This window comes from Actinomadura mexicana, from assembly GCF_900188105.1.
Classification (GTDB): domain Bacteria; phylum Actinomycetota; class Actinomycetes; order Streptosporangiales; family Streptosporangiaceae; genus Spirillospora; species Spirillospora mexicana.
On record NZ_FZNP01000012.1, the window covers coordinates 1 to 56,891 of the forward strand.

The 56,891-nt window shown below is 73.7% G+C and carries 50 protein-coding genes (1 of these 50 running past the window's edge); 18 read left to right on the forward strand and 32 right to left on the reverse strand.

Annotation, left to right across the window (positions count from 1 at the left end):
* Positions 1-252 (reverse strand): acyl-CoA dehydrogenase family protein (locus CHC11_RS43960; RefSeq protein WP_425427349.1); only part of this gene is annotated, 252 nt, incomplete at its 3' end.
* 3 nt (positions 253-255) lie between these two features.
* On the opposite strand from CHC11_RS43960, the gene CHC11_RS27665 reads away from it, so the two are divergent.
* Complete coding sequence (locus CHC11_RS27665; protein ID WP_089314780.1) at positions 256-1,590, forward strand: UDP-glucose dehydrogenase family protein; 1,335 nt, start codon at positions 256-258, stop codon at positions 1,588-1,590.
* Between the two features lie 38 nt (positions 1,591-1,628).
* Positions 1,629-2,048 carry a CoA-binding protein gene (locus CHC11_RS27670; protein WP_089314781.1) on the forward strand — a complete coding sequence of 140 codons (420 nt, stop codon included), beginning with the start codon at positions 1,629-1,631 and terminating at the stop codon, positions 2,046-2,048.
* A gap of 76 nt (positions 2,049-2,124) precedes the next feature.
* Here CHC11_RS27670 and purE read toward each other — a convergent pair whose 3' ends face one another.
* Both purE and CHC11_RS27680 read right to left on the reverse strand, forming a co-directional pair.
* A complete protein-coding gene (gene purE / locus CHC11_RS27675) occupies positions 2,125-2,592 on the reverse strand; it encodes a 5-(carboxyamino)imidazole ribonucleotide mutase (protein WP_089314976.1) in 468 nt (155 codons plus the stop codon).
* Positions 2,593-2,641: 49 nt separating this feature from the next.
* Positions 2,642-3,799 (reverse strand): 5-(carboxyamino)imidazole ribonucleotide synthase, encoded by a 1,158-nt coding sequence (locus tag CHC11_RS27680; protein ID WP_089314782.1) that lies wholly within the window; start codon positions 3,797-3,799, stop codon positions 2,642-2,644.
* Positions 3,800-4,069: 270 nt separating this feature from the next.
* Between CHC11_RS27680 and CHC11_RS27685 the strand changes: the two genes are divergently transcribed.
* Positions 4,070-4,657 (forward strand): GtrA family protein, encoded by a 588-nt coding sequence (locus CHC11_RS27685; RefSeq protein ID WP_245919857.1) that lies wholly within the window; start codon positions 4,070-4,072, stop codon positions 4,655-4,657.
* Between the two features lie 18 nt (positions 4,658-4,675).
* On the opposite strand, the gene CHC11_RS27690 is transcribed toward CHC11_RS27685, so the two are convergent.
* From CHC11_RS27690 to glgX, 5 genes are all read right to left on the reverse strand, one after another.
* Complete coding sequence (locus CHC11_RS27690) at positions 4,676-5,947, reverse strand: ATP-binding protein (RefSeq protein WP_089314784.1); 1,272 nt, start codon at positions 5,945-5,947, stop codon at positions 4,676-4,678.
* A 99-nt stretch (positions 5,948-6,046) separates the two neighbouring features.
* Positions 6,047-6,718: a response regulator transcription factor gene (locus CHC11_RS27695; protein WP_026402549.1), complete on the reverse strand. Its 672-nt coding sequence runs from the start codon at positions 6,716-6,718 to the stop codon at positions 6,047-6,049.
* A gap of 123 nt (positions 6,719-6,841) precedes the next feature.
* A complete protein-coding gene (gene treZ, locus CHC11_RS27700; RefSeq protein WP_089314785.1) occupies positions 6,842-8,671 on the reverse strand; it encodes a malto-oligosyltrehalose trehalohydrolase in 1,830 nt (609 codons plus the stop codon).
* Positions 8,668-11,061 (reverse strand): malto-oligosyltrehalose synthase, encoded by a 2,394-nt coding sequence (gene treY / locus CHC11_RS27705; RefSeq protein WP_089314786.1) that lies wholly within the window; start codon positions 11,059-11,061, stop codon positions 8,668-8,670. The genes treZ and treY overlap by 4 nt, the downstream gene beginning before the upstream one ends.
* A 15-nt stretch (positions 11,062-11,076) precedes the next feature.
* Positions 11,077-13,242, reverse strand: coding sequence for a glycogen debranching protein GlgX (gene glgX, locus CHC11_RS27710; protein WP_089314787.1), 2,166 nt, complete (start codon positions 13,240-13,242; stop codon positions 11,077-11,079).
* A 233-nt stretch (positions 13,243-13,475) separates the two neighbouring features.
* Between glgX and CHC11_RS40615 the strand changes: the two genes are divergently transcribed.
* Together CHC11_RS40615 and bfr are read left to right on the forward strand one after the other, a co-directional pair.
* Positions 13,476-13,787 (forward strand): (2Fe-2S)-binding protein, encoded by a 312-nt coding sequence (locus tag CHC11_RS40615; RefSeq protein ID WP_143227347.1) that lies wholly within the window; start codon positions 13,476-13,478, stop codon positions 13,785-13,787.
* Between the two features lie 95 nt (positions 13,788-13,882).
* Positions 13,883-14,380 carry a bacterioferritin gene (gene bfr / locus CHC11_RS27720; protein WP_089314788.1) on the forward strand — a complete coding sequence of 166 codons (498 nt, stop codon included), beginning with the start codon at positions 13,883-13,885 and terminating at the stop codon, positions 14,378-14,380.
* Positions 14,381-14,383: 3 nt separating this feature from the next.
* Here bfr and CHC11_RS27725 read toward each other — a convergent pair whose 3' ends face one another.
* Both CHC11_RS27725 and CHC11_RS27730 read right to left on the reverse strand, forming a co-directional pair.
* Complete coding sequence (locus CHC11_RS27725) at positions 14,384-15,391, reverse strand: adenylate/guanylate cyclase domain-containing protein (protein ID WP_089314977.1); 1,008 nt, start codon at positions 15,389-15,391, stop codon at positions 14,384-14,386.
* A 123-nt stretch (positions 15,392-15,514) separates the two neighbouring features.
* Positions 15,515-16,393, reverse strand: a complete 879-nt coding sequence (locus CHC11_RS27730) for a biotin--[acetyl-CoA-carboxylase] ligase (RefSeq protein ID WP_089314789.1) — start codon at positions 16,391-16,393, stop codon at positions 15,515-15,517.
* Between the two features lie 80 nt (positions 16,394-16,473).
* Here CHC11_RS27730 and CHC11_RS27735 point away from each other — a divergent pair, with 80 nt between their 5' ends.
* Positions 16,474-17,247 (forward strand): enoyl-CoA hydratase/isomerase family protein, encoded by a 774-nt coding sequence (locus CHC11_RS27735; RefSeq protein ID WP_089314790.1) that lies wholly within the window; start codon positions 16,474-16,476, stop codon positions 17,245-17,247.
* A gap of 40 nt (positions 17,248-17,287) precedes the next feature.
* Here the strand turns inward: CHC11_RS27735 and CHC11_RS27740 are convergent, their stop codons facing one another.
* Positions 17,288-17,734, reverse strand: coding sequence for a GNAT family N-acetyltransferase (locus CHC11_RS27740; RefSeq protein WP_089314791.1), 447 nt, complete (start codon positions 17,732-17,734; stop codon positions 17,288-17,290).
* 2 nt (positions 17,735-17,736) lie between these two features.
* Positions 17,737-20,337 carry a phosphoenolpyruvate carboxylase gene (locus CHC11_RS27745; RefSeq protein WP_089314792.1) on the reverse strand — a complete coding sequence of 867 codons (2,601 nt, stop codon included), beginning with the start codon at positions 20,335-20,337 and terminating at the stop codon, positions 17,737-17,739.
* 167 nt (positions 20,338-20,504) lie between these two features.
* Between CHC11_RS27745 and CHC11_RS27750 the strand changes: the two genes are divergently transcribed.
* From CHC11_RS27750 to CHC11_RS27765, 4 genes are all read left to right on the forward strand, one after another.
* Positions 20,505-22,097, forward strand: coding sequence for an acyl-CoA carboxylase subunit beta (locus CHC11_RS27750; protein WP_218826278.1), 1,593 nt, complete (start codon positions 20,505-20,507; stop codon positions 22,095-22,097).
* Between the two features lie 30 nt (positions 22,098-22,127).
* Positions 22,128-22,370: an acyl-CoA carboxylase subunit epsilon gene (locus tag CHC11_RS27755; RefSeq protein WP_089314793.1), complete on the forward strand. Its 243-nt coding sequence runs from the start codon at positions 22,128-22,130 to the stop codon at positions 22,368-22,370.
* A 90-nt stretch (positions 22,371-22,460) separates the two neighbouring features.
* Positions 22,461-23,519, forward strand: coding sequence for an NYN domain-containing protein (locus tag CHC11_RS27760; RefSeq protein WP_089314794.1), 1,059 nt, complete (start codon positions 22,461-22,463; stop codon positions 23,517-23,519).
* Between the two features lie 104 nt (positions 23,520-23,623).
* Positions 23,624-24,829 carry a YncE family protein gene (locus CHC11_RS27765; RefSeq protein WP_089314795.1) on the forward strand — a complete coding sequence of 402 codons (1,206 nt, stop codon included), beginning with the start codon at positions 23,624-23,626 and terminating at the stop codon, positions 24,827-24,829.
* Here the strand turns inward: CHC11_RS27765 and CHC11_RS27770 are convergent.
* The 11 genes from CHC11_RS27770 to CHC11_RS27820 form a co-directional block, all read right to left on the reverse strand.
* Positions 24,826-27,870: a bacterial transcriptional activator domain-containing protein gene (locus CHC11_RS27770; protein WP_089314796.1), complete on the reverse strand. Its 3,045-nt coding sequence runs from the start codon at positions 27,868-27,870 to the stop codon at positions 24,826-24,828. The genes CHC11_RS27765 and CHC11_RS27770 overlap by 4 nt on opposite strands.
* Positions 27,871-27,934: 64 nt before the next feature.
* Complete coding sequence (locus tag CHC11_RS27775; RefSeq protein ID WP_245919859.1) at positions 27,935-28,420, reverse strand: TadE/TadG family type IV pilus assembly protein; 486 nt, start codon at positions 28,418-28,420, stop codon at positions 27,935-27,937.
* Entirely contained in the window at positions 28,417-28,875 is a 459-nt protein-coding gene (locus CHC11_RS27780; protein ID WP_245919861.1) for a TadE family protein, read from the reverse strand. The genes CHC11_RS27775 and CHC11_RS27780 overlap by 4 nt, the downstream gene beginning before the upstream one ends.
* Positions 28,872-29,264, reverse strand: coding sequence for a TadE family protein (locus CHC11_RS27785; RefSeq protein ID WP_245919863.1), 393 nt, complete (start codon positions 29,262-29,264; stop codon positions 28,872-28,874). Before CHC11_RS27785 ends, CHC11_RS27780 begins: the two co-directional genes overlap by 4 nt.
* Before the next feature lie 53 nt (positions 29,265-29,317).
* Complete coding sequence (locus CHC11_RS27790) at positions 29,318-29,539, reverse strand: Flp family type IVb pilin (RefSeq protein WP_089314798.1); 222 nt, start codon at positions 29,537-29,539, stop codon at positions 29,318-29,320.
* A 41-nt stretch (positions 29,540-29,580) separates the two neighbouring features.
* Positions 29,581-30,498 (reverse strand): type II secretion system F family protein, encoded by a 918-nt coding sequence (locus CHC11_RS27795; RefSeq protein ID WP_089314799.1) that lies wholly within the window; start codon positions 30,496-30,498, stop codon positions 29,581-29,583.
* Positions 30,495-31,433: a type II secretion system F family protein gene (locus tag CHC11_RS27800; RefSeq protein WP_089314800.1), complete on the reverse strand. Its 939-nt coding sequence runs from the start codon at positions 31,431-31,433 to the stop codon at positions 30,495-30,497. The genes CHC11_RS27795 and CHC11_RS27800 overlap by 4 nt, the downstream gene beginning before the upstream one ends.
* Positions 31,434-31,452: 19 nt before the next feature.
* Positions 31,453-32,754 carry a TadA family conjugal transfer-associated ATPase gene (locus tag CHC11_RS27805; protein WP_089314801.1) on the reverse strand — a complete coding sequence of 434 codons (1,302 nt, stop codon included), beginning with the start codon at positions 32,752-32,754 and terminating at the stop codon, positions 31,453-31,455.
* The gene (locus tag CHC11_RS27810; RefSeq protein WP_245919865.1) at positions 32,755-33,735 is read right to left on the reverse strand and encodes a hypothetical protein; all 981 of its coding nucleotides are present in this window, start codon (positions 33,733-33,735) and stop codon (positions 32,755-32,757) included.
* Positions 33,736-33,737: 2 nt separating this feature from the next.
* The gene (locus CHC11_RS27815; RefSeq protein WP_089314802.1) at positions 33,738-34,592 is read right to left on the reverse strand and encodes a CpaB family protein; all 855 of its coding nucleotides are present in this window, start codon (positions 34,590-34,592) and stop codon (positions 33,738-33,740) included.
* A 225-nt stretch (positions 34,593-34,817) separates the two neighbouring features.
* The gene (locus CHC11_RS27820) at positions 34,818-35,519 is read right to left on the reverse strand and encodes a TetR/AcrR family transcriptional regulator (protein ID WP_089314803.1); all 702 of its coding nucleotides are present in this window, start codon (positions 35,517-35,519) and stop codon (positions 34,818-34,820) included.
* Positions 35,520-35,701: 182 nt separating this feature from the next.
* Between CHC11_RS27820 and CHC11_RS27825 the strand changes: the two genes are divergently transcribed.
* Positions 35,702-36,643: an NAD-dependent epimerase/dehydratase family protein gene (locus CHC11_RS27825; protein ID WP_089314804.1), complete on the forward strand. Its 942-nt coding sequence runs from the start codon at positions 35,702-35,704 to the stop codon at positions 36,641-36,643.
* Positions 36,644-36,681: 38 nt separating this feature from the next.
* Positions 36,682-41,202, forward strand: coding sequence for a type VII secretion EssC family protein (locus CHC11_RS27830; RefSeq protein WP_089314805.1), 4,521 nt, complete (start codon positions 36,682-36,684; stop codon positions 41,200-41,202).
* Between the two features lie 148 nt (positions 41,203-41,350).
* Here CHC11_RS27830 and CHC11_RS27835 read toward each other — a convergent pair whose 3' ends face one another.
* The 4 genes from CHC11_RS27835 to CHC11_RS27850 all read right to left on the reverse strand — a co-directional run bounded on the left by CHC11_RS27835 (position 41,351) and on the right by CHC11_RS27850 (position 43,932).
* A complete protein-coding gene (locus CHC11_RS27835; protein ID WP_089314806.1) occupies positions 41,351-41,620 on the reverse strand; it encodes a WXG100 family type VII secretion target in 270 nt (89 codons plus the stop codon).
* A gap of 275 nt (positions 41,621-41,895) precedes the next feature.
* Positions 41,896-42,447 (reverse strand): hypothetical protein, encoded by a 552-nt coding sequence (locus tag CHC11_RS27840; protein WP_089314807.1) that lies wholly within the window; start codon positions 42,445-42,447, stop codon positions 41,896-41,898.
* A 76-nt stretch (positions 42,448-42,523) separates the two neighbouring features.
* Positions 42,524-42,853, reverse strand: a complete 330-nt coding sequence (locus CHC11_RS27845; RefSeq protein ID WP_089314808.1) for a hypothetical protein — start codon at positions 42,851-42,853, stop codon at positions 42,524-42,526.
* 41 nt (positions 42,854-42,894) lie between these two features.
* Positions 42,895-43,932, reverse strand: coding sequence for an SPFH domain-containing protein (locus CHC11_RS27850; RefSeq protein WP_245919866.1), 1,038 nt, complete (start codon positions 43,930-43,932; stop codon positions 42,895-42,897).
* Between the two features lie 206 nt (positions 43,933-44,138).
* Here CHC11_RS27850 and CHC11_RS27855 point away from each other — a divergent pair, with 206 nt between their 5' ends.
* Positions 44,139-45,905, forward strand: a complete 1,767-nt coding sequence (locus CHC11_RS27855; RefSeq protein WP_089314809.1) for an acetyl/propionyl/methylcrotonyl-CoA carboxylase subunit alpha — start codon at positions 44,139-44,141, stop codon at positions 45,903-45,905.
* 142 nt (positions 45,906-46,047) lie between these two features.
* The gene (locus CHC11_RS41645; RefSeq protein ID WP_179279042.1) at positions 46,048-47,454 is read left to right on the forward strand and encodes a hypothetical protein; all 1,407 of its coding nucleotides are present in this window, start codon (positions 46,048-46,050) and stop codon (positions 47,452-47,454) included.
* A gap of 92 nt (positions 47,455-47,546) precedes the next feature.
* On the opposite strand, the gene CHC11_RS27865 is transcribed toward CHC11_RS41645, so the two are convergent.
* Positions 47,547-48,932, reverse strand: a complete 1,386-nt coding sequence (locus CHC11_RS27865) for an NAD(P)H-quinone dehydrogenase (RefSeq protein ID WP_089314810.1) — start codon at positions 48,930-48,932, stop codon at positions 47,547-47,549.
* 295 nt (positions 48,933-49,227) lie between these two features.
* On the opposite strand from CHC11_RS27865, the gene CHC11_RS27870 reads away from it, so the two are divergent.
* From CHC11_RS27870 to CHC11_RS27880, 3 genes are read left to right on the forward strand one after another with little or no spacing between them, the layout of a single operon-like run.
* Positions 49,228-49,680, forward strand: a complete 453-nt coding sequence (locus CHC11_RS27870) for a gamma-glutamylcyclotransferase family protein (RefSeq protein ID WP_089314811.1) — start codon at positions 49,228-49,230, stop codon at positions 49,678-49,680.
* A 39-nt stretch (positions 49,681-49,719) separates the two neighbouring features.
* Positions 49,720-50,520, forward strand: a complete 801-nt coding sequence (locus CHC11_RS27875; protein ID WP_089314812.1) for a purine-nucleoside phosphorylase — start codon at positions 49,720-49,722, stop codon at positions 50,518-50,520.
* Positions 50,517-52,181, forward strand: coding sequence for a phospho-sugar mutase (locus tag CHC11_RS27880; protein WP_089314813.1), 1,665 nt, complete (start codon positions 50,517-50,519; stop codon positions 52,179-52,181). The genes CHC11_RS27875 and CHC11_RS27880 overlap by 4 nt, the downstream gene beginning before the upstream one ends.
* A gap of 28 nt (positions 52,182-52,209) precedes the next feature.
* On the opposite strand, the gene CHC11_RS27885 is transcribed toward CHC11_RS27880, so the two are convergent.
* From CHC11_RS27885 to CHC11_RS27895, 3 genes are all read right to left on the reverse strand, one after another.
* Complete coding sequence (locus CHC11_RS27885; protein WP_089314814.1) at positions 52,210-52,872, reverse strand: PH domain-containing protein; 663 nt, start codon at positions 52,870-52,872, stop codon at positions 52,210-52,212.
* Positions 52,873-52,879: 7 nt separating this feature from the next.
* Positions 52,880-53,971 (reverse strand): adenosine deaminase, encoded by a 1,092-nt coding sequence (locus CHC11_RS27890; RefSeq protein ID WP_089314815.1) that lies wholly within the window; start codon positions 53,969-53,971, stop codon positions 52,880-52,882.
* A 97-nt stretch (positions 53,972-54,068) separates the two neighbouring features.
* The gene (locus CHC11_RS27895; protein ID WP_089314816.1) at positions 54,069-54,938 is read right to left on the reverse strand and encodes an alpha/beta fold hydrolase; all 870 of its coding nucleotides are present in this window, start codon (positions 54,936-54,938) and stop codon (positions 54,069-54,071) included.
* A gap of 84 nt (positions 54,939-55,022) precedes the next feature.
* Between CHC11_RS27895 and CHC11_RS27900 the strand changes: the two genes are divergently transcribed.
* A complete protein-coding gene (locus CHC11_RS27900) occupies positions 55,023-55,610 on the forward strand; it encodes a CGNR zinc finger domain-containing protein (protein ID WP_089314817.1) in 588 nt (195 codons plus the stop codon).
* A 52-nt stretch (positions 55,611-55,662) separates the two neighbouring features.
* Here CHC11_RS27900 and CHC11_RS27905 read toward each other — a convergent pair whose 3' ends face one another.
* Positions 55,663-56,891, reverse strand: the 3' portion of a protein-coding gene (locus tag CHC11_RS27905) for an MFS transporter (protein ID WP_089314818.1). It continues 409 nt past the right edge of the window; only the last 1,229 of its 1,638 coding nucleotides appear in the window; its start codon lies off the right edge, out of view; it ends in the stop codon at positions 55,663-55,665.

Genomic DNA, 56,891 nt, shown 5'->3' on the forward strand with positions numbered 1-56,891 from the left:
CAACGCCTCCTGCGGGAACCGCGACTCCTCATCCACCTCCGCCGCGAAAGGAGCGATCTTGGCCTCGGCCAGCTCACGCACCGAACGCCGCAGCAACTCATGCTCCTCAGACGGCGCGTACGTGGGAAAATCAGTACTCATGGCGCCGATGCTACCGGCCGGTAGGCAAGGGTGGCGGGCGCGGGTACCCGCCCGCGGCGGGCACGTGTCCAGTAGGGCCGCTAGTCGGCGACAGCGAACGGAGAGGAGCATGCCTTGTCCCACCGGCTGACGGTCATCGGAACCGGTTACCTCGGCGCGACCCACGCGGCGTGCATGGCCGACCTGGGCTTCGAGGTACTGGCTCTCGACGTGGACGAGGAGAAGATCGCGCGGCTCTCGGCCGGCGACCTGCCCGTGTACGAGCCGGGGCTCGAACCCGTGCTGCGCAGGGGGCTGGAGACCGGGCGGCTGCGCTTCACCACGTCCTACGAGGAGGTCGCGGAGTTCGGCGACGTCCACTTCCTGTGCGTGGGGACCCCGCAGAAGGCCGGGGAGTACGCGGCCGACCTGACCTACGTCGACGGCGCGATCGCGTCGCTGGCCCCGCTGCTGGAGCGGCCCTGCCTGATCGTCGGCAAGTCGACCGTGCCGGTGGGGACGGCCGCGCGGCTCGGCGAGGCGCTCGCCAAGGCGGCCCCGGCGGGCGGGGACGCCGTGCTCGCGTGGAACCCCGAGTTCCTGCGCGAGGGCTTCGCCGTCCAGGACACCATGCACCCCGACCGGATCGTGGTCGGGCTGCCCGCCGAGCAGGGCGCCGCCGAGCACGCCGAGAAGGTGCTCCGCGAGGTCTACCGGACGATGATCGCCGAAGGGACGCCCTTCATCACCGCCGACTTCCCCACCGCCGAGCTGGTCAAGGTGTCGGCGAACGCGTTCCTCGCCACCAAGATCTCGTTCATCAACGCGATGGCGGAGGTGTGCGAGGCCGCCCACGCGGACGTGACGAAGCTCTCGGAGGCGCTGTCCTACGACGACCGGATCGGCGGCAAGTTCCTCGGCCCGGGGCTGGGGTTCGGCGGCGGCTGCCTGCCGAAGGACATCCGGGCCTTCATGGCCCGGGCGGGCGAGCTCGGCGCCGACCAGGCGCTGAGCTTCCTGCGCGAGGTCGACGAGATCAACATCCGGCGCCGGATCCGGATGGTGGACCTCGCCCGGCAGCTGCTCGGCGGCTCCTTCGCCGGGCGGACGGTCGGCGTCCTCGGCGCCGCGTTCAAGCCGAACTCCGACGACGTGCGCGACTCCCCCGCACTGGACGTGGCCGCCTCCATCCGCGCCCAGGGCGCCAGGGTGACCGTCTACGACCCGCAGGCCATGCGCAACGCGCGCCGCGCCCAGCCGACGCTGGAGTACGGCGAGTCGGCGATGTCGGCCGTCCAGGACGCGCACGCCGTCCTGCTGCTGACCGAGTGGGCGGAGTTCCGGGACATGGACCCGGCCACGGTCGCCGAGGCCGTGGCGGAGCGCAACATCGTGGACGGGCGCAACGCGCTCGACCCCGAGCTGTGGCGCGCGGCCGGGTGGAACTACCGGGCCCTCGGGCGCCCCTGACGCGGAACTAAAGCGGCCGCGGGCGGTGTTGTGGCGGCATGAGCGCTGACTTCGCCGACCAGGCCGTGATCCGCCGCCTGCTGAACGAGTCGAGGACGTGGGCCTTCGTCGGGCTGGGGGACAACCCGGCCCGGGAGGTCCACAGCCAGGCCCGGCTGATGCAGCAGCGCGGGAAGCGGATCATCCCCGTCCACCCCGAGGCGCGGGAGGTGCTCGGCGAGAAGGGGTACGCCTCCCTCGCCGACGTCCCGGACGCCGCCGAGGTGGACGTGGTGGGCGTCTACCGCCGCGCCGAGCACGCCGGGCAGGCGGTGGACGAGGCGATCGCGGCGGGCGCGAAGGCGGTGTGGCTGCCGCTCCAGGTGGTCGACGAGGCGGCGGCCCGGCGCGCCAGGGACGCCGGGCTCGACGTCGTCATGGACCGCTGCCCCGCCGTCGAGTGGGCCCTGCGGCGCTGACCGGTCCCGCGGCGCCTGCCGGCCCGGCGGCGGGCGCCGCTCAGAGCCGCTCTCGGAGCCGCTCTCAGAGCCGCTCTCAGAGCCGCTCTCGGAGCCGCGCGCCCTTCGCCTTGGCCTGTCCGTAGAGGTCCTGCTGGAACACCGTCATCTTGGCCCGCAGGTCGTCGTCGGAGGCGGCCAGGATCCGGACGGCCAGCAGCCCGGCGTTGCGGGCCGCGCCGACCGCCACCGTGGCGACCGGGACGCCCGCGGGCATCTGCACGATCGACAGCAGCGAGTCCATCCCGTCCAGGTACTTCAGCGGGACGGGCACGCCGATCACCGGCAGCGGCGTCACCGAGGCCAGCATGCCCGGCAGGTGCGCGGCGCCGCCCGCCCCCGCGATGATCACGCGGAGGCCGCGGGCGGCCGCGCCCTCCCCGTAGGCGATCATGTCGTGCGGCATGCGGTGCGCGGACACCACGTCGGCCTCGTAGGGGACGCCGAACTCGTCGAGCGCCCTGGCTGCGGCCTCCATGACGGGCCAGTCCGAGTCGCTCCCCATCACCACGCCGACGACCGGGTCGCTCACGCGCGCCTCCCCTCGAACTCGCTCACTGATGCTCTTTCATCGCGGGGCCCCAGCGCAGGTAGTCGGCGGCGTGCCGGGCGCGCTCGCGGACCTCGGCCAGGTCGGCGCCGAGCGCGGTCACATGGCCGATCTTGCGTCCCGGACGGGACGCCTTGCCGTACATGTGCACCTTGACGCCCGGGTCGTGGGCCATCACGTGGATGTAGCGGGGGTAGACGTCCGGGTCGTCGCCGCCGAGGACGTTGGCCATCACCGTGTAGGGGGCGGTGGGCTCGGTGGAGCCGAGCGGCAGGTCCAGGACGGCCCGCAGGTGCTGCTCGAACTGCGACGTCCGGGCGCCCTCGATCGTCCAGTGCCCGGAGTTGTGCGGGCGCATGGCCAGCTCGTTCACCAGCAGGCCGGCGCCGGTCTCGAAGAGCTCGACGGCGAGGAGGCCGACGACGCCCAGCTCGTCCGCGACGCGCAGGGCGAGGCTCTGCGCCTCGGTGGAGAGGTCCTTCGACAGGCCGGGGGCGGGCGAGATCACCTCGGTGCAGATCCCGCCCTCCTGGACGGTCTCCACGATCGGGTAGGCGGCGCCCTGCCCGTACGGGGAGCGCGCGACGAGCGCGGCCAGCTCGCGGCCGAAGGCGACGTGCTGCTCCACCATCAGGTCGACGCCCTCGGCCTGCAGCCGGTCGGCGACCCGGGCCTCCTCAAGGTCGCCGACGACCCACACGCCCTTGCCGTCGTAGCCGCCGCGCGTGGACTTCAGGACCAGCGGCCAGCCGTGCTCGCGGCCGAACGCCTCCAGGAACGCCCGCGGCTCCGGCGACGGGACGGGCGCGTAGGCGGGGCAGGGAACGCCGAGCTCGCTCAGGCGTTCGCGCATGACGAGCTTGTCCTGGGCGTGCGCGAGGGCGGCCGACCCGGGCCGGCACGGGACGCCCGCGGCCTCCAGCTTCTGGATGTGCGGCCCCGGGACGTGCTCGTGGTCGAACGTCACCACGTCGCAGCCCTGGGCGAAGGCCAGCAGGTCGTCGAGGGCGCGGTCGTTGCCGACCCGCACGTCCGAGACGACCACCGCCGCCGACTCGTCCGGCGCCCCGGCGAGCACGCGCAGCGGAACGCCGAGCGCGATCGCGGCCTGCTGGGTCATCCTTGCGAGCTGCCCTCCGCCCGCCATCCCGACCACGGGCATCTCACGAACCTTCACGCCGAAAGGCTATCGGGCGGGCGGGCGAACGAATCACGCGGCGTCCGCGTCGAAGGTGCGTGGGGGTCGAAATGCGTGGGATCGTCGACGGTGTGTGGGGAGCTCGGCAATGGGCACGGAACGGGGCGTGAGCGTGAAACGTTCATGTTCCGCCGTCCCGGGAGGCACGGGCGTCTATCCTCGTGGTGCCTCCCCCGCAGTCGCCGGCCGCCGGCCGCGCCCCAAAGTGCAAGCCTGGAAGGACGGTTTCCCTTCGTGAGCCTGGTCGCCAAGATCCACCGGCGTTTCGCGCACCTCGTGCGGGAACTGGCCCAGTTCGGCAGCGTGGGCGCCATCGCGTTCGTCATCACGTTCGCGATCGGCAACGGCCTGCACACCGGACTGGGGGTGGGCCCGCTGACGTCCAACGGCGTCGCCACGGTGATCGCGACGACGTTCTCCTACCTGGCCAACCGCTACTGGACGTTCCGGCACCGCGACCGCACCGGCATCGGCCGCGAGTACGTGCTGTTCTTCGCGCTGAACGGCGTCGGCCTGGTGATCACCGAGCTGTTCCTCGGCTTCTCGCACTACGTCCTCGGGCTGGACGGCGCCGTGTTCTTCAACATCGCGCTGATCGTCGGCACCGGGGTGGCGACGCTGTTCCGCTTCTGGTCCTACAAGAAGTGGGTGTTCCTGCCGGCGAGCGCCCCGCACGTCGACCCGGCGTCCGGACTGCCCGAGGCCCCCGCGGGCGAGCCCGCCGCCGAGGGCCCCGGCGCGACCCGCGCCCCCGCCCCGGGCCCCGCGCCCCGGCTCCCGCGCCCCCTCGACCGCACCGCCGAGGACTACGCCGAGATCTGACCGGCACCCGGCCGGTTCTCAGGCGGGGCCCATGACCACGCGTTCGGCGGCCAGCCGGACCTCGGCGGCCTGGCGCAGGAAGACCCCGAACACCGCGGGACGCGACTGGATCAGCTCCAGGCGTCCGCCGTCCACCACCGCCAGGGAGCGGGCCAGGTAGAGGCCGAGGCCGGTGCCGCGGCCCCCGGAGACGCTGCGCTCGAAGATGCGGGGCTCCAGCTCCGACGGGATGCCCTCGCCCTCGTCGCCGACCTCCAGCACCACCGAGCTCGCACCCGGCTTGGTGTGGATGGTCACCGTGCCGGCGCCGTGCGTCAGCGAGTTCTCCAGAAGCGTGGCGACGATCTGGGAGAGGCCCTCGGGGTGGGTCATGCCGACGAGGCCCTGCTCGCCGATGATCCGCACGTCCCGGCCGGCCTTGCGGAAGCTCGGCCGCCACTCCTCGACCTGCTGGGCGATGATCTCGTCGATCGGGGACGGCACGGCGCCGCCGGTCCGGTCGTGCCGGGCGCGGGCGAGCAGCTGCTCGACGACCGCGACGAGCCGCTCGGCCTGCGCGACCGCCGCCGCGCCCTCCTCCCGGACGACGTCGGGGTAGTCGGCCGCCTCGATCATCTCCTCCAGCCGCATGGACAGCGCGGTCAGCGGGGTGCGGAGCTGGTGGCTGGCGTCGGCCGCGAACTCGCGGCTGGCGACCAGCAGGTCGGTGATGCGGACGGCGCTGCGGTCCAGCACCTCGGCGACCCGGTCGACCTCGGGGATGCCGTAGCGGCGCGGGCGCGGCCGGGCGTTGCCGCTGCCGAGCCGGTCGGCGGTCTCGGCGAGGTCGACCAGCGGCAGCGTCAGCCTGCGGGCCTGCACCATCGCCAGGCCGACCGTGACGGCCACGCCGAGCAGGGCCAGGCTGCCGACGAGCAGGAGCAGCCGCAGCGCGGCGTCGCGGACCTGCGCCTCCGGGCGCGACACCCGCACCCTGACCCGGCCGTGCACCGCCGTCGCCGCCAGGACGCGCCCGCGCCGCTGCGGCCCGGCGGTGAGCGTCCGGCCGTCCGGCAGCGTGATCGAGACGTGCCGGCCCGGGTACTCCCGGGCGAGGACCGCCGGGGTCACCGGCTGGCGCGCCTCCAGGCTGTAGCCGACGCCGCCGGCGATGGAGGACGCCTCCCGGTCGAGCGACCGGCCGGCCTCCTCGTAGACGAGCTTGTGCGCGGCGTAGGCGAGGGGTATGCCGAGCAGGAGCAGCGCGACCACCGCCACCGCGAGCGTCGACAGGAGCAGTCGGCGCCTCATCAGGGCTCCTTCGAGGGTGGGGCCGCGGATCGTGCGGCACGCGCCCCGGGGGCCTCTCGGGAAGGCCCCCGGCGTCCCGCCCGACCGCGGCGGCCGGTGCTAGTCGCCGCGCTCGAACCGGAAGCCGACGCCCCGCACCGTGGTGATGTAGCGGGGACTGCCGGCGTCGTCGCCGAGCTTGCGGCGCAGCCAGGAAATATGCATGTCGAGGGTCTTGGTGGAACCCCACCAGTTGGTGTCCCACACCTCGCGCATGATCTGTTCGCGGGTCACGACCTTGCCCGCGTCCCGCACGAGGACGCGCAGCAGGTCGAACTCCTTGGTGGTGAGCTGCAGCTCCTGCTCGCCCATCCAGGCGCGGCGCGACTCGGCGTCGATCCGCACCCCCTGGACGATCGGAGTCTCGGTGCTGCCCCGGCGCAGCAGAGCGCGCACCCGCGCGAGCAGCTCGGCGAGCCGGAACGGCTTGGTCACGTAGTCGTCGGCGCCCGCGTCCAGCCCGACGACGGTGTCGACCTCGTCGGCGCGGGCGGTGAGGATCAGGATGGGCACGCCATGCCCCTCGGCCCGCACCCGGCGGGCCACCTCAAGGCCGTCCAGCTCGGGAAGGCCGAGATCGAGGACGATCAGGTCCACGCCGCCCCCGAGCGCCCTCTCCAGCGCCTGCGGGCCGTCGGGGCTGACTTCGACGGTGTACCCCTCGCGACGCAGCGCGCGGGCGAGAGGCTCGGAGATGGACGTGTCGTCCTCGGCGAGCAGTACTGAGGTCATGAACCGATCGTATGACCAATCTTGACCTTTGCTGGGCTACCGCCGCGCTCTTGACCTGCGGTTTGCCACTCGTAGTACATCGACGAACACCCCTTTTCGGGTGTGATCGGGATGTAGGCCGTATCATGCCCGCAGTGCGGGGGGCCCGGCCAGGTCGAGCACCGCGACCGAGGCGCCGGGCAGCACGACCGATGCCGTTCCGGAATCGCCGAGACCGACCGGGTCAAGGCGAATTGCCGGATCCGACGCGAGCAGCAGCCCGGGGGCGGCCTCGCCGGGACCGGGCACCGGAACCAGGACGGGCCGGTCACCGAGGTTCGCCGCCACCCACACCGAGCCGCGCCGCACGGTCAGCCGGCGCGCCGCGACACCATCCGCCCCGCCGCCCGTCTCGACCGTCGTCGCGGTCAGCCGGGGGTCGTTCAGCTCGGGCCGCGAGCGCCGCAGCGCGATCAGGTCGCGGTGCCATCCGAGCAGGTCGGCGTGCGGCGGCCGGTCCGGCTCGGCCCAGTCGAGGACGGACCGGCGGAACGTGTCCACAGCCTGTGGATCGGGGACCTCGCCGCTCCAGCCGTGCCGGGAGAACTCGCGCCGCCGTCCTTCGCTGACCGCGCGCGCCAGTTCGGGGTCCTGATGGTCGGTGAAGTAGCACCACGGGGTCGTCGCGCCCCATTCCTCGCCCATGAAGAGCATGGGCGTGAAAGGCGCGAGCAGGAGCAGCGCCGCGCCGACTTTGAGCAGGCCGGGGGACGGCAGAAGGGCGCCGATGCGGTCGCCCGCAGCGCGGTTGCCCACCTGGTCGTGGTTCTGCAGGAAACCGAGGAATCTGTGTGCGGGCGTCTCCCGGACATTCACCGGTCGGCCGTGGTGCCGCCCCCGGTAGGTCGACATGGTTCCGTCGTGCACGAACGCTTTGGTGAAAGCCTTCTCCAGCGTTTCCAGAGAGCCGAAGTCGCAGTAGTAGCCCTGCCTCTCGCCGGTGAGCGCGGCGTGCAGGGCGTGGTGGAAGTCGTCGCTCCACTGGGCGTCCAAGCCGTACCCGCCCGCTTCTCTGGACGTCACCAGGCGCGGGTCGTTCAGGTCCGATTCGGCGATGAGGAACAGTTCCCGGCCAAGGTGAGCCGAAAGCGCCGCCACGGCGCGTCCCATCTCTTCCAGGAGGTGGACCGCGCCGTGGTCGGTGATGGCATGGACGGCGTCGAGGCGCAGCCCGTCGAAGTGGTGGTCGCGCAACCACATCAGCGCGTTCTGGACGACGAACGCGCGGACCTCGTCCGAACCTTCCTGGTCGAAGTTCACTGCGTCGCCCCAGGGAGTGGCATGGGCGCTCGTGAAGTACGGGCCGAAGCTTCCCAGACGATTTCCGTCCGGCCCCAGGTGGTTGTAGACGACGTCCAGGACGACGGCCAGACCGCGCGCATGGGCGGCGTCCACGAAACGCTTCAGACCGTCCGGGCCGCCGTAGGGCTCATGCGGCGCCCAAAGGTGGACACCGTCGTAACCCCAGCCGTGATCGCCGGGGAAGGACGCGACCGGCAGCAGTTCCACGGCGTCTATGCCGAGCGCCACCAGGTGGTCGAGACGCTCGATCGCCGCGTCGAACGTCCCCTCGGGCGTGAACGTGCCCACGTGCATCTCGTACAGGACGCTGCCGGCCAGCGGGCGGCCGTGCCAGTGCTGGTCGGTCCAGGCGAACCGTCCATGGTCGTAGACGCGGCTCTGCCCGTGCACGCCGTTGGGCTGCCAGGGCGAACGGGGGTCGGGCAGTACTTCGTCCGCCTCGTCCAGGACGAACCCGTAGTCGGTCCCATGGGAGGCGTCCGCGACGTCGGCCTCCCACCATCCGGACGGCCCCGATGCGGAAGACCGCGCCCGCATGGCGAACCGGACGCCGCCGGCCTCGACGTCCACGCGGCCGGCGGCCGGGGCCCAGACCTCGAAACGGGTGCTCACCGATCGATCTCCCGGGGGACGAGCAGCGCGACGGGAAGGTGCTCGAACACGCGCGAGACCTCCAGGATCGGGCCCATGTGGGTGCAGCCGGTCAGGACGTCCCGCCAGCCCTGGCGGCGGACGTCCACGCGCGTTCCCTTCCAGCCGCCGCGGCGTTCCAGGCCCACGGGAAGCCGGGTGGCGAGCGCGACGGCCTCGCCCCGGGCGAACCCCACGACGTGCTCCGCCGCGGGCCCGCGCGCGGCGACCGGCTCGTGCCGGGAACCGGGACCGAACCACTCGGGATGGGACCGGCGCAGCCGCAGCGCCCGGGACGTGAGCAGCAGCTTCTCGTCGTCCACTTCCTTCGGCTGCCGCCCGGTGTCGAGCCGGAACAGGTGCTCGCGGCGCCGCCCGTAGTCGACCGGCCGCCGGTTGTCGGGGTCGACCAGTGACAGGCCCGTCATCTCGCAGCCCTGGTAGACGTCGGGGACGCCCGGCATCGCCAGCTGGACGAGCTTCTGCCCGAGCGTGTTCACGCGCGCGTACGGGGCCAGCTTCGCGACGAACGACGTCATGTCGGTCACCAGGTCCGGATCGGCCAGGACGCCGCGCGCGTACTCCAGGACGGCCTCCTCGTAGCCGGGATCCGGTTCGGCCCAGGAAGTGCGCGTCTTGGCCTCGCGCATCGCCTTGGTGAGGAACTCCTCCAGCCGTCCGATGGTGAGCGGCCACGCACCGACGAGCGTCTGCCAGAACAGGTATTCCAGGTCCGGCTCCAAGGGTGATGCGCCGGGACCCCAGTTCCGCCACCGCTCCACCGATTCGGCCCACTCGGCGGGCAGTTCCGACAGCACCGCCAGCCAGGCGCGCACGTCCTCCTCGCGCTTGGTGTCGTGTGTGGACAGCGTCGTCATCGTCAACGGCCAGTCGCGGGCAAGCCGTATGCAGAACGAGTGGAAGTCCGCCTGGCCGACGCTGAACCGCCCTGGCGCACCACCGACCTCGTTCAGCGCGGCCATGCGGTTCCACCGGTAGAACGCCGTGTCCTCCACGCCCTTGGCGGCCAGCGGGGACGACGTCTGCTGGAACCGCACGATGAACTCGGCGTCGGTGCGCTCACCGCGTCCGAGGGCCAGATCCACGATGACCTCGAGGTCGCCGTGCATGTCCTCCGGCAGGTGCGCGCGCGCACGGCGGGCGGCCTCGTTCACGACGTCCACGGCCTGCTGGGGCGCGTCCTCCCCGGGCACGACGTACGCGCGGTAGACGGGCATGGCGACCAGCAGTTCGACCAGAGCCCGTTCCAGGCCGGGACGGCGCTCGCCCACGACCCGGTCGAGGACGCGCTGGAGCCGCCCGATCTCGGGCGTGAGGCTGTGCGTGGCGGCGTGCATCCGGGCGTCGCGCTCGACCTCCTCGAAGTCGGCGGGATTGCCGGTGAGCGACACGTAGTAGTCGGTCAGCGGCTTCTCCCCGGCGGGATCGAGGAACAGCCCGCCGACCATGCCGAGCGCGTCGTAGCCGGTGGTGCCCGCGCACGGCCAGTCCGGCGGCAGCCGCTCCTCCCCCTCGGTGATCTTCTCGACGAGCAGCCAGCGGTCCGGGGCGGCCTCGGCGAGCCACCGCAGGTAGCCGCGCGGGTCGGCGAGCCCGTCGGGATGGTCGACGCGCAGCCCGTCCACCATGCGGTCCCGGAGCAGGCTCAGCAGCAGCGCGTGCGTGCGCTCGAAGACCTCCGCCTCCTCCTGCCGCAGCCCGATCAGGCCGGAGATGTCGAAGAAGCGCCGGTAGTTGGGATCGCCCTCGCCGGGCGGCACGATCCGCCCGCCGCCCGCCTCCCAGTCGATGTCGAACCACCCGGCGAAGCGCGACCGCGGCCCCTCCGCCAGGACGTCCGCGAACGGCAGGTTCAGCTCGGCCGGCTCCGGGATCGCCATGTGGTTCGGGACGACGTCCACCAGCACCCGCAGCCCGTGCGCCCGGAACCGGGTCACCATGGCGCCGAACGCCTCGGGCCCGCCCAGCTCCTCCGAAAGCCGGGCGTGGTCGACGACGTCGTAGCCGTGCGTGGAGCCCGGCGCGGCCTGCAGGACCGGGGAGAGGTAGACGTGCGACACGCCGAGAGCCGCCAGGTAGGGGGCCAGCGCCGCGGCGTCGGCGAAGCCGAAGTGCTCCTCGGGCGTCCCGCGGAGCTGGAGGCGGTAGGTGCCGGTCGGCGGCGCGGCGAGGGCGTCCTCCTCCGGAACGCCCCTGTCCACGAGTTCGGATGTCTCCGCCCGTTCGGGCCTGTGGTCCTCGGACACGGTTTCCTCGGGGGGTTCGGCGACGGGGGGCGGTTCCTCGGGGACGGGCTCGGCCTGGATGCCGCCGTCCGCCGGCGCGCCGTCCGTCCGGATGTCCTCGTCCATCTGCGTATCCCTGCCTCAGACCCGGCGCATGACCTGGACGGAGCGGGCGGCGACCGGCACGTTCTCGCGGGACTTCACGACGGGCGACTCCTCCTCGGCGAGCAGCGGATCTGCGGTGTCGAGCACTTTTACCCACATCTGCCCGTACAGCACGGGCGGAAGCGCGAACGCCAGGTCCCCGTCGTGGGCGTTGACGAGCAGCAGGAACGAGGCGTCCCTGACCTGCCGTCCGCGCCGGTCCGGTTCGCCTATCGCGTCGCCGTTCAGGAACACGGTCAGCGACTTGTTGAAGCCGGCGGACCAGTCCCGGCCGGTCATCTCCGCCCCGCCGGGCGTGAACCAGACGAGGTCGGGCAGGTCCTCGGGCCCCGCGCCCGCGCGGGTGCGCCTGGAGCCGTCGCCGCCGCCGCGGAAGAAGCGGCGCCGCCGGAACACCGGATGCTCGGTGCGCAGCGCGGACAGGCGGCGGACGAAGTCGAGCAGCGGGCCGCGCTCGTCGAAGAACGTGTCGTCGCGCAGGCCCGTCCAGTCGACCCAGGACAGCTCGGTGTCCTGGCAGTAGGCGTTGTTGTTGCCCCCCTGCGTCCGGCCCATCTCGTCGCCGTGCAGGAGCATCGGCACGCCCTGCGACAGGAACAGCGTGGTCAGGAAGTTGCGCTTCTGCCGCTCGCGCAGCGAGATGATGTCCAGGTCGTCCGTCGCGCCCTCGTGGCCGCAGTTCCAGGACCGGTTGTCGTCGGTGCCGTCCCGGTTGCCCTCCCCGTTGGCCTCGTTGTGCTTGCCGTCGTAGGAGACGAGGTCGTGCAGCGTGAAGCCGTCATGGCAGGTCACGAAGTTGATCGAGGCGATGGGGCGGCGGCCGTCGTCGGCGTACAGGTCCGAGGAGCCCGTCAGCCGGGAGGCGAAGTCGGGCAGCGTGCCCGGCTGCCCGCGCCAGTAGTCGCGCGTCGTGTCGCGGTACTGGCCGTTCCACTCCGTCCACAGCGGCGGGAAGTTGCCGACCTGGTAGCCGCCCTCCCCCACGTCCCACGGCTCGGCGATCAGCTTGACCTGCGAGACCACCGGGTCCTGCTGGACGAGGTCGAAGAACGCCGACAGCCGGTCCACCGCGTGCAGCTCGCGGGCCAGCGTGGCGGCGAGGTCGAAGCGGAACCCGTCCACGTGCATCTCGGTCACCCAGAACCGCAGCGAGTCCATGATCAGTTGCAGCACGTGGGGGCTGCGCATCAGCAGGCTGTTGCCGGTGCCCGTGGTGTCCATGTAGTAGCGGGCGTCGTCCTCGGTGAGCCGGTAGTACGAGGCGTTGTCGATCCCGCGGAACGACAGCGTCGGCCCGAGGTGGTTGCCCTCGGCGGTGTGGTTGTAGACGACGTCCAGGATCACCTCGATCCCGGCCTCGTGCAGCGACTTCACCATCGCCTTGAACTCCAGCACCTGCTCGCCCCGGTGCCCGGACGAGGAGTACTCGTTGTGCGGCGCGAAGAAGCCGATGGTGTTGTAGCCCCAGTAGTTGCGCAGCCCGCGGCCGATCAGCGCGTCGTCGTGGACGAACTGGTGGACGGGCATCAGCTCGACCGCCGTCACCCCGATCGAGCGCAGATGATCGGTGATCACCGGATGGCCGAGCGCCGCGTACGTGCCGCGCATCGCCGGCGGGATGTCCGGATGCCGGGCGGTGAGCCCCTTGACGTGCGCCTCGTAGATCACCGTCTCGTGGTACGGGGTGCGGGGCGGGCGGTCGTCCCCCCAGTCGAAGTACGGGCTGACCACCACCGACCGCATGGTGTGGCGCGCCGAGTCGGCGTCGTTGCGCGACCAGGGGTCGCCGAAGTTGTACCCGAAGCACGCCTCGTCCCAGTCGACCTGCCCCTCGACGGCCTGCGCGTACGGGTCGAGCAGCAGCTTCGCGGGGTTGCAGCGCAGGCCGCGCGGCGGATCGTAGGGGCCGTGCACGCGGAACCCGTAGCGGCGTCCCGGCATGACGCCCGGCAGGTAGCCGTGCCACACGAAGGCGTCCACCTCCGGCAGCGTCAGCCGCGTCTCCTCGCCGTCGCCCGCCGGTCCGTCGAAAAGGCACAGCTCCACCTTCTCGGCCACCTCGGAGAAGACGGCGAAGTTCGTTCCAGCGCCGTCGAACCGGGCCCCCAGGGGGTAGGCGTCACCCGGCCAAACCTGAGCCAATTGTTCCGCCCTTCGTCGGGTGCGGCGCCGGCGCCCGAGCGCGCACGTTCCGGGGGCCGCACCCCCGAAGCTCTTCCCCCTGGGGGATGGATCACACCGATCGGGACCCCACTGGCCAGAACGGACATCCGTGGGTTACGTTAGGGGAGCCTTACCTTAATGAGGGCGCCCTTACCGGCGCTGGTGGGGCACGCTGCGAAGAGGACGAGCCGCACGGAAGGTCTCCCACCGGAATGTACGTCTGCATCTGCAACGCCGTCACAGAGGACGACGTTCACGGCTGCATGGCGAGTGGTTGCACGACCGCCAAGGCCGTCAAGGCGGCCTGCGGCTTCAAGCCGGGCTGCGGGCTGTGCACCAAGCGCATCCACACGATGGTCAGCGAGTACCGCGCCTCCGCCACCCTGGCGGACGCCCTGGCCGGCGGCCCGCACGCCCTGGCGGCCGTCCCCGACGCGCCCCTCGCCGGCCCGCCGCTCCCGGAGCCCGCGCAGGTCATGCGCGAGACCGCCGGCAGCGGCCCCGCCTCCTCGACCGCCGCCTGAGCAGACCCCATCCTTACTGTCCGTTTCCATATGGGAACGCACTGTGTGTGATTAGGTACTGTCCCGGATCCACTCCGGCATGGAAGCATGGGGCCATGGAAGGCGACAACGACATCATTGCTCTGCTGAACGAGCAGCTCACCGCCGAGCTCACGGCGATCAACCAGTACTTCCTGCACGCGAAGATGCAGGAGAACTGGGGATTCACCCGCATCGCCAAGCACACCCGCGACGAGTCCTTCGACGAGATGCGGCACGCGGAGCGGCTCACCGACCGGATCCTGTTCCTGGAGGGCCTGCCGAACTACCAGAAGCTCGGCACCCTGCGCATCGGGCAGACCATCGTCGAGCAGCTCAAGGCGGACCTGGAGGTCGAGATGGAGGCCGTGGCCCGGCTCCGGCCCGGCATCGAGCTCATGCGCTCGCGCGGCGACGTCACCTCCGCCCGGATCTTCGAGGAGATCCTCGCCGACGAGGAGGAGCACATCGACTACCTGGAGACCGAGCTGAGCCTCGTCCAGGCCCTCGGCGAGCAGAACTACCTGCAGCGCCTCACCGGCTCGCCCGGCGAGGGCGGTCCGAGCCCCGTCTGAGCCCTACGTCGCCCGCCCACCGCTCCTGCGCAGCACGTACGGCTGGACGATGCCGAGGCCGCGCACGGGGCGCTTGACGATCCGCGTGACCTCGTAGCCCGGCGCCTTCTCCAGGCGCGCCGCCAGCTCGGCGTCGATCACCACCGCGCCCGGCCGGGCGAGGGAGGTGAGCCGGGCCGCGAGGTTCACGGTCGTGCCGAACACGTCGCCCATCAGCGGCAGGACGGGCCCGTGGGCGACGCCGACCCGCACGTCCGGGACCTCGGTCTCGTCCTGGATCGCCGCCGCCACCGTCAGCGCGATCTCCGCGCCGATCTCCGGCGTCCCCGCGCTGAACAGCACCTCGTCGCCGAGCGTCTTCACCAGCCGGCCCCCGCAGGAGGCGATGATGTCGGCGGCGGTCTCCTCGAACCACTCCACCACGCGGGCCAGCTCGATCTCCTCCAGCTCCCGGCTGACCTGGGTGAAGGAGACCATGTCCGCGAACCCGACCGTGGTCATCGGCCGGCCCGCGGAATCGCCGTTCTCCCGGCTCGCCGCCGCGGCGAGCGCCCGCGTCCCCGCGGCCGCGAGCTGCCGCCGCCAGGCGTGCAGCACCAGCGGCTCGAAGTCGCCGATGTGCTTCTCGGCGATGTCCACCACCGTGTCCACCGCCTGCGCGGACGGCGTCTCGGTCGGATCCTGCGTCAGCATGCTGCGCAGCAGGTTGACCTGCCACTCGGCGAGTTTGGTCATGGTCTGGCCGAACGCCCTGACCAGCCGGATCACACCGTCCTCGTCCAAAATCCCGTCGTCGACGAGACTGCGGAGCTTGTTCAGCGCCGCCACGTCGCCCTCGGTGTAGGCGATCGTCTCGTCCGGCATCGACGGGTAGCCGAAAGCCCGCCAGACCCGGCCGGCGAAGTCCCGGGACACCCCGGACCGGCGGACCGCCTCCCCGCGGTTGTACCGCAGCTCGCCCCCGAGCAGGAGCTCTTCGATCTCCTTCGGATCCGGCAATCCGGCCGCCATCATCCGCCCCTCAGTCCGCAGCCGCCGTGGGCCGTGGCGGCGGCGTCGTGCATCGGTACCCGCACATATCGTCGCAGATCAGCATCAACGTCAACGGCCGGATGCCGGATCGTCCCGTCTCGTTCACCGGACGTGCACCACATCGCCCGCACTGACCGCCGTGTCGCCGTCCGGTCCGGCCACCACGAGCCGCCCCGCCTCGTCCACGTCCCGCGCCGTCCCGGCCAGCCGCCCGCCGCCGGGCATCTCCACCCGCACCTCGCGGCCGAGGGTCGCGCACAGGTCCCGGTACGCGGTGCGCAGCCCGCTGCTCTCCGGATCGCCGCCGAGCGCCGTCCACTCCTGGTACCAGGTGCCGAACTCGCGCAGGATCGCGCGCAGCAGCGGCGCCCGGTCGCTGAGCGGCGCGCCCTCGATCGCGAGGGACGTCGCGGTCGGCACCGGCAGCTCCTCCTCGCTCAGCCCCACGTTCAGCCCGACCCCGACCACGAGCCCGCCGTCGACCATCTCGGCGAGGATCCCGGCGATCTTGCGGTCCCCGACCAGCACGTCGTTCGGCCACTTGAGGCGGACGTCCACCGCGGTGTCGCCGGCCTCGCCCCCGTCGCCGCCGTCGCCGAGGAACCCCTCGCCGGCCTGCGACCAGGCGGTCATCCGCCGGAGGGCGGTGGCGACCGCGACGCCCGTCAGCAGCGACGCCCACGCGAACCGCGCCACGGGCAGCCGGGGGCGCAGCAGCACCGAGAACGTCAGCCCCGACCGCGGCGGCGCCGTCCAGGTCCGCCCGAGCCGCCCCCGGCCCGCCGTCTGCAGCTCGGTGACCAGCACGGTCCCCTCCTGCGCGCCCTCGCGCGCCCGTTCCGCGAGGTCGGCGTTGGTGGACCCGGTCTCCTCGACCACGCGGACGTCCCGCCACAGCCCGCCCTCCCGCACGAGCGCGCGCCGCAGCGCCGCCTCGTGCAACGGCGGCCGGCCGAGATCCCCATACCGTGAGTCGCTCACACCACCAATCCAACCCCATGACGTTCTCGATCTTGGGACCGGCGTCCGGCCGCGGCGGCCGCGCTCGTTAGGGTGCCCCCATGGATGGTGTGACGCTGCGGCGCGACGGGCACGTCGCGGAGATCGTGCTGGACCGCCCCGAAGCCCTCAACGCCCTGTCGACCGCGATGGCCCGCCGCCTCGCGGCCGTGTGCGCCGAGGTCGCGGCCGACGCCTCGGTCCGCGCGGTCGTCCTCGGCGCCGCCGGGGAGAAGGCGTTCTGCGTGGGCGCCGACCTCAAGGAGCGGGGCGCGATGACCGACGAGGAGATCCTCGCGCAGCGCCCCGTCTTCCGCGCCGCGTTCGGCGGCGTCCTGAACCTCCCGCAGCCGGTCGTCGCGGCCGTGCACGGCTACGCCCTCGGCGGCGGCTGCGAGTTCGCGCTGTCCGCCGACATCGTCGTCGCGGACGAGTCGGCCGTGTTCGGCCTCCCCGAGGTGGGCGTCGGCCTCGTCCCCGGCGGCGGCGGAACCCAGCTCGCCCTACGCCGCCTCGGCCCCGGCAAGGCCGCCGACCTGGTCTTCACCGGCCGCCGCCTCCGCATCGAGGAGGCCCTCGCCTACGGCCTCGCCGACCGCCGGGTCCCCGCCGGCACCGCCCGCGAGGAGGCCCTCGGCATCGCCGAAGTGATCGCCCGCAACTCCCCCACCGCCGTCCGCGCCGCCAAGCGCGCCATGCGCCTCGGCGGCGGCACCGCCCTGGACGCCGCCCTCGACCTCGAAGAGAACGCCTGGCGCACGGCCGCCTTCTCCGCCGACCGCCGCGAAGGCATCGCCGCCTTCAACGAAAAGCGCAAACCAGTCTGGCCTTCCTAGCCCAGGGGGGCGACCCCCTGGAACCCCCGTCACGGGGGTGCTAGGGCTGGACGGGGGTTTGTTTGGTCATGTGGACCACGGTGCGGCCGGCTATGCCTTCGCGGGTCGTCTCCTGGTAGCCGAGGCGCTCGTAGAGGGCGATGTTCTGGGTCATCAGCTCGTTGGTGTAGAGGCGCAGGCGGGGCAGGGCCAGGGTGCGGGCGCGGTCCTCGGCGAACGCCAGGAGGGTGCGGCCGATGCCCCGGCCGTGGCGGTCGGGGGCGACGGCGACGTTCTCCACCAGCAGGGCGCTGTCCTCGGGGATGAGGACGATCAGGCCGTCCGGGCCGGGGCCGGTCACGAAGACCTGTCCGGCACCGATCAGCGCCGCGTAGTCGGCGTCCATGGGGATCGGGCGCGCGCCGATGATCTCGGCCCAGGGGGTGTAGGCCGCCTCGACGATCTCCTCGACGCGGGGGCGGTCCGCCGGGACGGCAGGTCTGATCATCGTCATCCCGTGTTCTGGAGCCCGGCGGCGACGCCGTTGACCGACAGCAGGAGCAGGTCCTCCAGGTGGGCGCGCTCCGCGTCGTCGTGCACGCCGGCGCGCAGCACCTTCAAGGCTCGCAGCTGCAGGTGGGAGAGCGCGTCCACGTAGGGGTTGCGGAGCTCGACCGCGCGGGAGAGGACTTTGCGGTTCTCCAGGAGGCGGTCGTGGCCGGTGACCGCCAGGACGAGGCGGCGGGTGCGGTCGTACTCGGTCAGGACCGTCTCGGAGAGCTCGGGGCGCCCGCCGAGGTCCAGGTAGCGCTCGGCGATCGCGCGGTCGGACTTGGCGAGGCTCATCTCGGCGTTGTCGAGGAGGGTGTTGAACAGCGGCCACGCCTCGTAGGCCTCGCGCAGCTCGGCGAGGTCGCGGCCGTCGTCGGAGACGGCGGCGAGGCCGCTGCCGAGCCCGTACCAGCCGGGGAGGTTGACGCGGGTCTGCGTCCAGGCGAACACCCACGGGATGGCGCGCAGGTCCTCCAGGCCGCGGGCGGCCTTGCGGCGGGCCGGGCGGGAGCCGATGCGCAGCTGGGCGATCTCCTCCAGGGGGCTGACCCGGGCGAACCAGACGGCGAAGTCCTCGGTCTCGATGAGGGCTCGGAACGCGGCCCTGGCCGCCTCGCTGATCTTGTCGGCGAGGGGGCGGAAGCGGGCGGCGGCCTCGCGGGCGCGGTCCTGGACGGCGTCGGTCGAGGCGAGCAGGACGGCGCTGGTGACCTGCTCGACGTGCCGCTTGGCGATCTCGGCGTGGCCGTAGCGGGCGAAGATGACCTCGCCCTGCTCGGTGACCTTGAAGCGGCCCGCGACCGAGCCCGGCGCCTGCGCGAGGATCGCCCGGTTGGCGGGCCCGCCGCCGCGGCCGAGGGAGCCGCCGCGACCGTGGAACAGCGTGAGCCTGACGTCGCCCCGGGCCGCCCACGCGGCGAGGGCCTCCTGCGTGTCGTACAGCCGCAGGGTGGCGCTGGTCGGGCCGAGCTGCTTGGCGGAGTCGGAGTAGCCGAGCATGACCTCCAGGCGGCGGCCGGTGTCCTCCAGGCGGCGCCGGACGGCCGGGATCTCCAGCATCCCGTCGAGGACGGACGGCGCGCGCTCCAGGTCCTCGCCCGTCTCGAACAGCGGGATCACGTCCAGGACGGGCGCGCCGTCGCCGAGGGTCTCGGCGAGGGCGTGCACGTTGGCGATGTCGTCGGCGGAGCGGGTGAAGGAGACGATGTAGCGGTGGCAGGCGCGGACGCCGAACCGCTGCTGGATCCAGGCGATGACCCGGAGCGTCTCCAGGATCTCCTCGGTCATCTCCGAGCGCGGACCTCCGGAGCGGACCTCGGCGAGGGCCTTCTCGTGCAGCTCGGAGTGCTGGCGGATCTCCAGCTCGGCGAGGTGGAAGCCGAACGTCTCGACCTGCCAGACGAGATGCTGGACGCGCCCGTAGGCCTGCCGGGGGGCGCCCGCGGCGGCGAGGGAGTCCTGCACGGTGCGCAGGTCGGCGAGCAGCTCCTCCGGGGAGGCGTAGGCGAGGTCGGCGTCGCGCTCGCGGGTCGCGGAGATGCGGGCGGCGGCGTGCAGGAGGAACCGGCGGTGCGGCTCGCCGGGCGAGCGCTTGGCCGTCTCCCCGACCAGCCGCGGGTGGGCGGTGCGGGCGGCGGCGAGGGCGTTCAGCAGGTCGCCGGACGCGGGGGTGGTCGACTCGTGGACGGTCAGCTCCCGGCCGATCCGGGCGCACGCCGCCTCCAGGGCGCGCAGCACGTGGTCCGCCTGGATCATGACGGCGTCCCGGGTGACCTGCGCGGTGACGTAGGGGTTGCCGTCGCGGTCGCCGCCGATCCAGCTGCCGAACCGCAGGTACGGGCGGACCTTCGGCGGGCGGGCACCGAGGGTCTCGCCGGCGGCGTCGCCCTCCAGGGCGCGGTCCAGGGACCGGTAGACGTGCGGGACGACCCGGAAGATCGTCTCGTCGAACGCGGCCATCGCGGTGCGGACCTCGTCCAGCGGGTCCATCTGCGAGACCCGGCGCAGCGCGGTCCGCCACAGCAGGTCGATCTCCTCGCGGAGGCTGCGCTCGGTCTCCTCGCGCTCGCTCGCGCCGGGGTCGCCGTTCAGCCGGGCCAGCAGGTCGCTGATCCGCTGGATGGCGGTGACGACCGCGCGGCGGCGGGCCTCGGTGGGGTGCGCGGTGAAGACCGGCCGGAACTCCAGGCCCCGGGCGACCGCGTCGAGCCGTCCGTCGCCCGCGGCGCGGATCTCCTCGACCGCGGCGGCCACGGACCCGGCGACGGTGCCCCCGGTGTCACGTTCCCGCAGCGTCCGGATGCGGTGGTGCTCCTCGGCCAGGTTCGTCAGGTGGAAGTACACGGTGAACGCGCGGGCGACCTGCCCGGCGCGCTCGGGCGACCAGCCGTCGACGAGGGCGGCGACCTCGTCCCCGCCCGTCTCGCCGCGGCGGGCCGCGATCACCGCATGGCGGAGCCGCTCGACGTCGTCCAGAAGCCCCTGGCCGCCGTACTCCACGAGGGAGTCGCCGAGCATGGCGCCGAGCAGCCGCACGTCGCGGCGCAGCGGTTCGGGCATGTCCTGCCGGAGGATGTCTCGCGTCTTCGTAGCCACCCGCCCAAGGGTAACGAGAGGCCGCGAGGCCCCTTCCCACCGGGCCGCGCCTCCCCCCCGGGCCCGCGTCCGTCCCGGTCAGCGGGCCCCGGCCGCGACCGCGGCATCAGCGGGCGGTTACCCTGGCGCGCATGGCGATGGAAGCCCCTGAACCCCCGGTGGACTACGACGTCCACACCACGGCGGGAAAGATCGCGGACCTGGAACGGCGCCGTTACGAGGCGGTGCACGCCGGCTCGGCGCGTGCCGTGGAGAAGCAGCACGCCAAGGGCAAGATGACGGCCCGGGAGCGGATCGACGCGCTCCTGGACCCCGGCTCGTTCGTCGAGTTCGACGAGATGGCGCGGCACCGCTCCACCAACTTCGGGATGGAGAAGAACCGCCCCTACGGCGACGGCGTCGTCACCGGGTACGGCACGGTGGACGGACGTCCCGTCGCGGTCTTCAGCCAGGACTTCACCGTCTCCGGCGGCTCCCTCGGGGAGGTCTTCGGCGAGAAGATCTGCAAGGTCATGGACCACGCGGTCACGACCGGCTGCCCGGTGATCGGCATCAACGACTCCGGCGGCGCGCGGATCCAGGAGGGCGTGGTCGCGCTCGGCCTGTACGCGGAGATCTTCAAGCGGAACGTGCACGCCTCCGGCGTCATCCCGCAGATCTCGCTGGTCATGGGGCCTTGCGCGGGCGGGGCCGTGTACTCCCCCGCGATCACCGACTTCATCGTCATGGTGGACCGGACGTCCCACATGTTCATCACCGGGCCGGACGTCATCAAGACGGTCACCGGCGAGGAGGTGACCATGGAGGAGCTCGGCGGCGCCCACTCGCACAACGCGCGCTCCGGGGTCGCCCACTACCAGGGGTCGGACGAGGACGACGCGATCGAGTACGTCAAGGCGCTGCTGTCGTACCTGCCGTCGAACAACCTGTCCGACGCGCCCGCGTTCGACGTGCCCGTCGACCCGTCGGAGGTGGACGAGGAGCTCGACTCCCTCATCCCCGACTCGCCGAACCAGCCCTACGACATGCACACCGCCATCGAGCACGTGCTGGACGACGGCGAGTTCCTGGAGGTCCAGGCGCTGTACGCGCCCAACATCATCGTCGGGTTCGGCCGGGTCGAGGGCCACTCGGTCGGCATCGTCGCCAACCAGCCGATGCAGTTCGCCGGGACGCTCGACATCGACGCCTCCGAGAAGGCCGCCCGGTTCGTCCGGACCTGCGACGCCTTCAACATCCCGGTGCTGACGTTCGTGGACGTCCCCGGCTTCCTGCCCGGCACCGACCAGGAGTGGAACGGGATCATCCGGCGCGGCGCGAAGCTGCTGTACGCCTACGCCGAGGCCACCGTCCCGCTCGTCACGATCATCACCCGCAAGGCCTACGGCGGCGCCTACGACGTCATGGGGTCCAAGCACCTCGGCGCCGACATCAACCTGGCGTGGCCGACCGCGCAGATCGCCGTGATGGGCGCCCAGGGCGCGGTGAACATCCTGTACCGGCGCGAGCTGGCCGCCGCCGACGACCCCGACGCCCGCCGCGCCGAGCTGATCACCGAGTACGAGGACGCGCTCGCCAACCCCTACATCGCGGCGGAGCGCGGCTACGTCGACAACGTGATCAAGCCGTCCGAGACGCGCGGGCAGGTGGTGCGGGCGCTGCGGGCACTGCGGGAGAAGCGCAAGACGCTCCCGCCCAAGAAGCATGGGAACATCCCGCTCTAGCGGGGACACGCCCGGAAGGTGGGAGATCTCGTGACCGCCGACAGCAAGCCGTTCCTGCGGGTCGTCCGCGGCGACCCGGGTCCGGAGGAGGTCGCGGCGCTCGTCGCCGTGCTGACCGCCCGCGCCGGGGCGGCCGCCGCGTCCCGGGACGGCGCGGCCCCGCCCGCGCCGTCGCGCTGGGCCGACCGCTCCCGGCTCGTCCGCGCCGCGCTCGCGGACGGGCCGATGCCGCGGGGGCCGGGCGCGTGGAGGGCGAGCGGCCTGCCGCGCTGACGCCCGACGCGGGCCTCGCCGGGCCGCCCCGCGACATGTAACCGTGGTTCGCACCCGGCGGGGCGCTCCGCACGAATAGGGTGGAAGGCCATGGCCACCTCGGAGTACGTCCCACAGCCAGCGCGATATGCGATCTTCGTCGACGCGGGGTACCTCTACGCGGCCTCCGGGGCCCTGCTGCTCGGTTGCGGATCCCGACGGGAGTACCGGGTCGCCGCCGAGAAGCTGATCAAGGCGCTGACCGACCACGCCGACGAGCAGCGGCGCGGCGAGCTGCTGCGGGTGTACTGGTTCGACGCCGCGCCGAAGCGCCAGCCGACCGTCGACCAGCGGGTGATCGCCAACCTGCCGCTGGTGAAGCTGCGCCTCGGCAACCTGAACGCGCAGGGCCAGCAGAAGGGCGTGGACGCCCAGCTGCGCGCCGACCTGGAGGCCCTGGCCCGGCACCGCGCGATCACCGACGCGGTGCTGCTGGCCGGCGACGAGGACATGCTGCCCGCCGTGGAGGCCGCGCAGCGCTACGGCGTCCGCGTGCACCTGTGGGGCGTGGAGCCGACGCACGGCTCCAACCAGGCCGAGTGGCTGGTGTGGGAGTCCGACACGGTCGAGGTGCTGCCCGCCGAGTTCCTGCGCCCGTACTTCACCAAGGCCAAGGTGCTGCCGGCGCCCGCGCCCGGCTCCGCCGCCGCGGTCCGCGACGCCGCGGCCGCCGCGCAGCGCGCCAACCCCGTCCCGTCGCCGTCGCAGGTGTTCGCGGGACGTCCCCCGTCGGTCAAGCCGACGCCCGCCGCGGCCCGCGCGGCCGTCCCGGTGCCGGGCGCCGCCACGCCCGCGACGGTGGCCGCGTCGCTGAACTCCGCCACGGCCGCGCCGTCCGACGGCAAGCTCGGCCCCGACCGCGACCACATGCTGGAGATCGGCGAGCACGTCGCGCAGAAGTGGATCTTCGAGCGGGGCCGGGACAACATCCGCGACCTGCTCCCCGGCCCGATCCTGCCGCCCGTCATCGACAAGGAGCTGCTGATCGAGGCGGAGAAGGAGCTCGGCGGTTCGCTGCGCCCCTACCAGGAGGCCCGCACCTGGCTGCGGGACGGCTTCTGGGAGCGCGTCTACCGCGAGTTCGGCATAGGCATCGGCAAGTCCGTCTAGCCGATACCGCGATACCGCCGCCGCCCGGAACACGTTTGGCAATGCGCCGGATACCGAGCGTCGTCCCTAGGTAAGGTCCCCGCCGTGATTGGGGGAGACCGAGCATGCAACCTCACAAGGGACGATCACGGGCCGCCGCGCTGCCGCTCGCCGCGGCCCTCGCGCTGACCGGCCTGGCCGGATGCGAGTCGCCCGTCCCCTTCTACCGGCCCGGGGAGGGCTCCCCGGACGACCCGGTCGTCGGGCTCGGCGGGCCCGCGCCCTACCTGCCGGCGCACCCGGGCGGAGCCGCTCCGCGCGCGTCCGAGTCCGGGCCGCCCGTAGCGCCCGCGGGCGACCGCGTCTACGCCGCCACCGGCCCCGGCATGCTCGCCCCGGCGGCGCGCGGGCTGCCGCCGCGGCTGTACGTGCCGAACGGCCCCTACATCGACGTCCTCGACCCCGCCGGGCTCCGGCTCGTCGGCCGGTTCCGCACCGGGGCGACGGTGTCGCAGGTGGCGCCCTCGTGGGATCTGCGGCGGCTGTGGGCCACCGACCGCGCGAACGGCCTGCTCGTCCCGCTCGGGCCGCGCAGCGGGAGACGGGGCGGCCCGGTCGGGGTCACCGCGCCGACCCGGCTCTACTTCACCCCCGACGGGCACGACGCGCTGGTCCTGGCGCGCCGTCCGGACCGGATCGACCTGCGCGACCCGCGCACCATGGCGCCGCGGGCGTCGGCGCCCCTGCCGTGCGCGGCCGGCCACGCCGACTTCACCCCCGACGGCGCGTCCATGGTGGCCACGTGCACCGCCGCCGGCCTGCTCGCCCGCGTCGACCTGGCGGGCCGCGCCGTGTCCGGCACGGTCCGGCTGCCGGACGGGGCGCGGCCCGGCGACCTGCGGCTCTCCCCCGACGGGTCCGCCTTCTACGTCGCGGACGCCCGCCACGGCGGGGTGTGGCTGGTGGACGCCCGGCGGTTCGCCCTGCTGGGGTTCGTCCGGACGGGGCCCGGCGCCCGCGGCCTGGCGATCAGCCGGGACGCGGGCCGGCTCTTCGTCGTGGGCGGCGGCGCCGTCACCGCGGTCGAGTTCGGATCGCGGCGGGTCGCGGCGCGCTGGCCGCTGCCCGGCGGCGGATCACCGGCGCCGGGCGGGGTGTCCTCGGACGGGACGGTGCTGTGGCTCGCCGACCCCGCCGGGCTCGTCTACGCCGTCTCGACCCGGACCGGGCGCCTGGTCCGGTCCGTCCGGGTCGGCGGGCGCCCGGCGGGGCTCTGCGTGCACCCCCAGCCCGGCCGCTACTCGCTCGGCGGCACCGGCCTGTACCGCTAGCGGGATCCGACGTGGTGCCAGTCGGGGAGCAGCTCCTCGACGAGCGCCTCCGTCTCGGGCTGGAGCCCGTCGAACAGCGGGTCCCGGCCGACGCGGCCGCGCAGCTCGTCCACGGCCACCTGGACCTGTGCGACGTCGCCGGTCGCGTGGGTGGCGCGGAGCAGGTCGCGCCACAGGCCCTCGTCCTCGGGAGCGAGCCGCAGGCCGGCGCGGGCCGCGCCGACCGCGCCGCGCGGGTCGCCCTCCTCCAGCCGCAGCACCACGAGGCGGTGCGCGACGTCGATGACCCGCGCGGGCGCCTCGAACTCCAGGTCGTGGTCGGCGAGCCAGACGTAGCGGCCGCGCGGCCGGTCGGCGAGGAGCGGGCCGCGGACGAGGTCCAGCGCGTACGCCATGTAGGCGGTCTCGGACGCGGGCTCGGCGGCGGACCGCCAGATCAGCCAGCGGAACACGTTCAGGTCGACGCGCACCTCGGAGCCGAGCCGGATCCGGCCCCGGTCGTCGTAGTACAGGTTGGGGCGGCCGCGGGCGTCGCGGCCGAGCCAGTCCGACACGCGGGCCACGCACGCGTCGCGGACCCCGGCGCTGACGCCGCGCGGCCAGACCGCGCCCGACAGCACCGTCGGATGGACGCCCTCCGGGTGCGCCGCGAGGTACACCAGCAGCTCCGTGCACAGCTCGCGGCGGGACTCGTCCATCGGCCCCGGCGCCTCGACCTCGATGGGGCCGAGAAGCCGGACCTCCACCGACGACTCCTGCGCGGTCGGCGGCTCCTCGCCGCCGGCGAGGCCGGGCAGCTCCACCGGCTCCAGCCGCGCGGCCGTCCGGAACAGCTCGAACACGCCGCGGTAGTCGTCGTCGCCCACCATCTGCGCCTCGACGTCGAAGCCGAGCACGCCGGCCTGCAGGCGACCGGCGGCGTCGACGTCCCACGTCCAGGTGGCGCCCTGCACGTCGCCGGGGACGAGGTAGCCGGCGGCCATCCGGGTGCCGGTGCGGGCCAGCGCGACGAGCCGGTCCGCCTCCCGCTCCGGAGGCTGGTCCGCCATGATCAGGTAGTGCGGCATCCACGCCTCGCCGAACACGCCGCGGCAGCGCCCGGTGAGCACCGAGTCGACGCCGGACGCGGCGAGCGCCTGCCGGACCTCCTCGCTGCGCGCCTCCAGCTCGGGCAGCGCGTCCTCCAGCGTCGGGACGGACCGGACGCGGTCGGGTGCGATCTCCCTCAGGCCCTCGCCGAGTTCGGCGTCGAACCCGACGAGCGTGATCCGCATGTGGTCGGACCAGCGGTTGGTGGCCAGCTCCAGCGCGACCGCCGACAGCACGGCGCGGCGGGTGTCCTCGGGCCCGCGCAGTGCGATCAGGCCGTGCGCGGCCTCCAGGTCGACGAGGATGCGGCCGTTGTCGTTCGTGCCGACCGAGACCAGGCCGGGGTAGGGGGCGAGGACGTCGACGAGGTCGGAGGCCTCCAGGCCCGGCAGCGCGTCGGCGCTCAGCCGCCACACCTGCCCGTCGTCGAACGCCTGCCAGGGCGCGGGCGGGTTCCGGTCGGCGGGCGCGATCCACAGGTCGAGGCTGCCGCGCCCGAGGTGCACGCCGTAGATGGTCGGCAGGGCGCGCCCGCCCGCCGCCATCGACTTGGACATGTGCCGCAGCCCGAGGTCGAGCAGCCGCGCCGCGTCGTCGTCGGCACCGATCCGCAGCGCGCGCTCCGCCTCGACCGCCGCCCCCTCGGGCCGGACGATCATGTGCCCGAACGCGCGGTTCCACATCTGGGTACGGCGCCGCCGGCCGAGCGCGCCGAGCAGCCCGGCGGCGAGCAGCGACGCCGCCGCGAGGCCGTGCGGCCAGCTCACGTCGAACGCGCCGGCGGTCTCGCCCGAGGGCCTCTCCGGCCCGCCGTCGTGCGCGGGCGGCTGCGCGGTCTCTGATCTCTCCTGCGCGGGCGCCTTCGGCTCGGTGTGCTGCGGCGCCGGGGTCTGCGGGGCCGACGGCCGCGGGGCGGCCGGCGGAGCCTGCGAGGCGGGCGGCTGCGTCGGCGGCGCCTCGTGCGCGGGCGGCTGGTGCGCGGGCGGCGTCTGCTGGGCCGGCGGTGTCCGCTGCGGCGGCGCTGTCTGCTGCGGCGGTGTCTGCTGCTTGGGCGGCGTCTGCTGCGCCGGCGGGGTGGGCTTCGGCGCCGTGGGCGGCGCCGGGCTCGGCTTGGCGGGCGCGTCGGGGACGGCGTGCCCGTGCTTGAAGTAGTCGTGGAGGTCCTTGGTGGGGATGACCTGCGCGTGCTTGGCGTCCGCGGGCATCTCCAGGATCCAGCCGGGACGGATCAGGCTCGCGATCGTCAGGCGCGTCCCGTCCGGCTGGATGTGGCCCTTGTTGAGGGAGTAGACCTCGTTGTAGCGGCGGCCCTCGCCGAGGCACTTCTCGGCGATCTCCCACAGGGACTCGTGGTGCCGGCCCTCCGGCGGGTGCACCCGGTAGATCTTGGTGGTGGCGGCCTTCTCCGTCGGATGCGCGGCGAGGTTCTCGGCGGCCGGGGCGGCGGCCGGACGCTCCGGCGCCTCGGGGATCCGGTGGAACTCCTGCGACTGCGGCTGCATCTGCACGGCGGGCGGACGCTGGGCCAGCCCGCCGCCGGCGAGCGCCGGCATGATCGCCGTGGTGGCGGTGAACAGCAGCAGCGCGGCCACGACGAGCCGGTGCACGAGCGACTGCGTCCCGCCCGCGAGCGGCACCCGGGCGGGGACGCCGACGCCGCGGATCCCCGCGTACACCTCGACGACCACGCACGCCGCCAGCTGGATCCAGGCCAGCCACACCAGCACCACGAGGATCGCGATGAGCGAGCCCGGCCCCACCTTGTGCGTGAGGTCGGACGCCGACGGCACGTGGTCCGGCAGCGGCGACCCGAAGATCGTCAGCAGCGCGAACGGGACGCCGGCCATCAGCGCGGCGAGCAGGACGAGCGCCCCGATCCCGGCCAGCACGTCGCCCGTGCTGCGCCGCCTTCCCACCCGGACGGGTGTCCTGCGCCCCTGCCGCGTCACCATCGCGCCCCTGCCGTTCTCCGGTCCCTGGACGTCGTCCTCATGGTAGATCTGTTCTCGCCGATGCTCACGGGTTGGCTCCTCCCGGTCCGCCCGTAACGGGGCGGGCGGTCGCGCTGGAGGTCAGCTGGAACTCGCCGAAGCCCGGGATGATCCCGAGCAGCTGGGGCCGGACGCTGATCCGCACGCTGACGGCGACCTCCTGCTCGCTGGCGTCGCACTGCGACCCGGTCACCTGGTCGCTGTAGGAGGCCAGCAGGTCGCACGCCGCCGCGCGGGCCCTGCCCGGGTCCAGGACGGGTTCGCCGGTCCGCCGCAGGGCGTCGGTGTCGATCTGGTTCGCCCCCGCGCGGGCGGCCTGCTCGGCCATGTCCGCGGCGCGCTGCCGGGCGTGGATGGCGAGACCGCCGTCCACGAGCAGCCCGGCCAGCAGGATGACCACGGGGGTGAACAGCACCGTGTACATCGCGATCGTGCCCCGGTCGCGGCCGTCGCCCGCGGCCGGTGCTCCCCGCGCGGCCCGGGCTCCCCGCGCGGTGCGCGATCTCGTCATGGCGCGTCCTCCGGCGGCTCGCCGTCGGTCCCGCGGAAGGTGAAGGTGTCGACGGGCGCGATCGCCCGGCCCTGGAGCCGCTTGCTGCCGGGCAGCCCGATGAACGCCAGGTCGCCGAGGTCGACGTCGCAGGTGATGGTCACGCCGACGCTGCCGCCCGGCCCCCAGCGCGACACGTCGGTCCGCACGGAGGGACCGCCCGAGCACCAGGCGGTGCCGCGCAGCCCGGCGGACGCCGTGTCGGCGGCGAGGCTCTGCGCGGCTCCCGCGCTGCGGGCGATGGACGCGGCGCGGGCGGCGTCGCGGGCTGCGCCGTCCACCTGGCTCTTGGCGTCCACCATCCGCCCCGCGCCCGCGAGGAACAGCAGGAAAGCGACGAAGATGGGCGTGACGAGGACCATCTCCAGGGACATGGAACCGCCGTCGGCGGCGGGACGCGGCACGCGGGCGCTCATCGGCCGGCTCCCCGCTGGCAGGCCGTCCCGGAACCGGCGTCGGGACGGAAGCACTCGATCGGGCCCTGCGAGCGCTGCGACACGTGGAACGACATGAACGGGACGACCTGGACGGCCTCACCGCTGACCTCGACCCAGCGCTCGTCGTCGTCCTCTCCCGCCCTGACCTGGAGTCCGCTGAGCAGGTCGGGGCCGATCTCGCGCACGCTGCCGCTCGCCTTCGCGGTCGCCGCGCCCTCCCAGCCGCCGCCGACCGGGGAGGTGCGCGCGACGCGGGCGCCCGACTGCGCCGCCGCGAGGGCGACATGCCGGGCGTGGAAGACCATGGCGAACTGCACCGCGACGAGCATCATCAGGATGAGGACCGGGGTGAGCAGCGCCCACTCCATCGACGAAGCACCCGCGTCTGAGGAGACGCCGGGTTCCCTGGGCCGCACGGCGGTCAGCCCGTGTTGATGCTGTTGGCCTTGTCCTGGATCTTCTTCTGGATCACCGCCCCGATCGTGATCGCGATCAGCGCGAGGATCGCGGTGATGATCGCCCATTCGATCGCGGACGCGCCGCGGCACCGCTCCTCCTCGTCTCGCAACCGCGCCAGGCGGGTGCCGAGCAGGGCGCGCAAGTAGACGACGGCCGGGTCGTTCAGGGGATTGAGCGGACTCATCGTGACACCTCCAGGGGGCGTTGGGCGGGGACGGTTCGCGGTCATGAGGCCAGCACCCGCATCAGGGCCGGATAGGCGAGGAAGATCAGGAAGCCGGCGCACAGGAACAGCTGCGCGATGAGCATCGACTGGGAGCGCTCGCCCGCCTTGCCCTCCAGGTCCGACAGCTCGCGGCTGCGCATCGACGCGGCACGGGCGGCGAGGGACTTGCGGACCTGGGCGCCGTCGTCGGAGACCAGCGCGAGCGCGCCGGCGAGGTCGCGCAGCTCGGCGATGTCGACCTCCTCGCCCAGCCCGCCGAGCGCCTGCCAGGGGGTCTGGCCGGTGATGCGGGCGCTGGACAGGGCGTCGCGGATGCGGTGCATGGCCCAGCCCTCGCCGACGTTCGAGGCGGTCATCAGCGCCTCGGGGACGCCGCGGCCGCCCGCGAGGTTCATCGAGACCAGGTCGAGGAACGCCCCGACGACATGCCGGAAGTCCTGCCGGCGCGACTGCGCCTCCTGCCGGAGCTGCATGTCGGGGAAGAAGAAGAACAGGACGGCGAACAGCACGCAGATCCACACCGGGACGGCGACGGACGAGCCGAGCCCGAGCAGCGTGAAGTAGGCGACGATCAGCGGGATGAACAGCAGCGCGGCGGCGGGCAGCAGGAACTTCGTGGCGAGGAACGCCTCCAGCGACCGCTCGGTGATCGCCAGATCGGCGCGGACGGACCGCAGCCGCCAGCCGCGCGCCTCGCAGACCCGCGCCAGCTCCCGTCCGATCTTCGCCCGCGTCCCGCCGACCCGCTCCAGCGTCGGCGAGGCCGTCCCGGCCCGCTGCGCCTCCAGGTCGCGGCGGCGGGCGGCGTCGAGCGCCGCCATCCGCGCGGCGAGGCCGGGACGGGACGGGAACAGCGCCCGGACGAGCACGTACAGGCCGAAGCCGACGACGGCGCCGGCGATCATCGCGCCGTTCACGGGGCGCCACCGCCCTCGGCGGTGCGGCCCTGCCAGCCCGCGACGGTGCTCGGCACCTCGCCGGGCACGCCGGGCTGGGCGGCGGCGCGCGGCTCGCTGAGGAACCGCCCGGGCATCTCGTACCGCGACAGGCGGCGCAGCCACAGGAACGCGGCGCCGTACAGGGCGACGACGATGCACAGGACGAGCTGCCCGAGCACGTCGTCGTACGGCTCGACGTAGGAGTGGTTGAACACGGCGAGCGCCAGGGCCGTCCCGACGGAGACGGCGACGACGATCCGGACGCTGCGCCGGGTCGCGCGGCGGTCGGCCTCCACGCGGCGCCGCATGTCCAGCTCGGCGCGGGCCGAGTTCGCCAGGGCGCCGAGCATGTCGCGCAGCCCCGGGCCGCGCAGCTTGGCGTTCAGGATCAGGGCGGCGATCACCAGGTCGGCGGACGGGTCGTCCAGGTCGTCGGCGAACCGGCGCAGCGCCTCCGGCATCGGGACGCGGGTGTGCAGCCGGTCGACGAGGTTGCGCAGCGGCTGCTGGAGGGCGGGCGCGGCGGCGCGCTGCGAGGCGGGGATGGCCTGCTCCAGCCCGACGGCGCCCGCGATGGTGTCGCGGAGCGACTCCGTCCACGCGGCGAGGGCCTCCAGCCGCGCCATGCCCCTGCGCTCCTCGGCGGCGCCGCCCGCCAGGCCGTTCCAGGCGAGGACGAGCGCGCCGGTGCCGGCGGCGGCGATCGGCCAGCGCGTCACGATCAGCACGAGGGCGCCGACGGCGACGGCGACGGCGGTGCGGGTGGTGAGGGTGCGGATCAGGTCCTCGCGGCTGCGGCCGCGGGCGGGGCCGCGGCGCGGCGGCAGCCCGCGCATCGCGACGATCAGCAGCAGGAGGCCGCCGCCGACCGCGGCGCCGGCGACGACGGCGAGCAGCGTGTCCGGCGCGTACATCACCCACCACCCCCGCGCGTCACCAGGCACCCCCGACGGCCGGGTCGTAGCCGTGCTCGACGAGGTCGGCGATGCACGCGATCGGCGCGGCGGGAACGGCGTATCCGGCGGGCCCGAGCGCGAACACCTCCGAGGACAGGACGCGCCCGTCCACGCCGGTGACCTCCCGGACGCTGGCCACGTAGCGGCGCAGCCGCCCGCCGGAGGCGTACTCGTTGCGCTTCTCGATGAACACGACGAAGTCGATCGCGCCCGCGATCAGCATGTGGGTCGCCTCGACCGGCAGCCGCTCCTCCGCCTGGATCGCGTACGTGGCGACGCGGTTGAACACCTCCGCCGAGGAGTTGGCGTGGATCGTCGACAGCGACCCGTCGTTGCCCTGCGTCATCGCGTTCAGCATCGTGACGATCTCGTCGCCGAGCACCTCGCCGACGATCACCCGGGACGGGTTCATCCGCAGCGACCGGCGGACCAGCTCGGCCATCGAGATCGCGCCCTGGCCCTCGGAGTTCGGCAGCCGCTGCTCGAACGCCACGCAGTTCGGGTGCAGCTCGGGGAACGCGTCGAGGCCGAGTTCGAGGGCGCGCTCGACGGTGATCAGCCGCTCGTGCGGCGGGATCTCGTTGGCGACGGCGCGCAGCAGCGTCGTCTTCCCCGCGTTGGTCGCGCCCGCGATCATGATGTTCTTGCGGGCGTGCACGGCGGCGCGGAAGAACTGCCCGACCTCCTGCGTGATCGTGCCGTTGCCGACCAGGTCGGCGAGGAACACCTTGCCGAGGCGGGCGCGGCGGATCGACAGCGCGGGGCGGACGGTCACGTCCATCACCGCCGACAGCCGCGACCCGTCCGGGAGGCGCAGGTCCAGCTGCGGGTTCGCGGTGTCGAACGGGCGCGAGGACAGCCCGCTGTAGGCGGCCAGGATCTGGATCAGCTCGACCAGTTCCTCGTCGCTCTCGGCGACCGGCTCGCCCATCGCCTCGCGGCCGTCGGCGTAGCCGAGGAACACGCGGTCGCAGCCGTTGATGTCGATGTTCTCGACCTCGGGGTCCTCCAGCAGGGGCTGGAGCCGGCCGACGCCGAACAGGGCCGCGTGCACGCCGGCGGCGAGGGCCTCCTCCTCTTCGGCGTTGGGCGGCCGGCGCCCCGAGGTGATCTCGCCGCGCGCGTACTCCTCCAGCACCTGGCCGATCAGGGCGCGGGCGAACTGCCGCTCGTCCTCGCCGGACATCGACGGGAGCCCGTTGGCGGCGTCCAGCCTGCGCTGCCGGGCCAGCCGGTCGCCGACCTCCTGGCGGAGACGTTTGACCAGAGCGTGGTCCATCTAGCGCCTCCCCTCCTCGGGCCCGCCGCCCGCGGGCACGTGCGGCGCCTGCAGCGGGGGCGGGTGCGGACCGGGCGGCTGCTCGGCCGGTCCCGGCGGGGACGGGACGTCCTCCCGCGCGGGCGGCGTGGCGGGGTGCCCGGCGGGAGGCATGGCGGAGGGCATGGCGGAGGGCGCGGCGGGCAGGCGCCCGGTCAGGTCGGCCGCGACCTCGCGCGCCGACCGGATGAGCAGCGAGCGGTCCAGCCGTCCGCCCCAGCTGCCGGACAGCAGGTCGGCGCCCTTCGGGTCGAGGGCCAGGCCGCCGAGGACGGTGACGTCCGGCGGCGGGGGTCCCTGCGCGGCGTCGGGGGCGCGGCCGCGCACGCCCGCGAGGATCCGGTCGACCTCGGCGATGGAGCCGCGGAAGTCGCGCGGGTCGGCGAGCACCAGCACGCCGACGGGCGGCCCGCCGCGCAGCTCCGCGGTCAGCGCGGCGACGCGCTCGCGCAGGTGGGCGACCTGCTCCAGGGTGGCCCTGGTGAGCAGGACGACGAGGTCGGCCTCGTGCATCAGGTCGATCAGCGGGTTGGCCGCGCCGAGCCGCCCGCAGTCGGCGATCACGTCGACCGGGGCGAGGCCGGCGAACGCCCGGCCGAGCGGCCCCCACAGCCACGTCATCGCCTGCGCCTGCTCGGCGTTGGTGACGCCGACGAGCACGTCGAGACCGCCGACGAGCCGCTGGCAGTGCTCGGCGACCTGGTCGGGGCGCAGCCCGCGGCGGGCCGTGGCGGCGAGGCTGAGCAGCCCGCGCGAGGGGTTGAGCATGCCGCCGTCGGCGTCGCCGTCCGGCTGGGCGGAGGGCAGCCGGTAGACCAGGTCGCCGCCCGCCTGGTCGCACTCGGCGACCAGCACGGGGCGGGGCCACACGGCGCCGAGCGCGACCGCCGCGGTCGTGACGCCCGGCGCCCCCTTGTCGGCCGCCAGCGCGATGAGTGCCACCGTCAGTTACCGCCCGTGCCTGGGCCCGGGGTGCCGGTGCCGGTGCCGGTGCCGGGGACGGGCTGGACGCCGTCGCCGCCGTCCGGCCCCTCGGGCGCCGCGGGCGGCACCGAGACGTTCGTACCGGGCGGGATCAGCGCGAGCGCGACCGTCCCGGCGGAGGCCGCCTGCGTCACCCGCGCCGCGTCCGCCGGGAGCACGGCGACGTCGACGCTCGTCTGCTCCGAGCGCAGCCGCGTCGGGCCGCCGCCGTCCCCGCCGCCGACGTTCAGCACGACCGCGTCCCGCGCGAGGACGGTCCCGGCGCGCGGCCCGCCGCCCGTCCCGCCGCCGACCGCGAACAGGGTGACGTGCGCGCCGCGCGAGACGTCGCCGGAGGGCATCTGGCCCGGCTTGAGCGCGAGTCCGACGACGAGCCGCCCGCTGGCGGGCGCGTCGGCCGGGCTGATCATGGAGTTGGTCAGCAGCGCGCCCCTCACCAGCGGGACGGCCGCGAAGTACCGGTTCACCTTCGCCCGCTCGGACCACTTGAGGTACTGGATGCCGGTGTCGCCGATCTGCACCTCTTCGAGGGCGTTCGCCGGGATCCGCTGCCCGGCCGCGACCGGCTGGGCGATCCGGATGGCCGACACCCGCTCACCGCTGGCCATCACGAGGTAGGCGCTGGCGAGGGCGCCGCCGAGGATCAGCAGCACCGCGAGCGCGGCGAGCGCCGGTTTGCGCTCGCGCGACGACGCGGGGAGCCGCTGCCCTCCCGAGGTGCCGAGCCCCGACCGCCCGAGTCCCGTCCCGCCGGACGAGCCCGCCGCGCCGCCGCCGGAGATGGTCGACTGGTTGGCCTTCATCGCGCTGCCCACGCGCTCCTTTCCGCCCTGACGCGCCCCGTCCCACCGGAGTCCGCGCCTTCGAGCGATCCATGCTCGCGGGGGCGGAGAGGCCGCGTCAATGGATTCGCGGGAGCCAAGCGCCTCCATATCCGAGCAGAAGGCGATGACCTGCGAATTCACGGATCACATGACTACTTACCACCAGTCACATCCGTCACTGACCCCCGGGCCGGACGGTCCGGAAGGCCCGCCGGGTCACGGCTCCAGGCCGACGAGGCGTGCGAGCAGCGTCATCGTGTGGTCGAAATAGGCGGCTCGTTCCTCGATCACGTTGTTGTACTGGCCGAACAATTCGAAGCTGACGGTCCCGTACAAAGCGGCCCACGCGGTGAACGCCCTCGCCATGACGTCGTCGGGGACGTCCATGGGGAGCATCGCGCGTGCGCGGGCCATGTCCTCGGCGATGGCCGGCGGCGGTGGCGGGCAGGGCCCGGCGGGGTCGAGCGCACCGGCCGCATGCGCCTCGGAGACGATCCGGGACATGACGACGGTGTCGCGCATGGCGGCGGGGACGGTGTCCTCCGGGGCCTTGTAGCCGGGCACCGGCGACCCGTAGAGCAGGGCGTACTCGTGCGGGTGCGCGAGGGCCCACTCCCGGACGGCCCTGCACACGGCGAGCCAGCGGCCGCCGTGGCGTTCCGCCCCGGCCTCCGCGTCGGCGCGCTCGACGGCCTCGCCGACCGCGTTGTAGCCGTCGATGATCAGCGCGGTCAGCAGGTCGTCGCGGCTCGGGAAGTACCGGTAGATCGCCGACGACACCATGCCCATCTCGCGGGCGACCGCGCGCAGCGACAGCCCCGCGGCGCCCTCGGTGGCGAGCTGCCGCCGCGCGATCTCGGTGATCTCCCGGACGAGCTCCGCCCGGACCCGCTCGCGCGCCGTCTGCCCCGCGCCCATGCCCACCTCCTCGGGGACGGTCTCCGGCCGCCCCTTCGCCCTGCCCTTCTTCCGAAGGTTAGCAGAGCACCGCGCTCGTTCAAGAGCGACGAGCTACTTCGAGAGCACTGCTCTTGACAACACCGCTCATCAGAGATGAGCATTGCTCTCGAAACAGAGCACCGAACACAGGGGAGAGGGCCATGGGCAAGCACGTGATCGTCGGAGCCGGGCAGGTCGGGAGGCACCTCGCCGAACTGCTGACCGGGCGGGGGCACGACGTCGCCGTCGTGACGCGGTCCGGGTCGGGCCCGGACGGGGTCGAGCGGATCGCGGCGGACGTCGCCGACCGGGAGCGCCTCACCCGGATCGCCCAGGGGGCCGACGCGCTCTACAACTGCGTCAACCCGCAGTACCACCGGTGGGCGCAGGACTGGCCGCCGATGGCCGCGTCCTTCCTCGGGACCGCCGAGGACACCGGGGCCGTTCTCGTGACGCTGAGCTGCCTGTACGGGTACGGGCCGGTGGACGGGCCGATGACCGAGGACCTGCCCCTCGCCGCGACCGGCACCAAGGGGCGGGTGCGGGCGAAGATGTGGAAGGACGCCCTCGCCGCGCACGAGGCGGGCCGCGCCAGGGTCACCGAACTGCGCGGATCCGACTACTACGGACCGCGCAGCACCGACCAGGCGTACATCGGCGAGACGCGGTTCGTGAAGCCGCTGCTGGCGGGAAAGCGCGTCCTGTACTTCAGCGACCCGTCCGTCCCGCACGCGTGGACGTACCTGCCGGACGTCGCGGAGGCCCTCGCCGTCGCCGGGACCGACGAGCGCGCCTGGGGACGGCCCTGGCACGTCCCCACCGGCCCGGCGGTGTCCACGGACGAGGTCGGCGAGCGGCTGTGCGAGATCGCGGGGGCGCCGGCGCCGCGCATCCACGAGGTGCCCCGCGCGGTCTTCCACGCGGCCGGGTTCTTCACGCCGATGCTCCGGGAGTTGCGGGAGACCCGGTACCAGTTCGACAAGCCCTACATCCTGGACTCTTCGGCGTTCGAGTCGACTTTCGGGATGGCTCCGACGCCACTGGACGACGCCCTGAAGACAGTCGTGTCGGCTTCCCGGATGGCGGAGGGGGCGGGTAATTAAGCTAGGCCCGGTTGTCCCGAGGACGTCGGAGGGTTCGGATGCGGATCTCGTTCACGGCGCTGACCGGCGAAGGCCCCCGCGACGTCGTGCTGAACCTCGACCCCGAGGCCACCGTCGACGGCGTCGCCCAGACGCTGGCCGCCACGCTGGACGGCCGTCCCGCGGTCCCCGCGCCGCGCTTCTCCAAGGACGCGCTGCTGTCCAGGGGCGCCCGCAAGGCCCTCTGGATGGACGGCCGGATGCTCGACCCGCAGGCGCTCGCCGTGAAGGAGCTGCGGGACGGCGCCGTCGTGGCGGTCGAGCGGCGCGGCGCCGCCGCCACCGTGCTGACCGAGCCGACCGGGCTGGTCGAGGTGCGCGTCGTCGGCGGCCCCGCGGCCGGGTCCGTGCACCGGCTGGGGCTCGGCGTCTGCACGATCGGGTCCGGGCACGACGTCGACGTGGTGCTGGACGACCCGTCCGTCCCGGCCCGGTCCCTGCGGCTCACGGTCGAGCGCGCGGCCGTCCAGGTCGAGGCGTCCGCCCTGACGATGCAGGGGGCGGCCGTGCTGGACGGGACGCCCCTGGGCGCGAGGACGGCGTGGCCGATGGGCGCGCTGCTGACGGTGGGGGCCAGCGTGCTGTCCCTCGCGCCGTGCGCCGCCCCCGACACCCATCTGGAGCCGCTGCCGGAGGGCGGCCTCGCGTTCAACCGGCCGCCGCGGCTGAACCGGCCGCAGCGGGCGCGGACGCTGGAGGTCCCGCGGCGTCCCGAGCGCAACCCGCGCGAGCGGCTCCGGCTCTTCGGCGCGCTGCTGTTCTCGGCGTTCGGACTCGCCATGGCGTTCGGGCTCGGCCAGTGGTGGTGGGCGCTGTTCGCGCTGGCCTGGCCCGTGATGACGCTCGGCGAGTGGCTCGGCGACCGGATGCACGGCCGCAAGTCCTACAAGAAGTCGCTGAAGGAGTACCACCGCAAGGCGGGCGAGTTCGACGGCGAGCTGGAGCGGCTGCGGCGCGAGGACGAGGCCGAGCGCCGCGCGCTGCACCCCGACCCCGCCGAGGTCCTGCTCACCGCGACGGGCCCGCGGCGCCGCCTGTGGGAACGCCGCCGCGACGACCCCGACGTCCTCCACCTGCGGGTGGGCCTCGCCGACCTGCCCGCCCGCATCGAGCTGACCGGGGACGCCGGGTCGGCGGGAGGCCGCGGGGGCGAGCGGGAGGGGCACGAGGAGCCGTCCTCCGGGCACGCGGTCCGGGTCCCGAAGGCCCGGCAGGTTCCCGTGGTGCTGCCCCTCACCGAGCTCGGCGTCATCGGGCTGACCGGGCCCCGGCACGCGTCGCGCGCCCTGGCCCGCTGGATGGTCGCGCAGGCCGCCGCGCTGCACAGCCCCCGCGACCTGGCCGTCGTCGTGCTGTCCGCGGACCAGAACGCCGGGCACGAGTGGAACTGGGTGCGCTGGCTGCCGCACTGCGCGCCGCGCGAGGGCGAGGACTGCGTGGCCCTCGTCGGCACCGACCCCGAGTCGGCGGCGCACCGGGTCACCGAACTGGCGATCCGGGTGACCGAGCGGCGGCGGGCCGCGCAGGCCGAGTCGTCGTTCCTCGGGCACGGCGCCCGGCCGGCCGACGGCGCGCCGTACAACATCCTGATCGTCCTGGACGGAGCCCGCGCGCTGCGCCGCATCCCGGGGATGCCGATGCTGCTGTCGCGCGGCGCCGAGTTCGGGCTCTACGCCATCTGCCTGGACGACGAGGAGCGGATGCTCCCCGAGGAGTGCAGCGCCGTCGCCGCCTGGGACACGCAGCGGCACTCGACGGTGCTGCTCCGCGGCCAAGGCCTGGACGTCATCGGCCCCGTCCTGGCCGACCAGGTGTCCGCGACCTGGACCGACCGGGTGTCTCGCGCGCTGGCCCCCGTCCGGGACGTCTCCCGTGAGGACGCCGAGGACTCGCTCCCCGCCGACGTGCGGCTCCTGGACGTCCTCGACATGCCGGAGCCCACGGCCGAGCACGTCCTCCAGTCGTGGAGCAGGACGGGCGGGCGGACGACCCGCGTCCCCATCGGCCTCGCCTCGGGCGGCCGCTACGAGATCGACCTGCGCGTGGACGGCCCCCACGGCCTCATCGCCGGGACCACGGGCGCGGGCAAGTCGGAGCTGCTCCAGACCCTCATCGCCTCCCTCGCCGTGGCGAACCGCCCCGACGAGATGACGTTCGTCCTCATCGACTACAAGGGCGGCGCGGCGTTCAAGGACTGCGCGAACCTCCCCCACACCGTCGGCATGGTCACCGACCTGGACGGCCACGCCACCGAGCGCGCCCTGGAGTCGCTCGCCGCCGAGCTCCGCCGCCGCGAGGAGATCCTGCTCGGCGCGGGCGCCAAGGACATCGACGACTACGACGACCTGCGCCCGGCCGATCCGGGGCTGCCGGCCATGCCGCGGCTCGTCCTCGTGATCGACGAGTTCGCCGCCATGGTCACCGAGCTGCCCGACTTCGTCGCCGGCCTGGTCGACATCGGCCGCCGGGGCCGCTCCCTCGGCGTCCACCTGATCCTCGCGACGCAGCGTCCCGCCGGGGTCGTGACCGCCGACATCCGCGCCAACACCAACCTGCGCATCGCGCTGCGCGTCACCGACCCCGACGAGTCCGCCGACGTCCTGGACTCCCCGGACGCGGCGCAGATCTCCAAGTCCACGCCCGGGCGCTGCTACGTCCGCTCCGGGGTGTCGTCGCCGCAGGCCGTCCAGTCGGCGCGGATCGGGGGCCGCCGCGCCGGGGCCGGAGCCGGGTCCGGCGGTCCGACCGTCCACCCGCTGCCGTGGCAGGGCCTCGGCCATCCGCTGCCCGCGCCGCGCGAGGCGTCCGACGACGCGGTGCTCGCCACCGACCTCGGCGTGCTGGTCCAGGCGGTCGACGAGGCCGCCCGCCGCGCCGGGATCGCCCGGCAGCCGTCGCCGTGGCTGAGCCCGCTGCCCGAGCGGGTCGCGCTGGCGCCCCGCACCGCCGCGGGCGGCTCCGTCGTGGACGTGCCGCCGGTCCCGTTCGGCGTCACGGACCTGCCCGCCGTCCAGTCCCGCGAAGAGCTGACGCTCGACCTCGCGGCCGGCGGCCACCTCTACATCGCCGGGTCCGCGCAGTCGGGCCGCTCCACGGCGCTGCGCACGATCGCCGGGTCCCTCGCGGGCGCCTGCTCCCCCTACGACGCCCACCTGTACGCCGTCGACTGCGGCGCGAACGCGCTGCTCCCGCTGGTCTCCCTGCCGCACTGCGGCGCCGTCGTCACCCGCGACCAGCTCGACCGCTGCGAGCGGCTCCTCACCGCGCTCACCGCCGAGGTCGCCCGCCGCCAGCAGGTGCTCGCCGAGGCGGGGTTCTCCTCGCTGGCCGAGCAGCGCGCCGCCGTCGCCGCCACCGACCGCCTCCCGTGGATGGTCCTGCTCCTCGACCGCTGGGAGGGCTTCCTCGGCGCGTTCGAGCACTACGACTACGGGCGCCTGGTGGACCAGGTCGTCCGGCTGCTGCGCGAGGGCGCCGCGGCCGGCCTGCGCGCCGTGTTCAGCGGAGACCGCTCCGGTCTCGGCGGCCAGGTCTCCACCGTCTTCGACCGCCGCCTCATCCTGCGCATGGCCGACCCGAACGACTACGGGTACGGCGGCCTGCAGGACAGGCAGGTCCCGGCCGAGATGCCGCCCGGCCGCGCCCTGGAACCCGCCGGGCCCGGCGCGCCGCCCCGCGAGTCGCAGATCGCGCTCCTCGGGGACGACGCGTCCGGCGCGGCCCAGGTCGCGGCCCTGCAGGAGATCGCCCGCACCTGCGTGTCACGCTACGGGCGGCTACCGCGCCGCAGAGGCCCCCTGCACGTGGACGAGCTGCCCGTCCGCGTCACCTACCGGGAGGCGATGTCGCTCGACCCGGAGTTCCTGGCCCCGTCGGCGCTGTGGGCGCTGGTGGGCGTCGGCGGCGACACGCTCGCCCCCGTCGGGATCGACCTGCTCAACGAGGGCCCGGGGTTCGCCGTCGCCGGGCCGCCCCGCTCGGGCCGCTCGACGACGCTGCGGACGATCGTCCAGTCGCTGCTCGACCCCGCGGTCGGCGGGGGGCTCGTCCCGGTCGTCCTGGTCACCCCGCGCCGCTCCCCGCTTCGCCTGCTGTCGGGCCGGCCCGGCGTGCTCGGCGTGCTGACCTCCGACGCCGACGCCGGCGACCTGGAACGCGCGATCGGCGACGAGCACCGGTACGCCGTGGTCGTGGACGACGCCGAACTCCTGGACGAGACCGAGCTGGACGAGGCCCTGGGCGGCGTCCTGCGCACCGCCCGCGACGGGGAGCACGCCGTCGTCATCGGCGGCACCACCGACGATCTGGGCCGCGGCTACCGGGGCTTCCTGTCCGACACCCGGCGCTCCCGGTCGGGCGTCCTGCTGTCGGTGGACTCGCCGGACGACGGCGACCTGTTCGGCCTCCGCCTGCCCCGCAACGCCCCGCTGGGCGGGCCCACCGGCCGCGGCCTGTTCGTCGCCGCGGGCGCCACCACCCGGATCCAGGTGGCGCTTCCCCCTCCGGTCAGCGCCGACTGATCGCGCCCGGCCTCCGCCGGGGAAAGGCCGGGCGAGGAACCTGTGCCGACCACACCGGCCGGAGAATTCCGGCCGGAGAGCATCGGGCGAAGAAAAAGGCGGGTCCCGGCCTCGGGGGGATGGGCCGGGACCCGCGGTTCGGGGAGGGTCAGCGCGTGGCCGCCTCGATGTTCTGCTGGGACCGGCGGATGTCCTGGCTGCCCTGTTCGAGGGCGACGGCCATCTTGTCGAAGGCGGTCTTGGCCTCGGCCCAGGACGCGCGGAAGCGGTCGGCCCCGGGGCCCCACCAGGCCGCGCTGCTGCTCACGGTGCGGCCGTTGAGGTCCTTGATGAGGGCGTCGAGGTTGCGGGAGTGCTTGCTGAAGATGCGGGACAGTTCTTCTAGCTCGCCCAGGTTGGCGCCGCGCTTGTCACCCATCGCCCCGGCCCTTTCCTCGCTGATCGTGGAACGTTTCCAGCCGCTACCGCAGGAATGGCGCCAGCCTACGCCCCACCGATCACATCCAGCCAGCGGCCACTGGCGGATCTCCCGTCGAAACGGCCACATTCCCACCATCCCGGCCTGTCCGGATGTGGCCAGCAAGGCCATGACCGCATGGCTTGTGACGAGCATCATTACTGCCCGTCAAGGGAGTTTCAGAGCGGTTCCCAAGCCCGAATGGGCGATCGCGGCGGTAAAGGCGAAACGGCGCGTCAGCGGCTCTCGCCGACCGGGTCGTTCACCGGGTGGGCCCCCGGGTCCAGGACGCGCTCGCCGACCATGGTGATCTGCTCGCCGGTCGCGCGGAAGTCGAACCGGCGCCGCACCGACTGGGTGACCTTCCCGCGGCCCCCGCTGCCGTAGCGCATCTCGGTGTGCTCCACCGCCTCCAGCGTGATGCGGTCACCCGTGCGGACGGCGCGGCCCCCGTCCAGGCGGGTGCGGGCGCCGGTATAGGCGGGGCCGCCCTCGACGGGGGCGCGGTTGCGGGTCTCCAACTCCCGGACGGCCCTCTCCTGCGACCGCTCCAGCGAGGGTGAGATCCGCACGCCGAGCACCTCCGTGGGCGCGGCGCGGCGGTCCCGGCCGCCCCTCTGGACGAGGGCCTGGGAGCGGCGCTCCAGGTAGGAGTTCGCGGCGACGGTGAGCTGGCGGGTGACGTAGTCCTCCACCACGGGGGTCGCCCCGCGCACGCCGGACGAGGGCGCCAGCAGGCAGGCGGCCAGGGCGAGCGCCAGTCCGGCCCGGGGCCACGGGCGAGCCATCGGCCTCTCCCGCTGATCAAAAGGCTGGTAGGTCCGAGCCGACATTACACGGCCGGGCCCCGGGCGGAACGCCGGTTCAGTCCACTTCGCTCTCCAGTGCGGCGACGCGTGAGCGGGCCTGCGCCATCGCCTCGTGGTAGTGCTCCTCCCATTCCGGATCGGCGTCCGGAATGGCGGCGACCGTCTGGCGGCCGATCTCCGCGAGCACGTCCCCGGCGCCGCCGCGGGAGACCCGCCGGACGACGACCGTGGTGACGCCGCCGGACGACTCGGTGTGCGGCTCCCACCGGGCGCCGCCCTCCAGCCGCGCCCGGCCGCGCGACGACCGGTCGGAGAGCCCGTAGAGCAGCAGGACGACCACCACGGCCGGCACCGCCAGCGCCACCAGAACGATCAGGAACCGCACGACCGCCTCCTCGCCGTCCGCGTCCGGCGCCGCCCCGGCGCCTACCTGCCCCGCAGGAGCGAGCCGTTGGGGTTGCCGGGCGCGTAGACCGTGATGCCCTGCGGGAGGGCCTTCAGCTCCTCGATCCTCGCGCAGGTCGGGCATTTGTTGTACCCGTCCTGGCGGGCCTTGTTGGCCGCGGCCTCCGCCTTGGCCGAGGCGACCTTCGCCTGGGCCTCGCTGATCTGCGCGAACGCGGCCTGCGCGCGGTCCACCGCGTCCTGCACCTTGGACGGCAGCGTGATCCGCACCAGGTTGAAGTGGATGTTGGTGACGAACTTGCCGCCGAGCGTCTGCTCCAGGTCCGCCGCCAGGCTCGTGTTGATCGCGGTCTGCACCTTGGCGATGTTCCCGTTGTTGCTCTGCGCCTGCTGCCCCGCGCTCTGGACGTTCCTCGGCGCGGAGGAGTTCTGCACGAGGGCGCAGGAGGAGACGAGCTCGGCGCAGCGGAAGCTGTTGATCTGGCTGCGCAGGTCGTTGTCTATCACCGGCCGGACGATCTGGTCGAGGAACGCCGACCATCCCTTGTCGCCGTCGTAGACGTTGTAGGTGTCGCCGCCCGCGCTGCGGAACTTGCGGGTGCCGTACTTGTCGTCGAACTGCCTGAGGGCCTGGTGGTCCTGGTTGAGCGTGAAGTACAGCGTCCCCTCGATGCCCATGTTGACGCCGTCCGAGCTCGGCACGGTGACGACGTCCACGCCGGACTCGTCGCCCTTCCCGGCGTCCGAGGTGATCGTGTAGAAGCGCTGCTGGGCGGGGTACTTGTGGACCTGCGAGTAGAGCCCGACCCAGACGCGGCCGGATCCGGGGTCGATGACCTGCCGGATCCTGTTGTTGTCGAAGAACCCGCCGTTGCGGACGACGGCGATCTCGCCGCCGCCGGTGCGCTCGAAGCCGCCGAACAGCGCGCTCAGCACCGGCCATCCCACGACGACCAGCAGCACGGCGGCGACGATGGCGGTGCGCCGGCTGGGCGCCCTCACCCCGGAGCGCCGGGACGCACCGGCCTCCCTGGCTGCGGACGTCTTCTTCTCGGCCACGATGGCTCCTCTCACACCCGCACGGGGGTCGTGCCGCGGGTTCCCGGATGAGACGGAGCGGAGCCCCGCCGGGATCCCCGTGGGGGGTACCGCTTTCTCGTGAATCCTCCCGCTATCCGGGACCTCGCCCCCAATAAGGAGGGGCTTACGAAAACCTGGGATCGGGGTTATCTAGACTGCCTGCGAGGTTGAAGGAGGAGACCCACGTGCGCAAAGTCCTGATCGCCAACCGCGGCGAGATCGCGGTCCGTATCGCCCGTGCCTGCCGCGACGCGGGGCTGGCCAGTGTGGCGGTGTACGCCGAGCCCGATCTGGAGGCGCTGCACGTTCGGGTCGCCGACGAGGCGTTCGCCCTGGGCGGGCGGACGGCGGCGGAGAGCTACCTGGACATCGACAAGCTGCTGAAGATCGCCTCGGAGTCGGGCGCCGACGCCGTCCACCCCGGCTACGGGTTCCTGGCGGAGAACGCCGACTTCGCCGCGGCGGTGCAGAACGCGGGGCTGACCTGGATCGGTCCGCCGCCCGCCGCGATCACCGCGCTCGGCGACAAGGTGCAGGCCCGGCACATCGCGCAGCGGGTCGGCGCGCCGCTGGTCGCCGGCACCGCCGACCCGGTGTCGGGCGCGGACGAGGTCGTCGCGTTCGCGCGCGAGCACGGCCTGCCCATCGCGATCAAGGCCGCGTTCGGCGGCGGCGGGCGCGGCCTGAAGGTCGCCCGGACGCTGGAGGAGGTGCCCGAGCTGTACGACTCGGCCGTCCGCGAGGCCGTGGGCGCCTTCGGGCGCGGCGAGTGCTTCGTCGAGCGGTACCTCGACAAGCCCCGGCACGTCGAGACGCAGTGCCTGGCCGACAAGCACGGCAACGTGGTCGTGGTATCCACCCGCGACTGCTCGCTCCAGCGGCGCCACCAGAAGCTCGTCGAGGAGGCGCCGGCGCCGTACCTGTCGCAGGAGCAGCTGGAGCTGCTGTACTCCTCGTCCAAGGCGATCCTGAAAGAGGCCGGCTACGTCGGCGCCGGGACGTGCGAGTTCCTCGTCGGCCAGGACGGGACGATCTCGTTCCTGGAGGTCAACACGCGCCTCCAGGTCGAGCACCCCGTCACCGAGGAGGTCGCCGGGGTCGACCTCGTCCGCGAGATGTTCCGCGTCGCCGACGGCGAGGAGATCGGCTACGGCGACCCGGAGCTGCGCGGCCACTCGATCGAGTTCCGGCTGAACGCCGAGGACGCCGGTCGCGGGTTCCTGCCCGCCGTCGGCACCCTGACCGCCTGGCACCCCCCGACGGGCCCCGGCGTCCGCCTGGACGCCGGCTACGAGGCCGGGCAGACCGTCCCGCAGGAGTTCGACTCGCTCATCGCCAAGCTGATCGTGACGGGCGCGACACGGCGGCAGGCCGTCGAGCGGTCCCGCCGCGCCCTCGCCGAGTTCGTCGTCGACGGCATGCCGACCGTCCTGCCGTTCCACCGGGCGGTGCTGGACGACCCGGCGTTCGTCCCGGCCGACGACGAGACCCCGTTCAGCGTCCACACCCGGTGGATCGAGACGGAGTTCGACAACCGGATCCCTCCCCACGAGGCTCCCCCCGCGGGCGAGGAGGACGAGGGCGAGCGCGAGCGCGTCACCGTCGAGGTCGGCGGCCGCCGCATCGAGGTCGTCCTGCCCGCCGGGTTCGGCGCCTCCGCCGCCCCCGCCGCGGGCAGGGCGGGGCCCGCCAGGCGGCGCGGCGCCAAGAAGGGCGGCGGTGCGCAGGCGTCCGGCGACTCCCTGGTCAGCCCGATGCAGGGCACCATCGTCAAGCTCCTCGTCGAGGAGGGCGCGACCGTGGCGGCCGGCGACACCATCGTGGTCCTGGAGGCCATGAAGATGGAGCAGCCGCTCACCGCGCACAAGGCGGGGACGCTCACCGGCCTGTCCGCCGAGGTGGGCCAGACCGTCTCGGCGGGCGCCGTGATCTGCGAGATCAAGGACTCCTGACCGCGGCCGCCCTGCCGCACCCCCTTCCAGGACCGGGGACACGGGTCCTGGAAGGGGAACGGGGTGCGGTGCCCGTACGGGGCGTGCGCAAATCCGTCCGGCGAAGGACGTATCGGCGCGTTCACGTGGGCAGACTGTAAACATGAGCACCGAGAACCGGGCCGTCCGGGCCGCTCGCGGGGGCGCCGTCGCGGCGATCGTCGCCGCCGTCGCCGCCCCGGCGTTCGCCCTGGCCGCCCCGGCGGGCGCCGCCGCGTCGCAGGCCACCGCACCGAAGACCGCGACGACGTCGGGAGCCGCGGCGGCACCGGCGGCGGCCGTGCGGGCGGCGGTCCCGCGGGCGGCGGCCGACGACACCGTCGGCCAGATCGCCAAGGGCCTGATCGACTCGCGGCTGTTCGTGACGAGCGGCGCCGGGAACCCGCTGTCCCCGGCCGACCGGAACGAGATCGAGACGTCCCTGGGCGGCGACAGCGACGCCGACATCCGCGCCGTCGTCGTCCGCAGCGACGTCACCGGCACCGAGGTCCGGCAGCTGCTCCCGGCCGTCGCCGAGCGCGTCGGCAAGGGCGGGACCTACGTCGCGATCACCGCCGACGGCGCCCGGATGGGCGCGGTCTCCAAGAAGCTCGACCGCGCGGAGATCAACCAGTTGGTCACCCGCACCGAGGGCGCGCCGCTGAAGCAGCGGCTGATCCAGTTCGGCGGCCTGGCCGAGAAGAAGGTCGACAGCGACTCGCGGTCCAGCGCGACGGTCGGCTACGTGCTGCTCGGCCTGCTCGTGCTCGTGGTGGCGGCCATCACGGGCGTCATGCTCACCGCCCGGAAGAAGCGCCGGGAGCGCGCGGCCCGCGAGATGGCCGACCTCAAGGCGGGCGTGCAGGAGGACGTGACGCTGCTCGGCGAGGACATCGCCCGCCTCGACCTGAACGTCATGGACAGCGGCCTGGATCCCGACACCCGCTCCGACTACGAGCGCGCGATGAACTCCTACGACCGCGCCAAGTCCTCGACCGAGCGCGCCGCCCGGCCGCAGGACATGCAGGAGGTCGCGACGGCATTGGAGGACGGCCGCTACCACATGACCGCGACGCGCGCCCGGCTCGCCGGGGACCCGGTGCCCGAGCGGCGCGCGCCCTGCTTCTTCAACCCGCAGCACGGGCCGTCCGTCCAGGACGTGACATGGGCGCCGCCCGGCGGCGTCGCCCGCTCCGTCCCGGCGTGCGCGGCCGACGCGGAGGCCGTCCTGCGCGGGAGCGACCCGGACGTCCGCATGGTCCCGGTGGGCGGGGAGCGGCAGCCGTACTGGAACGCGGGTCCCGCGTACGCGCCCTACGCCGGCGGCTACTACTACGGCTACGGCGGGGTCGACCTGCTCAGCGGCCTGCTGATCGGCACCGCGCTCGGCTCGATGTGGGGCGGCGGCTTCGGCGGGGGCTTCGGCGGCGGTGACTTCGGCGGGGGCGACGGCGACGTCGGCGGCGGCTGGGACTTCGGCGGGGGCGACTTCGGAGGCGGCGGCGGGGGCGGCGACTTCGGCGGCTTCTGAGGCACGTGCCCCGTGGTGGCCGCCCTCGGGCACACCGGCGCGGCCTGCGCTGCTTCTAGCCGGATCTCCGGACGGCCCGGCCGGGCACGCCGCTAGTAGGCGTGCTCGGCCATCAGCCGGCGGGACGCCTCGGTGATGCTGCCCGACAGCGACGGGTAGACGGCGAACGTGTGCGCCACCTGGTCGACGGTGAGGTGCTGCTGGACGGCGATCGACACGCCGAGAATCAGTTCGCTGGCCCGCGGCGCCACGATCACGCCGCCGAGCACGATCCCCGTGGACGGGCGGCAGAACAGCTTCACGAAACCGTCCTCGAAGCCCTGCATCTTGGCGCGCGCGTTGGTGAACAGCGGCAGCATGACCGTCCGGGCGTTGACGTCCGCGGAGTCGACCATGTGCTGCGTCACGCCGACCGACGCGACCTCGGGATCGGTGAAGATGTTGGAGGAGACCCAGCCGAGCTTCAGCGGCTGCACGGCCTCGCCCAGCGCGTGCCACATCGCGATGCGCCCCTGCATGCCCGCGACGGACGCCAGCATGAGCACGCCCGTGCAGTCGCCGGAGGCGTAGATGTGCGGCACGGACGTCCGCGACACCTTGTCGACCTCGACGAAGCCGCGCGCGTCGCACCGCACGCCGACCTCCTCCAGGCCGATGCCCCGGGTGTTCGGGACCATGCCCACGGTCATCAGGCAGTGCGTGCCCTCGACCTTCGTCCCGTCCTCCAGCGTGACGATCACACCGTCGCCCGACCGCTCCACGGCCGCCGCCCGCGACCGCGACATGACGTTCATGCCGCGCCGCAGGAACACGTCCTGCAGGACGGCCGCGGCGTCGGCGTCCTCCGTCGGCAGGATCCGGTCCCGCGACGAGACCAGCGTCACCTTTGAGCCGAGCGACAGGTACGCCCCCGCGAGCTCGGCGCCCGTCACGCCGGAGCCGACCACGATCAGCTCCTCGGGCAGCTCCGGCAGGTCGTAGAGCTGGCGCCAGTTCAGGACGCGCTCGCCGTCGGGCTCCGCGCCGGGCAGCACGCGCGGCGTCGCGCCGGTCGCGAGGAGCACGATGTCGGCGTGGATGCGGCGCTCGCCGACCGCCACGACGTGCGGCTCCACCAGCCGCGCCTCGCCGCGGACGATCTTCACATCCTCGTAGGCGAGCCGTTCCGCGACGTCGAACGACTGGGCCCGTGCGAGGTCCTTCACACGCTTGTTGACGGTGGCCATGTCGGCCTCGAGGGCGCCGACGATCCCGTCCGGGCCGCCGTTGAAGCGCAGCCCGAGGCCGGCGGACTCCGACATGACCGCGATGCGGGTCGAGGTGGCGATGAGCGTCTTGGAGGGCACGCAGTCGGTGAGCACGCACGCGCCGCCCGGACCGTCCCGTTCGACGACGGTCACGTCGGCGCCGAGCTGCGCCGCGACGAGCGCGGCCTCGTAACCGCCCGGGCCTCCTCCGATGATCACGATGCGGGTCACATCTTCCATTGTTTCCTACTCACGGCAGTGAAAAGTCCCGCTCCGGACCCTTTCTTCCTGCGACAACCCCCTGGAGGCCCATCAACCGGTGTGGCGCGCTCCATCGCAGAGCCCAACCGCCACGCCCCGCCACCCACTTGGCGCGTCCCCTGTGGGGGGCGTCCCCCACACCCCCGAGCCCTACTTGGCGCGTCCCCTGTGGGGGCGTCCCCCACACCCCCGAGCCTTACTTGGCGCATCCCCTGTGGGGGGCGTCCCCCACACCCCCGAGCCTTACTTGGCGTAGCCTTCCCCCGTGGCTCTGTACGCGGCGTACGCCTCCAACATGGACCCCGAGCAGATGTCCGGCCGGGCTCCCCACTCGCCCATGCGCGGCACCGGCTGGCTCGCCGGGTGGCGCCTCACCTTCGGGGGGCAGGACAAGGGCTGGGACGGGGCCCTCGCGACGGTCGTCGAGGACGACTCCGAACAGGTCTTCGTCGTCATCTACGACGTGCCCGACTGGGACGAGAAGGAACTCGACGCCTGGGAGGGAGCCGCCCTCAACGTCTACCGCAAGATCAGGGTGCGGGTGCAGACGCTCGACGGCGACGCGCTGTGCTGGATGTACGTCCTGGACGACTACGAGGGCGGAGTGCCGTCCGCGCGCTATCTCGGCATCCTCGCCGACGCCGCCGAGAAGGCCGGCGCGCCCGACGACTACGTCAAGGAGCTGCGCACGCGTCCCTGCAAGTCGCTGGGCGACTGATCTGCGGCGGCGCGGCGACGCGGCGGTAGTGTCGGCGATGTGAGCAACGACGCTTCTGCACTGGCACGGGACGCGGCGGACGAGCTGCGTTCCCGCACGTCCATCGACTCCTTCGACGTCGCCCTCGTCATGGGGTCCGGCTGGGTTCCGGCGGCCGACGAGCTGGGCGGCCCCGTCGCCGAGCTGACGGTGACCGAGCTGCCCGGGTTCGCGCCGCCGGCCGTGGAGGGCCACGCCGGGCGGATCCGCGCCGTGGAGATCGGCGGACGCAACGCGCTGGTGTTCCTCGGCCGCACGCACCTGTACGAGGGGCGCGGCGTCGAGTCCGTCGTGCACGGCGTCAGGACGGCGCTCGCCGCGGGCGTCAAGACGATGGTGCTCACGAACGCGGCCGGCGGGCTGCGGCCCGAGCACCAGCGGGTGGGCGACCCGGTGCTGATCTCCGACCACCTGAACCTGTCCGGCGCGAACCCGCTGACCGGCGCGACGTTCCTGGACCTGACCGAGGCGTACTCGGGACGGCTGCGGGCCCTGGCCAAGGAGGCCGACCCGAGCCTGTCGGAGGGCGTCTACGCGGCGTTCCGCGGGCCGACCTACGAGACGCCCGCCGAGATCCGCATGCTGCGCGCACTGGGCGCCGACATGATCGGCATGTCGACCGTGCTGGAGACGATCGCGGCCCGCCAGGGCGGCGCGGAGGTGCTCGGCATCTCCCTGGTCACCAACATCGCGGCGGGACTGTCGGACGAGCCGCTCGACCACGAGGAGGTCCTCGCGGCGGGACGCGCGTCGGCGGGCCGCATGGGCGGCCTGCTCGCCACCGTCCTGGCGAAGCTGTGAGCGACCTGCGCGCGCGGGCCGAGGACTGGCTCGGGCAGGACCCCGACCCGCGGACGCGCGCCGAACTGCGAGCGATCCTCGACGCGGGCGACGAGGCGGCCCTCGCCGAGCGGTTCGGGGCGCGGCTGGAGTTCGGGACGGCCGGGCTGCGCGGCGAGCTCGGCGCCGGGCCGAACCGGATGAACCGGGTGACGGTCATGCGCGCCGCCGCCGGCCTGGCCGCCCGGCTGCCCACCGGCGGCCGTGTGATCGTCGGGTTCGACGCGCGGCACGGCTCCCGGCGGTTCGCCGACGACACCGCGGCCGTGCTGAGCGGGGCGGGGCTGCGCCCGGAGGTGTTCGCGGGCCCCGTCCCCACGCCCGTCCTGGCGCACTTCACCCGGGCGTTCGACGACATCGTGGCGGGCGTCATGGTCACGGCCAGCCACAACCCGCCGCGCGACAACGGCTACAAGGTGTACTGGGCGGACGGGGCGCAGATCGTCCCGCCGACGGACGCGGAGATCTCCGCCGCGATCGACGCCGTCGGCCGCGTGGACGAGCTGCCCCTCGGCGAGGGCTGGCCCGTCCACGCGGGCGCCGGCCTGTACCTGGACGCGGTGTCGTCCCTGCGCCTCGGCGGCGACCGGGACGTCTCGATCGTCTACACGCCCCTGCACGGCGTGGGCCGGGACGTCCTGCTCGCCGCGTTCGAGCGCGCCGGGTTCCCCGCGCCGATCGTCGTCCCCGAGCAGGCCGAGCCCGACCCGGACTTCCCGACCGTGGACTTCCCGAACCCGGAGGAGCCGGGCGCACTCGACCTGGCGCTGGGCCTCGCCGAGGCCCGCGGCGCCGACCTGGTGATCGCGAACGATCCGGACGCGGACCGCTGCGCCGTCGCCGTCCCGGGCCCGTCCGGGTGGCGGACCCTCACCGGCGACGAGGTCGGCGGGCTGCTGGCCGAGCACGTGCTGCGGCACACCACGGGCGGCGACCGCCTGGTCGCGACGACGATCGTGTCGTCGTCGCTGCTGCGCTCGATCGCCGCCGCACACCGCGTCCGGTTCGCCGAGACGCTCACCGGCTTCAAATGGATCATGAAGGCGGGCGGGCTCGCCGGGGGGCGCGGGGGGTCGTCCCCCCAGGGGAGACCGGACCGGCTGGTGTTCGGCTACGAGGAGGCGCTCGGCTACAGCGTCGGCGACGAACGGGGCGTCCTCGTCAACGACAAGGACGGCATCGGCGCCGCCCTCGCCGTCGCCGCGCTCGCGGCCGACGCCAGGCGCGACGGCCGCACGCTGCTCGACCTGCTGGACGCGCAGGCCCGCCGGTACGGGCTGCACGCCACGTCCCAGCTGTCGATCAGGGTGAGCGACCTCTCGCTGATCACCGCGGCGATGGCCCGGCTGCGCGCCGCACCCCCGCGCGAGCTCGGCGGGCGGCGCGTCGAGTCGCTCGACGACCTCGCCCGGCCCGGCGGGGACCTGCCGCCCACCGACGGGCTGCGGTTCCGCCTGGCCGGAGGGTCGCGGGTGGTCGTGCGCCCCTCGGGGACGGAGCCGAAGCTGAAGTGCTACCTGGAGGTCGTCCTCCCGGTGGACGGGGACGTCGCCGCTGTCCGCGCGCGCGCCGCCGCCGACCTGGAGGCCCTGCGCGCGGACGTTTCCGCGGCCCTCGCCTGACCGGGCCCTCGGCCGGCCCCGGCCGGGTTCACGAGACCGCGCCCACGATCAGCAGGACGACGACCACCGCCAGCGGGACGGCCAGCGAGGCCAGCGCGGGAACGGACCAGCGGACCGTGCCCCTGGCGGGCCCCTCCTCCTGCGACCCGGCCCTGGCCTTGGCCGCCCGGTCGGGCGCGCCCGACCGGGCCTTGGGGCGCTGCCGGTCCTTCATCTCGTTCAGCTGCTGCGCCGCGTACGCGGTCGGCGTCCGTCCCCGCAGGTCGAAGCCCTGGCCCTGCTCCTTGCCCTTGCGGGCCTCCTTCTCGGCGCGGGCCTCCGCCTTGGCCTGCGCCCGCGGCGAGGTCTGCAGCACCCACGCCCGGGTCTCCAGGTCCGTCCCGTCAGGCCCGGCGAACACCACCGTCAGCGCGTTCTTGCCCTCGATCCGGCGGACCGCGCCCCACGGCGCCCGGACGTCCCGCAGCGGGTTGCGGACCGTCACCCCGCCCTCGTCGCCGGCGATCAGCGGCCGCATCCCGACCGTGTAGGCGATCCCGCAGCCGAGCAGCAGCAGGAACGCGATCGTCACCGTCGTCAGCGAGTAGTCGGGGTCACCGGTGATGCCGACGAACAGGTCGATGAGGTTGAGGGCGGCGAACACCAGCCACGCGTACGCGGCGACGCGCCCGCCGGTGGAGCGAATGGTCATGGCTCGATCATGCCAGGGGCCGGGCGCCGCTCCACTTGAGCTGCGCGAAACCGGGCTTGATCACCCCGTTGATCAGTTCGAGCCGCTCGTTGAACGGCGCGAACGCCGACTTCATCGCGTTCACCGTGAACCACTGCAGGTCGTCCCATCCGTAGCCGAACGCGTCGGCGAGCTCGGCGAACTCCTCCGACAGCGTCGTGCCGCTCATCAGCCGGTTGTCGGTGTTGACCGTGACGCGGAAGCTCAGCCGCCGCAGCAGCCCGATCGGATGCTCGGCGATCGACTTCGCCGCGCCCGTCTGGATGTTGGAGGTGGGGCACATCTCCAGCGGGATCCGCTTGTCCCGCACGTAGTCCGCGAGCCGGCCGAGCCGCGCCTCGCCGCCCTCCACCTCGATGTCGTCGATGATCCGCACGCCGTGCCCGAGCCGGTCGGCGCCGCACCACTGGATCGCCTGCCAGATCGACGGCAGCCCGAACCCCTCCCCCGCGTGGATCGTGAAATGCGCGTTCTCGCGCTGGAGGTACTCGAACGCGTCCAGGTGCCGGGTCGGCGGGTACCCGGCCTCGGCGCCCGCGATGTCGAACCCGACGACGCCCGCGTCCCGGTACCGCACGGCCAGCTCCGCGATCTCCATGCTGCGCGCCTGGTGCCGCATCGCGGTGACGAGCGTCCCGACGCGGATGCCGAAGTCCTCGCGGCCGCGCGCGAAGCCGTCCAGGACGGCCTCGACGACCTGCTCCAGCGACAGCCCGTCCCGCAGGTGCTGCTCGGGCGCGTACCGGACCTCCGCGTAGACGACCCCGTCGTTCGCGAGGTCCTCGGCGCACTCGTAGGCCACCCGGGTGAGCGCCTCGACGGTCTGCATCACCCCGACCGTGTGGGAGAACGTCTCCAGGTACCGTTCGAGCGATCCGGAGTTGGACGCCTCCTCGAACCACGTCCGCAGGGCGTCCGGGTCGGTGGTGGGCAGGTCCCCGTACCCGGTCTCCCGCGCCAGGTCCACGATGGTGGCGGGCCGCACCCCGCCGTCCAGGTGGTCGTGCAGCAGCACCTTCGGCGCGCGGCGGATGTCCTCGAGAGTAGGCCGATCGTTCATTCCCCGAACCTACCCGCCCCGGCCTCCCCGGGCGCCGTCATTTCTGGCCGGCGCCGCGGCCGCTCCGCCGTCCTCGACCTGGGGACGGCCCCGCCCGTCATCCCCGGAGACGGTCGAGGAACGCGGCGACGAGCGGCGCGATCTCGCGGAGGTGCGTTTCGAGGGCGAAGTGGCCGGTGTCGAACAGGTGGAGCTCGGCGTCCGGGACGTCCCTCAGGTAGGCGCGCGCGCCGGGCGCGGGGAAGAACGGGTCGTCCGCTCCCCAGGTGATGAGGGTGGGCGGCCTGTGCCGGCGCAGCCATGCCTGCCAGCGGTCGTAGCGCTCGATGTTGGAGTGGTAGTCGAAGGCCAGCGCCACCTGCGCCTCCTTGCGTCCCGGCAGGTCGAGGAAGTGCTGGTCGAGGGTCCAGCCGTCCGGGGCGATCGATTCGGGGCAGGCGACACCGGCCTCGTACTGGCCGCGGGTGCCGTCCAGGGTCAGCAGGCCGCGGACGGTCTCCTCCGCCCCCGGCGCCTCGGGGCGCAGGGCGATGAACTCGCGGGCGCCGTCCGAGAGGCCCTCCTCGTAGGCGTTGCCGTTCTGGACGACCAGGCCCGTGATCCGCTCGGGGTGCCGTTCGGCCAGCCGGAAGCCGACCGGGGCCCCGAAGTCGAACACGTACATGGCGAACCGGGTGAGCCCGAGCCGCTCCACGAAGCCCTCGACGACGTCGGCGAGCCTGTCGAAGCCGTAGCGGAAACCGTCCGGCGCCCTCGTGTGGCCGAAGCCGGGGTAGTCCGGGGCGATCAGCCGGTAGCGGGCGCCGAGGACCTCGATGAGCCGGCGGAACTGGTGCGACGCGGACGGGAAGCCGTGCAGCAGCAGCAGGACGGGCGCGTCCTCCCGCTCCGGGAGGGACTCGCGGTAGAAGACGCGGACGCCGCCGACGTCGACGTGGCGGTGGACGGTACGGGCGATCGACAGCATCACTAATGCCTTTCAGAGACAGTGATGCATTAGGTATAGCGATCAGACGCCTAACGGGTCAAACCATCGATGTACCGTTAGGTCATGAACGATCCGAGTCCGCTGATCGGTGAGCCGCCGGCCCTGGACCTGGTCAACACGCGTCCCGCGGGCGCCGACCTGCTGTCCGCACCGGACGACCTGCGGGTCTGGCTGCACCTCCAGGCCGACCGGTTCGACGAGGCGCGGGCCTTCGCCGACGCGGGCGCGGCGGCCGAGTCGCTGGCCGCCGTCCGGCACGTCCGCGAGCACACGGCTCGGGCCCTCGACCGCGTCCGCCGCGGCGAACCGCCCTCGGCCGGCGACCTGGAGGCCCTCAACCGGGCCCAGCTCGCCGCGCCCGCCGTCACCGAGCTGACCTGGAACGGCCGGGCCCTGCTCGCGGCCCGCCGCCGCACCGGCCCGCCCGGCCTGCGGCCGGCGGCGTGGCTGGCCGAGGCCGCCGCCGACCTCCTCGCCGACCCGGCGGTCACCACGGTCCGGGAGTGCGAGGCCGAGGACTGCGTGCTGCTCTTCCTGCCCGCCCACCCTCGCCGCCGGTGGTGCTCGGCGGCCCGTTGCGGCAACCGCGTCCGCGTCGCGCGCCACTACCGGCGTCACAGGCCCGCGGAAACCGGCCCCGTGTCCCCCTGACGCGCCGGGGCGGGGGCGCGCGGCGGCGCCCCCGCCCGACGTGACCGGACGATCAGTGCCGGGCCTTGGCGTACTCGCCCATGCCGCCGGCGAAGTCGAACACGACGCAGGCCTCGTCCCCGACGACCCACGCGTCATGGCCGGGCGCGACGACGAACACGTCCCCGGGACCGACCTCCTGCTCGACGCCGTCGCGGGTGAGGATGTGCATCCGCCCCTCGACGACGTAGCCGTTGTGGTGGACCTCGCAGAGGTCGGTGCCCGCGATCTCCCTCACCGACTCCGTCCAGCGCCATCCGGGCTCGAACGTCGCCTTCCCGAAGACGAGGCCGCTGAGGTTGGCGATCTCCAGGTGCCCCCTGGGGAAGTCCCGCCGGTCGTCCGGCTTCTCGATGCTCTTGATCTCAATCATGATGGGTCCCCCTTCCCCTTCTCTTTTCACGCTTGCACTAGCGCTGACCTGCGTCAAGTCGTCCGGGCCCGACAGTGCGCGGCGGTTGCGGAACAGCAGCGCCGGGGTCGCCATGGACAGCACGCCGGCGACCGCGACGGCGGTGCGGGGCCCGGTGAGGCCGGCCAGCAGGCCCCACAGGCCGGTCATCGCCGCGGTCGTGATCCTGCTCGTCACCGACCATGCCGACAGGACGCGGGCGACCCGGTCGGGCGGCGTCCACTCCAGCCGGTAGGTGGCGTACAGCGGGTTGAACACCCCCATGCAGGTGATCAGCCCGAGTTCGACGGCGATGACGAGCAGCAGACCGCCGACGCCCGGCCGGACCAGGGCCAGCCCGAGCAGCCAGCACGCGCGCAGGGTCCCGAAGACCAGCATGATCCTGGGGCGCCCGAACCGCGCGGCGAGCCGTCCGGACGACCGAGAACCGACGAGACCGCCCACGCACGGGGCGGCGAACGCCAGCGCGTACTGCCAGGGCGCGAACCCGAGGCGGCCGAGCATCAGGACGGCCAGCACCGGCGCCGTCGCCATGATCAGCCCGCTGACCAGGATCGTGTTGAGGAACAGCGGGCGCAGCGCCGGGCTGGTGAGGATGTGGCGCCACCCTTCGAGCAGGTCCCCGGCCCGGAGCCGGGCGCCGCCGCGGGCCGGGCACGGCTCCGTCCCGCCGATCGCGCGGATCCCGGCCGCCGACAGCAGGAAGCTGACGGCGTTGGCCGCCACGGTGACCAGCGGGCCGAACAGCCCGATCGCGGCCCCGCCGAGCGGCGGCCCGAGCATGGTGGCGGTCCAGGCCGTGGACTCCAGCCGCCCGTTCGCGGCGAGCA

What these genes read in the sequence shown, in the direction of transcription:
- CHC11_RS27775 (WP_245919859.1), bottom strand. Translation starts at nt 28,420, where the DNA reads ATGACGAGATCGCGCACCGCGCGGGGAGCCCGGGCCGCGCGGGGAGCA.
- CHC11_RS27740 (WP_089314791.1), bottom strand. Translation starts at nt 17,734, where the DNA reads ATGATCAGACCTGCCGTCCCGGCGGACCGCCCCCGCGTCGAGGAGATC.
- bfr (WP_089314788.1), top strand. Translation starts at nt 13,883, where the DNA reads ATGGAAGGCGACAACGACATCATTGCTCTGCTGAACGAGCAGCTCACC.
- CHC11_RS40615 (WP_143227347.1), top strand. Translation starts at nt 13,476, where the DNA reads ATGTACGTCTGCATCTGCAACGCCGTCACAGAGGACGACGTTCACGGC.
- CHC11_RS27790 (WP_089314798.1), bottom strand. Translation starts at nt 29,539, where the DNA reads ATGAGTCCGCTCAATCCCCTGAACGACCCGGCCGTCGTCTACTTGCGC.
- CHC11_RS27735 (WP_089314790.1), top strand. Translation starts at nt 16,474, where the DNA reads ATGGATGGTGTGACGCTGCGGCGCGACGGGCACGTCGCGGAGATCGTG.
- CHC11_RS41645 (WP_179279042.1), top strand. Translation starts at nt 46,048, where the DNA reads ATGAGCACCGAGAACCGGGCCGTCCGGGCCGCTCGCGGGGGCGCCGTC.
- CHC11_RS27680 (WP_089314782.1), bottom strand. Translation starts at nt 3,799, where the DNA reads ATGCCCGTGGTCGGGATGGCGGGCGGAGGGCAGCTCGCAAGGATGACC.
- CHC11_RS27770 (WP_089314796.1), bottom strand. Translation starts at nt 27,870, where the DNA reads ATGGTGACGCGGCAGGGGCGCAGGACACCCGTCCGGGTGGGAAGGCGG.
- CHC11_RS27885 (WP_089314814.1), bottom strand. Translation starts at nt 52,872, where the DNA reads ATGACCATTCGCTCCACCGGCGGGCGCGTCGCCGCGTACGCGTGGCTG.
- CHC11_RS27840 (WP_089314807.1), bottom strand. Translation starts at nt 42,447, where the DNA reads ATGGCTCGCCCGTGGCCCCGGGCCGGACTGGCGCTCGCCCTGGCCGCC.
- CHC11_RS27760 (WP_089314794.1), top strand. Translation starts at nt 22,461, where the DNA reads ATGGCCACCTCGGAGTACGTCCCACAGCCAGCGCGATATGCGATCTTC.
- CHC11_RS27785 (WP_245919863.1), bottom strand. Translation starts at nt 29,264, where the DNA reads ATGGAGTGGGCGCTGCTCACCCCGGTCCTCATCCTGATGATGCTCGTC.
- CHC11_RS27780 (WP_245919861.1), bottom strand. Translation starts at nt 28,875, where the DNA reads ATGAGCGCCCGCGTGCCGCGTCCCGCCGCCGACGGCGGTTCCATGTCC.
- CHC11_RS27805 (WP_089314801.1), bottom strand. Translation starts at nt 32,754, where the DNA reads ATGGACCACGCTCTGGTCAAACGTCTCCGCCAGGAGGTCGGCGACCGG.
- CHC11_RS27725 (WP_089314977.1), bottom strand. Translation starts at nt 15,391, where the DNA reads ATGGCGGCCGGATTGCCGGATCCGAAGGAGATCGAAGAGCTCCTGCTC.
- CHC11_RS27890 (WP_089314815.1), bottom strand. Translation starts at nt 53,971, where the DNA reads ATGAACGATCGGCCTACTCTCGAGGACATCCGCCGCGCGCCGAAGGTG.
- CHC11_RS27820 (WP_089314803.1), bottom strand. Translation starts at nt 35,519, where the DNA reads ATGGGCGCGGGGCAGACGGCGCGCGAGCGGGTCCGGGCGGAGCTCGTC.
- CHC11_RS27825 (WP_089314804.1), top strand. Translation starts at nt 35,702, where the DNA reads ATGGGCAAGCACGTGATCGTCGGAGCCGGGCAGGTCGGGAGGCACCTC.
- CHC11_RS27690 (WP_089314784.1), bottom strand. Translation starts at nt 5,947, where the DNA reads ATGAGGCGCCGACTGCTCCTGTCGACGCTCGCGGTGGCGGTGGTCGCG.
- CHC11_RS27800 (WP_089314800.1), bottom strand. Translation starts at nt 31,433, where the DNA reads ATGTACGCGCCGGACACGCTGCTCGCCGTCGTCGCCGGCGCCGCGGTC.
- CHC11_RS27695 (WP_026402549.1), bottom strand. Translation starts at nt 6,718, where the DNA reads ATGACCTCAGTACTGCTCGCCGAGGACGACACGTCCATCTCCGAGCCT.
- treY (WP_089314786.1), bottom strand. Translation starts at nt 11,061, where the DNA reads ATGGACGAGGACATCCGGACGGACGGCGCGCCGGCGGACGGCGGCATC.
- CHC11_RS27835 (WP_089314806.1), bottom strand. Translation starts at nt 41,620, where the DNA reads ATGGGTGACAAGCGCGGCGCCAACCTGGGCGAGCTAGAAGAACTGTCC.
- CHC11_RS27900 (WP_089314817.1), top strand. Translation starts at nt 55,023, where the DNA reads ATGAACGATCCGAGTCCGCTGATCGGTGAGCCGCCGGCCCTGGACCTG.
- CHC11_RS27895 (WP_089314816.1), bottom strand. Translation starts at nt 54,938, where the DNA reads ATGCTGTCGATCGCCCGTACCGTCCACCGCCACGTCGACGTCGGCGGC.
- CHC11_RS27830 (WP_089314805.1), top strand. Translation starts at nt 36,682, where the DNA reads ATGCGGATCTCGTTCACGGCGCTGACCGGCGAAGGCCCCCGCGACGTC.
- CHC11_RS27670 (WP_089314781.1), top strand. Translation starts at nt 1,629, where the DNA reads ATGAGCGCTGACTTCGCCGACCAGGCCGTGATCCGCCGCCTGCTGAAC.
- CHC11_RS27745 (WP_089314792.1), bottom strand. Translation starts at nt 20,337, where the DNA reads ATGCCCGAACCGCTGCGCCGCGACGTGCGGCTGCTCGGCGCCATGCTC.
- CHC11_RS27765 (WP_089314795.1), top strand. Translation starts at nt 23,624, where the DNA reads ATGCAACCTCACAAGGGACGATCACGGGCCGCCGCGCTGCCGCTCGCC.
- purE (WP_089314976.1), bottom strand. Translation starts at nt 2,592, where the DNA reads ATGGGGAGCGACTCGGACTGGCCCGTCATGGAGGCCGCAGCCAGGGCG.
- CHC11_RS27750 (WP_218826278.1), top strand. Translation starts at nt 20,505, where the DNA reads ATGGCGATGGAAGCCCCTGAACCCCCGGTGGACTACGACGTCCACACC.